Below are 50,127 nucleotides of genomic sequence, written 5' to 3'. Positions count from 1 at the left end.
GGGGTGAAGTCGTAACAAGGTAACTGTACCGGAAGGTGCGGTTGGATCACCTCCTTTCTACAGGTCACGTTCATCACACCAGATGCGTTCAAGAGCGCCCCGGACTTCGGTCTGGGGCGCTCTTTTTGTATTTCGGTCCTGCGAACGCCCAGAGTCAGTGGAGTGGCATGTTCAGGAATGGAACGGGCACACGCCGGGCCGGGCCACATGCCAGGGGGGCGTCTGCACCGTGAAATTCGGGCGCTCCTCCACACTCCGGTACGAGCGGCGCCAGACAGGCGTCGTTGCAGGAGACATGGGTGGAATCAGCCAGGACCAGCGGGCGCGCACGGCCCGGCCAGCGCGGCGTTCCTGCTCCTCAAAATGCACGAACTGCGCCGTCACGCCGTGATGATCGGCGATCCGCACCCCGGCCTGGTCGAAAGCATGCAGGACCGCCACGTTCAGTTCCAGCAGCGCCCGGTCCTGCCACAGAGAGCGACGGGAACTCGAGTCCAGCCCCAGCGCGGCTGCCACTGCGGGCAGCAGGTTGTACCGCTCCTCATCGGCCAAGTTGCGCGCGGCGATCTCCGTCTGTAGATACCAGCCGTTGAAGGGGGCACACGAGAAGGTCTGGCCCGCGATGTCCAGCGTCATGTTGCTGATTACGGGCAGGGCGTGCCAGCGGAGGCCCAGCGCGCTGAGTTCCGGGTTCGTGGGGTGTGTGATCACGACCTCCTGCGCGGCGTCAGGCGGCAGGTGGAACAGCGCCACCCGGCCTGCTCCCTCGATCGCCAGGGGCAGGATGTCAAACGCGGTGCCCGGACCGCCAGCCCAGCCCAGGCGCCTTAGATGCTCGGTCAGGTCAGCGTTCTGCGGGTCGCCGATCACCGTGCCGTCCGGCTGACGGTACCCGGCGTAGCGGATCAGCTGATCGTTGTGCACGCGCACGCCGGGCCCGAACACGCTCATGGTGGGCCGGATGCGCCCGCCGTTGAACGCGCCGCGCAGGTGCGAGAGCAGGTGCAGAAAGACCTCTTCCGGCTCAGTCACGTGGCGCAGGTCCCGGACGTCCAGCGTCTTCCAGGGCAGTCGGCCCACGCAGCGGGTGCTGTTGCGCCACGCCACCCGCGCCCCATGAGTCAGTTCCGCCGTGCTGAGGTGCATGTGGCCCGTCCGGCGCACCTCAGCGAGCCGTGCCCGCATGCCGGGCGTGCTGGTCTCAGCGTGGTAGAGCGTCAGGAAGTCCAGGGCTTCGGTCTGCGCAGCTGAGGTGGGGTGGGAACGCGGGGCGGACATCACTGCTCATGCTGCCGCGCCCCGCTGCGCGAAATGTCCCTCTCCCTGAGGATCAGGGGACAGCAAAATCCCCTCCGCCCGGTGGGGGAGGGGTGATGCGTGGCGCGCCCTGCAGGACTCGAACCTGCGACCGACCGCTTAGAAGGCGGTTGCTCTATCCAGCTGAGCTAAGGGCGCATGAAAAAGGGCTCCCGGGGGGGAGCCTTCCTGGAGCGGGATCACGGATTCGAACCGAGGCCAGAAGCTTGGAAGGCTGCTGTGCTACCACTACACCAATCCCGCTGGTGCGTCGTGTCGTCGGGGGGGGGTGGTCGAGGCGACAGGATTCGAACCTGCGACCCCTTGGTCCCAAACCAAGTGCGCTACCGGCCTGCGCTACGCCTCGTGACCGTGTGCTCTCCCGTCGAACGCGCGTTGTGAACTATAGCAGAGTTCAGGTGGGCGTGCGGGGTGTTGTGTGGAGGTGGCAGCGCACGCACATTCTGGTGGTTCGGGGGTGGGGAGCGAGAACGTGGCTGCGCTCCGCCTGGAGGCGCGGCGGGGGCGTATGCTGCGTCATTGTGAGTGGCGTTCGCGTGAAGACGTTCCTGGATCTGGTGAAGTTCGAGCATACGGTGTTCGCCCTGCCCTTCGCGTACGCGGGCATGCTGCTGGCGAGCATGCAGGAGAACGGGACGGGCTGGCCGGGCTGGCACGTGCTGGTGTGGGTGACGGTGGCGATGGCCGCGGCGCGCACGGCTGCAATGGGCGCCAACCGCGTGATTGACCGCTTCATTGACGCGCGCAATCCGCGCACGGCGGGGCGGGAGGTACCGAGCGGGAAGATCAGCCCGGCGCAGGCGTGGGCACTGGTGGTCGTCAGTCTGGTGGTGCTGGTCGTGGCGGCCGCGCAGCTCAATCCCCTGTGCTTGGCGCTGTTGCCGCTGGCCGTGGTGTTCCTGATCGGGTATCCGTACACGAAGCGGTTCACGTGGCTGTGTCACGCGTGGCTGGGCGTGACGGACGGCGCGGCGGCCGCCGGGGGCTGGATTGCGGTGACGGGTGAGTTCGCCCCGCCAGCGTGGGCGCTGTGGGCGGTCGTGATCTTCTGGATGATCGGTCTGGACGTAATCTACGCGACGATGGACCGTGACTTTGACGTGGCGAACGGGATCAGGAGCATCCCGGCGCGCTTCGGGATTCCGCGGGCCCTGCGGATCGCTGCGGTCAGTCACGCGTTGACGTTCGCGCTGCTGCTGCTCGTGGGGGTGCTGACGGGTGCGAGCTTCTGGTATTACCTGGCGGCGCTGGCGATGGGCGGCATCCTGCTGTTCGAGCACCGAATCGTGAATCCGGATGATCTGGCGCGGGTGAACGTGGCCTTCTTCGACGCGAACATGTGGCTGGCGCTGACCATGCTGGTGGGCGTGGTGGTGGACGTGACGTGGCGCACCCTGACCTGACCGGCCCCGGTCCGGAGGGACTGGACTGGATACCGCTGGACGCCGCGCAGGCCTTTGTGGAGGGGGATGAGCGGTGGGCGGCGGTGCTGCTGGCCCGCGCGCGCGACGCCGAGCTGCCGGGCAGTGTGGCGTGGGCCCGGCTGGAGCGCCTGCAGGGGCTGTGCCTGATTCACGTGCAGCGTGAGGTGGAGGGCACGTTCGCGCTGGAGCGGGCTGACGCGCTGCTGGACGCAGCGGGGATCGGGCGGCCGGACCTGGGCACCCTGGAGGCGCGGGGACTGACTGGCGGGCGTGAACGCTAGACTGGCGCGCATGACGGAAGCGGCGCGGGCGGGCGTGACCCTGGAAACCTCGGAGCGGGAATTCGCGGCGCGGTACGCCGGGTTTGCAGCCGAGGGGACGCTCTACCCGGCGCGGGAGGGCAGTCCGCTGCTGGAGTTCGGGGTGGCGGGGCGGGTCCTGTACGTCTTTGACCGCAGCGGTCCGTACGCGGCGCAGCCAGGGCCGGCGCGGCTGGTGGTGCATGGCGTGCTGGAGGACGGGTCCCTGCGGTCCCTGACGGACCGTGAGGACCGCTCCGAGCAGTTGCAGGTGCTGGGTGTGTCGGGCATCGAGGGACACGGGGTGGTGCTGGAGGTCTGGCGGCAGGTGCTGGTGGTGCGGGCGCGCCTGCCGCTAGTGCTGGGGTCGTTTGCGCCGCTGCCTGCTGTGCAGGTCGGGGATACGGTGACCTTCCGGACGGTGCCTCCCCTGCACGGCTTTGTGGTGGTGTAGGCGGCTCTGCTCGCTTCTGGCGGAGTCGATCGGTTGCTTCCAGCGCTCGGTGCCCCCATCTGTGTGTCCCTCGCGGAGTAACGGGTTTTGAATTGCTGTTTAAAACTTCACTTTAACGTCAAAATGAAATAAGCTTCCTTTTCTGCTCATCGTCAATCATCATGAGGTCATCCCCATGAGCGATCAGCTGCTGCCCCTCCCCGGTCCCCAGGACCAGTCGATTCCCGCCTGCATGGTGCTGGTGGATCTGGTCGGCAGCACCCGCATGGCGCAGGCCCTCTCGCTGGGCAGCTACATGACCCTGATGCAGGAGTTCGTACAGGTCATGATCCTCATCATGGAAGCCCGGGGCGGCCAAGTTCTGCAGCATCAGGGCGACGCTGTCCTGGCCTGGTGGCCCGCCGCGCAGGCCGCGCAGGCATGTGAGGCCGCGCAGGAAGCGCATGAGCGCGCCTCACGCCTCGCGGTGGCGACCTACCTGGGTCAGACGCTGCGCCTGCGCGCCGGAATCTCCAGCGGCCCGGTCCTGATGGGCCCCGTCGGTGGTCAGTTGAGTGCCTACGGGCTGCCGGTCAACTACGCCCGCCGCCTGTGTGACGCCGCCGCAACCGGCCAGACCCTCATCTGCGAGGACGTGCGGCGCACCGCACCCCACCTCCCCGTTCAGAGCTGCCCGCCCCTGGCCCTGGCCGGCTTCGGTCCCAGCTGCACGGCCTACCAGCTGCGCGGCACGCACATCGACGCGCGCATGAAAGTTGATTAAGCGCCCAGGACGCCTTCTCATGAGAACGGTCCATAGACTGCTCGCATGGAACGCAAGCCACTGGTCTTAGTCATCGAGGATGAGAAAGACATCGCTCGATTCATCGAACTTGAACTCGCCGCTGAAGGCTACGCCACGGAGGTCGCCTTCGACGGCGTCACCGGTCTGTCCAAATTCCGTGAAGTCAACCCCGACCTCGTCATCCTCGACCTGATGCTCCCTGTCCTCGACGGTCTGGAGGTCGCGCGGCGCATCCGCAAGACCAGCAACACACCCATCATCATCCTAACCGCCAAAGACGGCATTCAGGACAAGGTCGAGGGCCTTGACAGCGGTGCCGACGACTACCTGATCAAGCCGTTCTCCATTGAGGAGCTGCTTGCCCGCGTGCGCGCTCACCTGCGCCGTGTGAACCCCGCCGTGACCGGTGAAGTCCGCGTGGCCGACCTGGTCATGAACTTGGATGGCCGTGAGATCTTCCGCGGCGGCCGCCGGGTGGAACTCTCGGCCAAGGAGTTCGAACTGCTCGAACTGCTCGCCCGCAACCCGGGCAAGGTCTTCTCCCGCTTCGAGATCGAGGAGAAGGTCTGGCCCGAGTACACCGGTGGGAGCAACGTCGTGGATGTGTACATCGGGTACCTGCGCCGCAAGCTGGAAGAGGGCGGGGAGCGCCGCCTGATTCACACGGTGCGCGGCGTGGGCTACGTGCTGCGCGAGGAGTAACCGCTCTGTGCCCGGGGGTGTGTCCCTCATGCGCCGGGCCTCTAGACTGCCCGGCATGATCCGAGAGACCCACCGGAGTGCCGCGTGACGCTGCGCTGGCGCCTCACGCTGTTCTACACGGCGCTGCTGGCCTTCCTGCTGACCGGGGTGGGCGTCATCACGCTGTACATGATGCGCGTCAACCTGATCAGTGGCCTGGACAGCGAACTGAACAACACCTACAAGCAGTTCGTGACCTACCTGATCAAACCCATCGGTCCGAACGATGAGACCACCCTGCCTACTGACAAGCAGCAGCAGGGCGCGCAGAGCAGCGGTGCGTTCAACAAGATCGGTAACGAGATCGGTCAGGCAAAACTGTTGGCCCGCTATTACTTTCCGAATTCCAGTCTGGCGGTCGAGGACCTGACCTTCTACAGCCGCCAGAGCCTGATTGATGATCTGGCCAGCGCCCAGACGGATGACGCGCGCGGGCAGCTGTTCCTGAATCTGAAGGTGCTGCGCGAGCAGACGCGCCGCTCGCTGGCCGTGGACATCCAGCGGCCTATCACCCTGACGGACGGCGAGATGGAACGCCTGATCGACGCCACCGACGGCCGCCTGTACCTCAACCGCCTGATAGCCGACGCGCCCAACCGCGAACCCGTCCTGATGCGTCTGCTAGTTGTGCTGGGCCCGCTGACCACCACGGAACCCACCCGAGACCCCGCGCTGGGCAGCCTGCAGGCCGAGCCCTCGCTGGGGATCGTGTACGTGGCCCGCAGCCTGAGCACCGTGCAGGCCACGCTGGACGACCTGCGGCAGGTGGTGATGCTGCTGTTCCTGACGGGACTGGCGACCGCCGGGACAGGCGCATACCTGCTGGCCGGGCAGGCGCTGCTGCCCCTCAGGCGCGTGCAGCGCGCTGCGGAACGCATCGGCGGGCAGAACCTGACCGAGCGTGTGCCCGTCCCGCAGACGGGGGACGAGGTGGAATCCCTGGCGACCGCGCTGAACGCCATGCTGGGCCGCCTGGAAGGCAGCTTTGAGGCGCAGCGGCGCTTCACCAGTGACGCCAGCCACGAACTGCGCACGCCGGTCACGGCCATCAGCGGGCACGCCAGTTACCTGCTGCGCCGCACGAACCCCACCGGGCAGCAGCAAGAGAGCCTGAAGATCATTCAGAGTGAATCTGAACGCCTGACCAACCTGATCGCCAGCCTGCTGCAACTGGCCCGCTCGGACAGCGGAGCCCTGACCCTGCAGCGCGGACCGATCCTCTCGGCCCTGTTCCTGTCGGACATCGTGCGGGAGCTCGCGCCGCTGGCGCAGGCACAGCACACCACCCTGACCAGCGCCGGAGAGGATGTGCCGTTCGAGGGCGATGCCGACCGCCTGAAACAGGTGCTGATCAACCTGGTCAGCAACGCCCTGAAGGCGGGCGCGCAGACCGTCACGCTGCGCAGCGAGCGCGCCGGGCCGGAGGTTCGCCTGAGCGTGCAGGATGACGGCCCGGGCATTCCAGAGGGGCAGCTGGAGCGTCTCTTCGACCGCTTCTATCGCCTGGAGGACAGCCGCAGCCGTGACCAGGGGGGCGCGGGGCTGGGGCTGAGCATCGCGCGGGGCATTGTGGACGCCCACGGGGGGCGCATCTGGCTGGACAGCGAGGTCGGCCGGGGCACCACCGCCCACGTGCAGCTGCCCATCGGGAACGTCCCGGAACTGGACCTGGACGACGTCCCGTGAACGAGGCGGCGGGCCGCCGGACAGTCCTGCCCTGGCGGCCCGCAGAGCCCTGATCCTGGACTGTTACCCGTGGCGGGCGGCGAGCGCCGCGCCGATCACGCCGGCGTTCCCGGCCAGCTGCGCGCGGCGGATCGTGACCGGCGCGAAGCCCTGCGCGTACTCGTCCGCGGCGGCCTGCACCCCGTGGAAGAAGTAATCCCCCACGCTGGCCACGCCCCCGCCCAGCACGAACACTTCCGGGTCGATGGTCTTCTGCAGGTCCGCCAGCGCAATGCCGATGTGCCGCAGCGCCTGCCCCACCACGCGCCGCGCGGCCGGGTGGCCCTGCTGCGCCAGTTGGAAGGCCTCGGCTGTGCTCACGTCGCGGTTCAGGGCGAAACTGGCGTCCCGGGCGATGGCGGTGCCGCTCGCCACGGCCTCCAGGGCGCCGTCCAGGCCCGCGCCGCTGACCGGGCCGCCCGGCAGGGCCGTGATGTGCCCGATCTCCCCGGCAATGCCGTGCCGGCCGCGCCAGATGCGGCCGTTCAGGACGATGCCGCTGCCGATGCCGGTGCTGACCGTCACGTAGATGCTGCTCTCGGCGCCGCGCGCGGCGCCCAGGTGCGCCTCGGCCAGCGCGGCGGCTTTCGCGTCATTTTCCAGGACGACGCGCTGCCCCAGGCGGTCACGCAGGCCGTCCACCATGGGCACGTCCGTGAAGCCGTAGATGTTCGGCGCGAACTTCACGCGGGTGCGGTCCGCGTTCAGCGGGCCAGGGATGCCCACGCCGATCAGGCGGGCTTCCGGGTACTGATCCTGCAGGCGGCGTACCTCACCTGCAACGGCGTCGAGCACGCTTTCCCAGCCGGTGTCCGGGGTGGGGATCACGTGGGGGCTGTGCAGTTCGTCGCCGCGCAGGACGCCGCTGGCGATCTTGGTGCCGCCCACGTCAATGCCGATGCTGAGGGGTTCGATGGAAGGGTTGGTCATGGGACCTCCGAAAGAAGTGAAAGGAGAAAAGGAAAGCACACGCCGAACAGGAAGCGCTTCCAGACGAGGAGCTGAACGCGAAATCACGCCGGAACCGGCCGTTCCGGGCGGGGGAGACCTGTCCCTGCAATTTACCCCGCCTGACCCCCACCCGCCCCCGCGTCCTCTGCACGGGTCGCGCCCTCCAGGTCCTCCTCATCTAGGCCCAGCAGCGAGAGCGCCTCGGGCAGCTGCACCTCCGGCACGTACAGCCCCACGTCCCCCATGTACCCGCCGGTCTCGATCTCAATCACCGGGCTGCCCATCGACCACTGAAAGGGCGTGCGCACCACGCTCACCACCCCGCCGTCCGACAGGGTGCGGCGCCAGCCCTCGGCCAGTAGGCGCGGCAGCGTATCCACCCGCACCCACGGGTCCCCCTGGTACAGCACGCGGTCCTCGAAGGCCGCCATCTCAGCGCACGCTCCGGTGCGCGACCCGCGCGGCGAAATCCTCCGGCAGCGCGCGCGGCGCACCCTGCTCATCCACCCGCACCTGCACCGAACGCGCGAACGCGCACGGCACCCCGTCCGCCAGGATCAGCGCCACGCTCGTCCAGCTGGTGCGGCCCACCCGCTCCACCAGCGTCTCCACCGTCACCTCCTGCCCCTGCCGGATGTCACGCACGTAATCGATCTCCAGCCGCGCCAGTACCGAGCGGTCGTCAGCCCCGCCGCCCACCTCGCGGCCCAGGGCCATGCGCCCCACCTCCAGGAATTCCGCGTAGCGGGCGTTGTTCACGTGCCCCATGGCGTCCAGGTCCCCGTAGCGCAGCTGAATGACGGACCGGCTCGCGTCCCCCCAGTTCAGCGCCGGAAGGCGCGAGGTGGCGGGCGTGACAGCAGAAGACTGACTCATGCGGCCCAGTCTAGTCGCACCAGCCCCAGGCTGGCCGCGCCTTCCCACCTGCCCGTCACGGGCGGACGCTATGCTGCGCGGCGTGACCGACCTGCCCCCCCCACCACCGCCCCGGCGCGACTGGTGGCGGCGCCTGCAACGCCTGCCGCTGAGCATGATGATCGCCAGCGCCCTGCTGGCCCTGGGCATCGTGCAGCTGACCTTCCAGCTGGGCCATAGCCTGTACCGCACCAGCACCTGGACCCGCGACACCCAGGCCACGCAGGCACGCACCCGTGAACTGGAACGCGACATCGAGGAGTTGCAGGACGCCGTGAAGTACACGCAGACGCCGGAGCACCTGCAGGAACTGGCCCGCTGCCTGGGCTACGTGGGCGTGAAGGAGAAGAAGATCGTGGCCCTCAACGCCCCGACCGTGGACCGCCCCACAGAGATCTGCAAGACCCTGCGGGTTCCATAGCAGGAGGCAGGCGCGGCGCTGCGGGACTGATGCCCGCGCGCCGCGCCTGCCTGCTCTGGTTTACGCGCCGGGCTGCGTGGCGCTCTTGCTCATGGGCACCGGGATGTTGCCCTTCTCGCCCTGCGGCTTGGGCAGCAGCAGGAGGTCCAGCACCTGACCCACCCGCTCGAAGGTGTGGATGCGCAGCTCACCGCGGATGCTCTCGGGCACGTCCTGGAGGTTCGGCTCGTTGTCCTTGGGCACGATCACCTCACGGATGCCGCCCTGGTGCGCGGCCAGCAGCTTCTCCTTCACGCCACCGATGGGCAGCACGCGCCCGCGCAGGCTGATCTCGCCAGTCATGGCGACGTCCATGCGGACCGGGCGCCCGGTGATGGCGCTGATGACGGCCGTGGCAATCGTGATGCCCGCGCTGGGGCCGTCCTTGGGCGTGGCGCCGTCCGGGAAGTGCACGTGCAGGTCCATGGTCTTGTGGAAGTCAGGGTCCGCGCCGTACTCGGCGGCGTGGGCGCGCAGGTACGCGATGGCCGCGCCCACGCTCTCCTTCATCACGTCCCCCAGCGAGCCGGTCATGACGATCTTGCCGCTGCCGGGGGTGGCGAGCGCCTCCACGAGCAGCATGGTCCCGCCCACGCTGGTCCAGGCGAGGCCCTGCGCGACGCCCACCTGGGGTTCTTTCTCCATCTTGTCCGGGCGGTGCAGCGGCACGCCCAGGTAGTCGGGCACCTGCGCCGCGTCGATGACCTTCACGCCCTCCCAGGGGCTTTCGAGCAGTTCACGCGCGGCCTTACGGGCCAGCTTGCTCACCTGACGGTCCAGGTTGCGCACGCCGCTCTCGGCGGTGTACTCCTCAACGATGCGGTTCAGCGCGGCGTCCGTGACCTCCAGGCGGCCAGTCAGGCCGTGCGCCTTGATCTGCCGGGGCACGCGGTAGCGCTTGGCAATCTCGACCTTCTCGACCTGGGTGTAGCCGGGGATGTTGATGATCTCCATGCGGTCCAGCAGGGGCCGGGGGATGGTCTGGAGGCTGTTGGCGGTCGTGATGAACATGACCTGCGACAGGTCGTACGGCACTTCCAGGTAGTGGTCCTGGAAGGTGTGGTTCTGCTCGGGGTCGAGCACTTCCAGCATGGCGCTGCTGGGGTCGCCGCGCCAGTCGCTGCTCATCTTGTCGATCTCGTCGAGCAGGATCACGGGGTTCGTCACGCCCGCGTTCTTCATCGCCTGGATGATCCGACCCGGCATCGAGCCGATGTACGTGCGGCGGTGCCCGCGGATCTCGGCCTCGTCGCGCACGCCGCCCAGCGCCATGCGCACGAACTTGCGGTTCAGCGACCGGGCGATGCTCTTGCCCAGGCTGGTCTTGCCGACCCCGGGAGGGCCCACGAGAACCAGGATCGGGGCGCGCAGCTCGGCGTCATCGGTGCGTTCCTCGGCAGTGCGTTCCTTGCGGGCCTCCTCGGTCTCCTCGGGCTTTTGGGTCAGCTGACGCACGGCCAGGAATTCCAGGATGCGGTCCTTCACGTCGCCCAGCGCGTAGTGGTCGGCGTCGAGGATCTCGCGGGTGCGGGCGATGTCGAGGATCTCCTCGTCGCGCTTGCTCCAGGGCACGTCCACGAGCCAGTCAATGTAGTTGCGCACGACGGTGCTCTCGGGGCTGCCGCCGGGCGTGCGTTCCAGACGCTGGAGTTCCTTGAGGGCCTTGTCCTTGACGCTGTCGGGCATGCCCGCGCCCTCAATCTTCTCGCGCAGCGCCTCGACCTCGGCCGGGCCGTCCTCGCCGCCGCCGAGTTCCTTGCCGATGGCCTTCATCTGCTCGCGCAGGTAGTACTCGCGCTGGTTGGCGTCCATCTGCTCCTTGACACGCCCCGCGATCTTCTTGTCCATGTTGAAACGCTCGGTGTCGCGCGACAGGAACTTCAGGGTCGCCTCCAGCCGCTCGCGCAGGCCCACGGCCGAGAGGATCTCCTGCTTCTCCTCAGGCGTCCAGGTGGCGTGGTGCGCCACCTGATCGGCCAGCGCGCCGCCGTCCGTCAGGGCCTTGATGCCCTCCAGCTGGTAGTTATCCAGGCGCAGGTTCTTGTTCTGGCGCTGGTACTCCTCGAAGGCCGACTTGATCTCGCCCATCAGGACCTGCACTTCACGGCTCTCATCGGCCGGGGCGGGGCGGGTCTCGGCGCGCACGCGCATGTAGGCGCTGGGCACCTCGTCCAGCACGGCGGCGCGTTCCTGCGCCTCGATCAGCACCTGGTAGGTGTTGTCGGGCATGCGCACGACCTGCTTGATGACGGCCAGGACGCCCATGTCAAACAGTTCAGCGCGGGTGGGGTCATCGGTGCGCGCGTCGCGCTGGGTGAGCAGCAGGACGCGGCGGTCGCTGGCCTGCGCTTCATCCACGGCGCGTTTGCTCTTGGGGCGGCCCACGTCGACGTTCATGGTGACGCCGGGCAGGATCACGATATTTCTCAGTGCGACGACGGGAAGTTCCCAGATCATGCTTGCTCCTTAACGGCCGCGCGCTGGGCGCGGGAATACTTGAGTGTATCGCGGGGGGTCATGAGACGACACCCCCGCACGGTGTCCCCAAAGTGTAGGGACTGGTGCGGGGGCGTGCTGTAACCTCTATCGCTATGCTCAGGCAGACTTCTTGAGTCCCTTCGACTCAAGGAGCGCCATCGGGGCGTCAATGTGCGCCGCGTCAAACCGCAGCTCCTTCAGGCCCTCCACCGGCAGCTCGAACAGCAGGTCCGTCATGGCCTTCTCCAGCACGGCCCGCAGGCCACGCGCCCCGGTCTTGCGATCGCGCGCCCGGTGCGCCACCTCACGCAGCGCCTCATCCGTGAAGGTCAGGTCCACGTCCTGGAACCCGAACAGCGCCTGGTACTGCGTAGCAATCGCACCCTGCGGCTCGGTCAGGATGCGCACCAGCGCCTCCTCATCCAGATCCTGAAGCTGCACCACCAGCGGCAGGCGCCCCACGAACTCCGGAATCAGCCCGAACTTCACGAGATCCTCCGGCAGGAACCGCAACTCGTCCTTCTCGTCGCCCTTGTGCTCCGCGCCGAAGCCCACCGCGCGCACGTTAGTGCGGCTGCGGCCAATGTCCGCGATGCCGTCGAACGCGCCGCCCACGATGAACAGGATGTTCTTCGTGTTCACCTGCACGAGTTCCTGCTGCGGGTGCTTACGGCCCCCCTGCGGCGGCACCTGCGCGACCGTGCCCTCGATGATCTTCAGCAGCGCCTGCTGCACACCCTCACCCGACACGTCCCGGGTGATGCTGGTGCCCTCGGACTTGCGGGCGATCTTGTCGATCTCATCGATGTAGATGATGCCGCGCTCAGCGGCCGCCACGTCATACTCGGCGGCCTGAAGCAGCCGCACGATCACGTTCTCCACGTCGTCGCCCACGTACCCGGCCTCGGTCAGGGTGGTCGCGTCGGCAATGGCGAAGGGCACCTCCAGCATCTCCGCGAGGCTGGATGCCAGCAGCGTCTTCCCGGTCCCGGTCGGCCCGATCAGGAGGATGTTGCTCTTCTGCAGGTTCACGTCCGGGTGCGCCAGCCGCTGGTAGTGACTGACGACCGCCACCGCCAGCGCCTTCTTCGCCTCGTCCTGACCGATCACGAACTCGTCCAGGTACGCCTTGATCTCGCGCGGCGTGGGCAGCTCGTCCAGGCTGAACTCCGCGCCGCCCTTCGTGCGGTTCTGCTTCACCAGCTCGTGCGCCCGCTCAGTGCACTCGTTGCAGATGAACGCCGCGCGCCCCGGCGCCTCGATCAGCTGCGCGATCTGCGGATGCTGCCGCCCGCAGAACGAGCAGCGGTCCCCTCCCTTCGTCATACGCTCGCCTCCTGCGCGCGCGTGCGGTCCACCACGCTGTCAATCAGACCGTACTTCATGGCCTCCTCAGGCGACATGAAGTAGTCACGCTCCATATCCCGCATCAGCTTGTCGTGCGGCAGGCTGGTGTGCTCGTGGTAGATGCTCACCAGCTTGTCGCGCAGGTGCAGCACCTCCTTGGCCTGCACCTCCAGGTCCGGGGTGTTCCCACGGAAGCCCGCCGAGCCCTGATGAATCATGATCCGGCTGTTCGGCAGCGCCATGCGCTTGCCCTTGTCCCCGGCCATCAGCAGCACGCTGCCCATGCTCATCGCAATGCCGACGCAGATCGTCGACACGGGCGCCTTGATGTAGCGCATGGTGTCGTAGATCGCCAGGCCCGCGTACACCTCACCGCCAGGGCAGTTGATGTACATCTGAATCTCCTGCTCCGGATTCTGGGAATCCAGCAGCAGCAGCTGCGCCACGATGGTATTCGCCATCTGCGACTCGATCGGCGTGCCCACAAAAATAATCCGGTCCTTGAGCAGGCGGGAGTAAATGTCGTACATCCGCTCGCCGCGCCCGGTCTGCTCGATCACGTAGGGAATCACGCTCATGACAGCGATTATCGCACGGGCGAGGAATACGAACGTAGGCGAACCCTGACTTCACCCGGGTGCCCACCTACTTGAGGGCGTCCGCCACCAGCTGCGCGACCCGTAACCGCCGCTCGTTCTCAGAGAGGCCCTCGGTGTTGGCCAGCTCCGTGAACTTCTGCGAGAAGTCCTCCGGGAGGTTCACGTACTTGACCATCTTCTCGCCCACCCGGTACGCCTGACTCAGGCGGACGATCACGCGCCGCGTGCCGATCTGATAATGACCAGGCGCGAAGACCTCCGGCGCCACCACCCGGCCGAACGCCAGCGCATCTTTCAGCATGGCCAGCCCCTTCCCGGGATCGACCTCCTCGTGATTCGCCAGGGCCTGCGTGACCCCCACGGCGTTCCTGGTGCCCTCAACCACCCGTTTCGATGCCTCCAGAACCTCGCTGGCCGCGCCCTTGGCGGCCACGCCACTGCCGAACTCCAGCAGGTTCACGGCGACATCCGCGGCCGCCGCCGTGTTGTCCTCAGCCCGGTTGTACTGATCGGCGGCCCGCATGGCCGCTGAGCCTGCGGACAGCAGCGCCGTCGCCACGCCCATCGGTGCGGAGATGAGTGGAATCAGCGCCAGCAGCGCCGTCACCCGCGCCACCTGATCAAGGTTGTCCGCCCCCAGGGCCAGCTCAGACGCGCCCTTCTGAAGCGTGCCCGACAGGTCCGCGTGCCCCTCGACCTCGAAGCGGAGCGTGCCGTGACCGTACGGGGAATTCTGCGCGTACTCCTGAATGGCGGTCATGAACGACCCGTACACGTCGTCCGGTTGCTCGAACGGGCGGCCGCTGTACGCACGGATGCGGTCGGCATCCTGCGGGGTGTTCATGGGTGGCAGCTCCACAAGTCGGACGAACCGCTCCTGACCCCGCCGGATGATCGCCATGAACAGGCGCAGGTGCACCTCCTGACCATCGTTCTGGCTCAGCACAGCATGAACGCGCGTGACATCCCGGTCGCTGCTGGCCGCGTCATGGCCCATCCCGGGGAAGATGTTGGGCAAATCGACGGCCTTGCGTAACGCAGCCGACTTGGCATCCACGGGTGATTTACCGGGGTTGATGAATGCGGCGTTGTCGGCGTTCTGCTCCGGGATCAGCTGTAATTCCTCTTCCAGCGAGCCCAGCGGCAGTTCTTCCCGGTGGCGGCCAAGGAGGGCACGGGTGTACTCCTCGGCGCGGGATACCGTGAACTGATACTCATCGCGGGCCACGACCGTCTCGCGCGCTGCACCGACCGGGACCCTGTCCTCGGCGGCCTGCTCGGTGCTTCCATGCACCCGGGTCTGCACCGAACCGTCCGGCCTGGTCTCATCGAAGCGGTACCAGGGGCCACCGACGTGCGGGTTTGATGGGTGCGCTTCGTCCAGCGCTGGCCTAGGCGTTCTGCTGTTGCCCCTGGCCTCAGCTGGCGGAAAGCGCAGGTGTGGTGTGCCCGGCAGTTGCGCGCGAGTGCCAGTGGCCGCCGCGTCGGCCTTCGCCTGAAAGGCGTGCGGGGCGTCTTTCTGCACCAGCGTGCATTCCATGACGTACCGGCCGGGGGCCAGGCCGGCGTCCACTGTGTACTTCGGGCCGGTGCCGCTCTTCACGGTCTCGAACGCTGCACCTGTGTCACGTTTCAGGGTCCAGTGGCAGTCGGTCTGACGGGGGCCGGTCGTCTTTCCCGTCCACACGGCCGCCCCAAACTGTGCGGTCTGGTGCGTTCCCAGGTGGTGCCCGTGTCCGGGGAGGATCGTCACGCGCCAGTGCCCCTGCGCCCGTCCGTCCAGCGCTGAGGGCTGCGCCGCCCTGCCCCCGGTGCCGGCGTCCCTCAGCTGCCGCGCGATCTCCAGGGGTGGGCGGCTGGCGGGGGCCGGCCCGGCTGGTGTCGGCGCAGGTGGTGTGGGCGTCTGACTGCGCGGCGCCTTGCGTTCCCGGGGTGTGAACATGGCCCGCATCCTACAGGGCGCGGGCCATGAGGTGACCGGAAGGTCAGTCGACGATGAGGGGAATCAGGACGGGGTTGCGGCCCGTGACCTTGCGCACGAAGCGGCGCACGGCGCCGTACATGTCGTCGCGGACATCCTCAAGGCGTTTCTTCTCGCGCAGGCCCTGTTCGATGGCGTCCAGGGCGACCTTGCGGATCTGGGCGTCGAGTTCGCGGTTGGCGCGCACGAAGCCGCGCGAGACGATCTCCACGTGCGGGGTGGGGTGCAGGACGGCGGTCATGATCAGGATGCCTTCCTGGCTCATGTTCACGCGGTCGAGCAGCACGTCGTCGCCGATGTCACCGACGCCCAGGCCGTCCACGTAGACAGCGCCGGCGGGCACGGTGCCCGTGACCTTGAAGTCGTCCTGGCTGACGCGCACGACGTCGCCGTTGCGGGCGATCAGGGTGCGTTTGGGCGGGCGGGGGAGGGTCTGGGCGAGGCGGGCGTGGTTGATCTGGTGGCGGGGTTCGCCGTGCCAGGGGAGGAAGAACTTGGGCCGCGCGAGGTTCAGGACCGTGGCGAGTTCCTCCTGGCTGCCGTGCCCGGAGGCGTGCACGCGGTAGTTCGGGGGGTAGTAGACGTCCACGCCGATCTCGTACAGGCGGTTGATGACGAGGTTCACGGCTTCCTCGTTGCCGGGGATGGGGTTGCTGCTCAGGATGACGCTGTCGCCGCGGCGCAGGGCGATCTTGGCGTGGTTGCCGAAGGCCAGGCGGGACAGGACGCTCATGGGCTGGCCCTGGCTGCCGGTGCAGACGTACAGCACCTGCTGGTCCTGCAGGCTGCCGACCTCGTCGCTGGCCAGGAACGGTTCAGGCAGTTCCATGTACCCGAGCGTCTGCGCGACCTGCGCGTACTTGATCATGCTGCGGCCTTCCATGACCACGCGGCGGCGCTGGCGGTGCGCGATGTTGATGACGTTCTGCACGCGGTGCACGTTCGACGCGAAGGTCGTGAGGAACACGCGGCCCTTCAGGCCCGAGATCAGCGTTTCGAGGTTGCGGGCCACGTCGGCCTCGCTGGACGTGCGGCCCTGACGTTCGGCGTTCGTGGAGTCGCTCAGGAGCAGCATGACGCCGTCCTTGCCGGCCTGCTCGATGCGGGCGAGGTCGCTGAGTTTGCCGTCGCTGGGTTCCTCGTCCAGTTTGAAGTCCCCGGTGTGCATGACGACCCCGGCGGGCGTGGTGAGCAGATACCCGGCGTTGTCGGGGATGGAGTGGGTCATGCGGAAGAACTCGACCTGGAAGTGCGTGCCGATCTTCACCGTCTCGCTCAGGTCCACCTCGCGCAGGTCGACCTCGCCGTCCTTGATGCCGAACTCGGAGAGTTTCTCGCGGACCAGGCCCAGGGTCAGGCCCGCGCCGTACACGGGCACGCGGGGCAATCTGGGCAGGATGTACGGCAGGCCGCCGATGTGGTCCTCGTGCCCGTGCGTGAGGATCCAGCCCTTGATCAGTCCGGCGTGCTGCTGGAGGTAGTCGATGCGGGGGATGATCAGGTCGATGCCCATCTGGTGGCTGTCGGGGAACGCGAGGCCCGCGTCGACGACCATGATCTCGTCCTCGTAGCGGTACGCGGTGATGTTCTTGCCGATCTCGCCCATCCCGCCGAGGGGGATGACTTCAAGGTGCGGGGCCGCGCCCTCGGGGCGGGTGGCCTTGCTGGGGTTGCTCATGGGGGGCTCCGTGAAACCTGCGCCTGGGCAGGATGTGAGAGAAGGCGGGGGCCAGGGAATACGGCCTGAGTGGGTGGGTTGTGTCGCCCGGAAGTGGCCGCCAGGGGCAGGCCATGCGGAGCGAAGTCCGTTCAACGTAGCACACCGCGCCGCGCCTGCTATACCCCGCAGCTGACGCGGAGGTCATTTCTGTGTCTTCAAGCGCTTTAGATCAAGAAACGATCATGAAGGTCCTTCAGGCGCAGGCGTATCATGAAGGCGTGACCCCGCAACGCATTCTCATCATCGAGGACGACCTGGACATTGCGAACGTCCTGCGCATGGACCTGACCGACGCCGGTTTTGAAGTCGACCACGCCGACTCCGCCATGAACGGCCTGATCAAGGCCCGCGAGGAGCAGCCCACCCTGATCCTGCTGGACCTGGGCCTGCCGGACTTCGACGGCGGCGACGTCGTGCAGCGCCTGCGCAAGAACAGCAGCGTGCCGATCATCGTCCTGACCGCCCGCGACACCGTGGACGAGAAGGTGCGCCTGCTGGGCCTGGGCGCCGACGACTACCTGATCAAGCCCTTCCACCCGGACGAACTGCTCGCCCGCGTGAAGGTGCAGCTGCGCCAGCGCACCACCGAGAGCCTCACCATGGGCGACCTGAACCTAGACCCGCAAAAGCGCCTCGTGACCTTCAAGGGCGACGAGCTGCGCCTCTCGCCCAAGGAGTTCGACATCCTGGCCCTCCTGATCCGCCAGCCGGGCCGCGTGTACTCCCGCCACGAGATCGGTCAGGACATCTGGCAGGGCCGTCTGCCCGAGGGCAGCAACGTCGTGGACGTCCACATGGCCAACCTGCGTGCCAAGCTGCGCGACCTGGACGGCTACGGGCTGCTGCGCACCGTCCGAGGCGTCGGGTACGCCCTGCGCGGCTAAGCGGTGACCCCGCCTGAAGCGGGCGCCCCGTTCCACGGCGTGGACGCCCAGGCGCTGCTCAGCGCGCTGCCCGACCCGGTCGCACTGTTCCGCCCGGACGGGCAGGTGACCCTGAACCGCGCCGCGCAGGCGCGCGTGCACCAGCACTCCCCGAGTGGCGACTGGATGGCGCTGTTCCACGCGGGCAGCGTCCCCCCGATCCGCGACGCGGTGCAGGCCGCGCTGAGCGGCGAGACGCGGCAGGTCACGGTGCAGGTCGTTGATACGGTCGCGCCGGGCCTGTTGACCGTCGCGCCCACCGAGGACGGCGCACTGCTGCACCTGCACGTGGCCCGCGACCCCCTGGAGGTCGCGCTGGAACTCATGGACGGCATGGGCCTGGGCATGACCGTGCAGGCTCCAGACACCCGCATCCTGCTCACGAACGACGCGGCCGCGCGCATCCTGGGCATGACCCAGGAGCAGCTTCTGGGCCGCGACTCCATGCACCCCGAGTGGCGCGCCGTCCACCCCGACGGCACGGACTTTCCCGGCGAGACGCACCCGAGCGTGCAGGCGCTGCGGACCCTGCAGGTGCAGCGCGACGTGCCCATGGGCGTGTACCACCCCGGCGAGGCCACGTGGCGCTGGTTGCAGGTGACGGCCATTCCGCGCCGCGCGCCCGGTGCCTCGCAGGCCAAGCAGGTCACGACGGTGTTCGCCGACGTCACCGAACGCCAGCAGATGCAGGCCGAGGTGCGCCGCAGCGAACGCCGCTTCCGTTCCCTGGTGGAAGCCACCACGCAGATCGTGTGGAACACCGATCCCGCCGGGTCACTCCAGCCGCCCCAGGCGCCCTGGGAGGCCTTCACCGGCCAGACGCCTGACGAGTACCGGGGCGCCGGGTGGCTGGACGCCGTCCATCCTGACGACCGGGCGGGCGCCATCAGCGACTGGCAGCGCGCCCTGGAAACCGGCACGCTGTACACCACCGAGTACCGCCTGCGCCGCGCGGACGGCGCGTACGTGCCCATGCTGACCCGCGGCGTGCCCATCCTGGACGAGCGGGGGCAGCTGCTGGAGTGGCTGGGCACCAACACGGACCTGAGCGCCATCCGCGAGGCCGAGCAGGCCCTCAAGGTCCTGAACGCCGAGCTGGAAGCGCGCGTGCAGACCCGCACCGAGGACCTCTCGCGCGTCACGCGTTTCAGCACGCTGCTCCTCACGGCCGCCGGAGAGAGCATCTTCGGGCTGGACGCGCGCGGCGTGACCACCTTCGCGAACCCCGCCGCGGCCCGCATGCTGGGCTACAGCATCGAGAGCATGATCGGCCAGGAGCAGCACGCGCTGGTCCACCACCACCACGAGGACGGCACCCCCTACGCCCTGAGTGACTGCCCGATCCACCAGACGCTGCGGGACGGGCAGACGCGCCGGGTGGAGCGGGACGTCATGTGGCACGCCCAGGGGAACCCCGTGCCGGTCGCGTACGTCGTGACGGCCACCCACGACACCGCCGGCGCGGTCAACGGGGCGGTCATCATGGTGCAGGACATCACCGAGCGCGTGCGCGCCCAGGCGCAACTGCAGGACCTGATCACGGACCTCGAGCGCAGCAACCAGGACCTCGAGCAGTTCGCGTACGTCGCCAGTCACGATCTGCAAGAACCCCTGCGGACCATCGGCAGCTACACCGAACTGCTCGCCCGGCGCTACCAGGGCCAGCTGGACCCACGCGCGGACCAGTACCTGCACTTCATGCAGGACGCCGTGACCCGCATGCGCAGCCTCATCCAGGACCTGCTGGGTTTCGCCCGCCTGAGCCGCACCGACCTGATCTTCGAGCCCGTCTCGCTGGACGAGCTGATGCAGGCCGCGCGGCAGAACGTGCAGGGCACCCTGACCTCCGGCGGCAGCCAGCTGAGCTGGGATACCCCGGACGAGGTGTGGGGGCAGTCGTCCCTGCTGACGCAGCTGCTCACGAACCTGGTCAGCAACGGCCTGAAATTCCACCGGCCCGGCGAGACCGCCCAGGTGCACGTCACGTCCCGCCGCGAGGGGGACACCGTACACATCAGCGTGCGCGACAACGGCATCGGGATTGCGCCGGAATACCACGCGCGGATCTTCGAGATCTTCCAGCGGTTGCACCGCCGCGACACCTACGCCGGGAACGGCATGGGCCTGGCCATCTGCCGTAAAATCGCGGAGCACCACGGTGGACGCATCTGGATCGAGTCTGCCCCTGACCAGGGCAGCACCTTCCACCTGACCCTGCCCGCGGTGCCCACCCCATGACGCACAAGACTGACCCGCCCACCATCGAGATCCTGCTCGTCGAGGACAACGAACCCGACGTGCTGCTCACCCTGGAAGCCTTCGAGGACGCCCGGGTGCCCAACCGCATGCACGTCGCTCGGGACGGCGTGGAAGCCCTGCGCTTCCTGCGGCGCGAGGGCGAGCATGCCGAGGCGCCCCGCCCGGACGTGATCCTGATGGACATCAACATGCCCCGCAAGACCGGGCTGGAAGTCCTGGCGGAAGTCAAGGCTGACCCCTCACTGCGCAGCATTCCCGTCGTGATGCTCACCACCAGTCAGGCCGAGGACGACGTGCGCTCCTCGTACGAGCGCCACGCCAGCGGGTACGTGGTCAAACCCGTGGGCTTCGAGAACTTCCTGGGCGCCATCCGCGCGTTCGAGGCCTTCTGGATGACCTTCGTGCGCTTCCCGCCGCGCTCCTGAACGCCCGCCCACGCGTGGGCGCTCAGGACAGCAGCGCCTGAAGGAGCGCCGGGACCGCCGCCCGCCCGCCGGCCAGGGGCACCCCGCCACGCGCCAGGACCACCACCACCGCGCCGGACTCCAGCCCCACGCCCAGGCCGCTGCGGGTCCCGCGCGCCACACCGTCATGCCAGCGCACGCCACCCGGCAGCGCGCCGCGCGCGAACCAGCCGGGCCCCACCCCGTCCACACCCGGCGGGAGGCCCGGCACGCGCCGCGCGTCCCGCCAGTCCTCCCCCAGTTCACCTCGCAGCAGCGCCTGCCCGAACTCCAGGAGGTCCGCCGCCCCCCCGAACAGCCCGCCCGCCCCCACCAGCGGCCCGAACGCCGTCACGCGCGGCGCCGTGAGCAGCCCCGCGCCCGGCAGGATCACCCCGGGCGGCGCGGCGGGCGTCACGTGCAGGCCCAGCGGGCCCGTCACCTCGCGCCGCAGCGCCCGCGCGTACCCGTCCGCGCTGAACGCCTCACCCGCCGCGAACGCGCACGCCAGCCCCAGCAGGCCCGCCCCCAGGTTCGAGTACCCAAAGCGGCCCCCGGGACGCGCCCAGCGGCGCACGCTGCCCACCACCCCCGCCGGCGTCATCGGCCCGTACGGATCGTGAAAGTGCGTGAAGGTCGTGACCCCCACCCGCGCCGGGTGCAGCGGCACGCCCGCCGTATGGGTCGCCAGCGTCCACGCGCTCACGTGGCGCGGCACGCCCCGCAGCGGCCCCCCCAGCGCCGCCAGGGGCGCGTGCCAGTCCAGCGCCCCACGCCGCACCAGCGCGCCCGCCAGCGCCGCCGTGAACGGCTTGCTGACACTCGCCAGTTCGAACACGCCGTCCGGCGGCGTTCCCCCCACACCCAGCACACGCGCGCCCGACCCGCGGGCGGCCCCCACGACGCCCCCCTGCGCGAGGGCCGCCCGCAGCAGGCGCCGCGCGCCCCCCAGATCGCGGTCCAGCACGCCTTCCAGTTCACGCAGCGCCGCCCGCAGAGGATCCCGGAACATACCCCGCAGCGTAGCCCGCCGCGCCAGGAGCGCGGCGCGGCAAAGTCTTCACGTTCAGACCGCCTGGCCCTCGGCGCACCAGGCCGAGCCGACGCCCTAGAGCTGACGCGGTGGGACATCAGGCCGACCCGGAGCGCTGAAGTCGGGCGGCATCACTGGAGGGCGGTGTCCCCCGGGTCCTGCTGGACGCCGCTCGGCCTGCCCGTGAAGGAGTGAAGAGCGCACAGCCTGGCCTCCACCGCACGAGGCGGCGCGGGTGGCCTCCGGGCAGGGAGGCACGTCCCGCCGCGCTGTGAGGGAAGCCCGCCGGGACCGCGTGGTGCTGGCCGCTGGGCGTGCACCGCTTGACAAGCGCGCCGCGCCCCGGTAACCTTCTCTCCGCTGGTCCGGTAGTGTAGCGGTTAGCATATCTGCCTGTCACGCAGAAGGTCGCGGGTTCAAATCCCGTCCGGACCGCCAGAGAAGAGGAAGCGCACGGTGCAACGCCGCTGCGCTTCTTCTCTTTTCATTCATGGGATGTTTCTCCCCTGGAACGTGAAGGGCCGAATGAGGACCGGAAATACACGCGGGCGCGCCGGTTTGCCGTATCATGCGCCCGGTTTCGCACGGCGTCCGCGAGCTGCGCTCTGCTCCGAACCCCGCGCACGGCGAGCCTATCCCCACCGGAGGAGGACGCCCCTCAATGACGACCCCAGCAAGTTTTTCCACCACTGACGCCGCCGAACTGTACCAGGTGCCCAACTGGTCGGGCGGGTGGTTCCGCGTGTCCGACAAGGGCCAGGTGGAGGTCACCCCCACCCCCGGCCTGCACGCTCCCCTGCGCGCCATCGTGGACGAGATCGTCGACCGGGGCGAGAGCCTGCCCGTCATCCTGCGCTTCCCGCAGGTGATCACTGGCCGCGTGAAGCACCTGAACGAGGCGTTCGGGAAGGCCATCGCCGAGTACGGCTACACCAGCCACTACCAGGGCGTGTTCCCGATCAAGGTCAACCAGCGCCGCGTGGTCGTCGAGAGCATCGCCGCCGCCGGGTACGACTACGCGCACGGCCTGGAGGCCGGCAGCAAGGCCGAACTCGCGCTGTGCCTCGCACAGCGCATGCACCCCGACGCGCTGCTGTGCTGCAACGGCTTCAAGGACGACGGGTTCATCAAGCTGGCCCTGTGGGGCCGCACGCTCGGCAAGAACGTCGTCATTACCATCGAGAAGTACAGCGAACTGGACCGCATCCTGAAGCAGGCCAAGGCGCTCGGCGTGCGCCCCGCGATCGGCGTGCGCTTCAAACTGCACGCGCGCGGCAGCGGCCAGTGGGAGGAGTCCGGCGGGGATCAGGCGAAGTTCGGCCTGAACGCCTACGAACTCCTGCGGGTCGTCGAACGCCTGAAAGAGGAAGACATGCTGGACAGTCTGGTCATGCTGCACACCCACATCGGGTCGCAGATCACCGACATCCGCCGCGTGAAGGTCGCCGTGCGTGAAGCCACGCAGACGTACGCGGGACTGATCGCCGCTGGCGCGCAGCTGAAGTACCTGAACGTCGGCGGCGGCCTGGGCGTCGACTACGACGGGTCGAAAACCACCTTCTACGCCAGCATGAACTACACCGTGCAGGAGTACTCCGCGGACGTCGTGTACACCGTGCAGGAAACCTGCAAGGCCAGAGGGGTCCCCGAACCCGTGATCGTCAGCGAGTCCGGCCGCGCCCTGACCGCGCACCACGCTGTGCTGATCCTCCCGGTCGTAGACGTCACCGGCCCCACCCGCGACCTCGAAGACCTCGCGCCCGCCGACGAGAACAGCCACCAGATCGTCAAGGACATGGAAGACATCCTGGCGAACATCACCGCCCGGAACTACCGCGAGTCCTACAACGACGCCGTGGGCGACAAGCAGACCCTGCACAACCTCTTCGACCTGGGCTACGTCACCCTGCCCGACCGGGCGCGCGGCGAGGCGCTGTTCAACGCCATCCTGCGCAAGGTCGCCAAACTCATCCAGAACGAGAAGTACGTCCCCGACGAGCTGGAGGACCTCCAGAAGGTGCTGGCCGACAAGTACATCTGCAACTTCAGCCTGTTCCAGAGCCTGCCGGACAACTGGGCCATCCAGGCGCTGTTCCCGATCGTGCCGCTGGACCGCCTGAACGAGAAACCCACCCGGCAGGCCACCCTGGTCGACATCACCTGCGACAGCGACGGCAAGATCGAGAAATTCATCGACCTGCGCGATGTAAAAGCCACCCTGCCCCTGCACGAGCCCGGCGACAAGCCGTACTACCTGGGCGTGTTCCTGATGGGCGCGTACCAAGACGTGCTGGGCAGCGCCCATAACCTCTTCGGGAAGGTCAGCGAGGCGCACGTCACCCTGCGCCCCGGCGGCCGTTTCCACATTGACCTGTTCGTGCGCGGCCAGAAAGCGCGGCGCATGATCGAGTCCATGGGCTACGAGGAACCCATGCTGCGCGACAGCATCGAGGATCAGGCCGACGCCGCCATCAAGAACGGCATCCTGACCAATGAGCAGGAGCACGAACTCCTCGAGGACTACGGCGAGGAACTCCTGGGGTACACGTACCTCGAATACGAGAACTGAGCAGGGTACCAGCGGCGGCCAGGAGGCGATTCCTGGCCGCCCTTCAGTGCAGCAGGCGCCGCGCCTGCCAGAGCAGCCACGCGGCTGCCACGCCCCCCAGCGCGCCCAGCACGATAGGCCGCAGCGGGTCCGGATCCCCCCGCTGCGCCGCGTGCACCGGCACCGGATGCCCCAAGTACCACCCGCGCGCCGGCCGTCCCCGCGCCTCGAACTGGGCGGCCAGTGCCGACAGCTGCTCGCGCAGCGGCTCGCCCGCCATCGGGTGCCCGTGCCCGGTCGCCGCCAGCGCCGGGTTCAGCGCCTCCAGGCCACGTACCGACGCGGCTGCCGCCTCCCAGTTCGGCGTGTAATACGCCGGTGGGCGGCGCACCTCCGTCACCGCGTTCAGCAGCGCCCCGGTCGCCGTCTCCTGCCGGGTTGTCACGAACGCGTCGCCCGCCACCAGCGTCCGGTCCGCCGCCCGCCACAGTGACACGTGACCGCTGGTGTGCCCCGGCGTGTGCAGCCACCGCCACCCCGGCGCGCCCGGCACCGACCCATCCTGCGGCAGGGGCCGCACGTGCGGCCGGAAATCAAACGGCCCGGGCAGAAATGCCGGGGACAGGGCGCTCATCACGCCGCCCACCGTCGGGTCCGGGAACGGGTACGGCGCCACGCCCATCAGGTGCGGCAGCTCCAGCGGGTGCGCGTACACCGGCACGTCCCACGCCGCCAGCAGGTCCGCCAGCGCCCCCACGTGATCCAAGTGCCCGTGCGTCAGCACGATCAGCTCCGGCGGCCGGTCCCCATGCACCGCCCGGGCCGCCCGGCGGATCAGGCCCGCCGTACCCGGCATCCCGGCATCCACCAGCACCCACGGCCCGCCCGGCTCGCCCAGCAGGAACGCGTTCACCATCGGCAGGCGCACCCGCACCAGGTCCGCCCGGAGTGTCTGCGTGCCCCCGAACGACGATACCGGAGGATGTTGGGGCGCGGGCGGCGTCACGGCAGTCATCCCCGAGCTTAGAAAGCCATTCTGTGCCCGGCGTGTACCCCCGCTTCAGGCGCGCAGACGCCACACACCCCCAGCCATGAGGGGGACTTCACCCCACCTGAACGTGGCCCCGCACCCTCCACACCGGGCGCCGCGGCAACGCTCTGCCCGGCCCTGTCGTATAAGAGGGTATGAGCCAGCCCCACCGGGACGACACGGTCATTGAACTGCGCCCCTCCACCAGTCAGGCCCCCGCCGCGCGGCCCGTCACCGCCGGGAAGATCGCCCTGGCCACCGGCGGCGGCGTGCTGGCCCTCGCCGCGCTGGGCGGCGCCGCCATCGCCGTGTTCAACGTCGCGCTGACCACCGTCACCATCGGCGCGTTCCTCGTGGCGATCCTGGCCGTGATCTTCCTGATGCCCGCCCTGATCCTCGCGCTGAACGCCGGACGCGTGAAAGCCAAGGAGACCGTGGCGCGCGCCATGCCGCTGGAAACCCTGATCGTGCAGCGCAAGCAGTTCGAGACGCTGATTCAGGCGAAAGCCGCGCAGCTGCAGGAAGCGAACGGGCACATTGAGGACTTCCGCCGCCTGATCGACACGAACCGCCGCGACATGGACGCCGCCGACGTCGCCCGCTGGGAAACCGACCTTCAGGTCAGCCGCGACGCGTTCGCCCGCGCGCAGACGCACCTGACCGACCTGCGCGCCGACCTCGCCGAGTTCGACCGGCAGATCCGCAAGGCCCGCATCGACACGCAACTCGCGCAGGCCAAGGGGAACGTCGCCAGCGCCCTGCAACAGGCCAAACTCAGCGCCGAGGACCGCCACGTCACCGAGAGCGCCCTGTCCGAAATCGCCCGCCGCGCCGGACGGAACGCCGCGCTGCTTGATCAGGCCCTCGCCGCCGGTGAAGAGAACCGCGCGCTGCGGGCGGGGCAGGCGTGAACCGCTCCGCGCGCATCGGCGGGCTGCTCGCCCTGATCCTCCTGATCTGCGGCGCCGTGATTGTCCTCGACCAGACCCGCACCCAGACCGGCGCGGCCAGCACCCCCGCCACGGGCACCCCCGCGACCGGCACGTCCACCCCCACGCCGCCCAGCAGCAACGACGGGTACGGCGACCTGAAGTAACCCCGGAGGCCCCATGAACGCACGCACCCTGCCCCTCCTGACCCTGCTCCTCCTGAGCCCCGCGCACGCCGCCACGTTCCTAAACGTCGCCACCGGCAGCGCCACCGGCACGTACTCGACCATGTTCAAGAACATCGGCAAGGTCTGCACCCAGAGCGCCTACCTGAAAGAACGCGGCACCAGCGGCAGCCTGGAAAACATCGACCTGCTCCTCAGCAACGAGGTGTCACTGGCATTCGTGCAGAGTGACGTCCTGAAAGCCAAAGAACAGATCGACGGCGACACCCGCGTGCAGAACATCAAAGCGCTGCTGCCCCTGCACAACGAAGAAATCCACCTCTTCGCCCCGCCCCCCGTCACGAAGAAAAGCATCCTGGGCAAGGTCACCACCACCGGCGTCACCACGTACGCCGACCTGAAAGGCAAACGCGTCGCCGCGTGGGGCGGCAGCCTCATCACCGCCCGCGTCCTCAGCGCCAAACTCGGCGTGCCGTACACCGTCACCAGCGTCAAGGACCGCGACGCCGCCTTCAACGCCCTGCGCGCCGGACAGGTCGACGCCGTCCTCGCCGTCGTCGGTCAGCCCGCCACCTGGGTCAAGGACCTCAGCGGCGTGAACCTCGTGCCCATCCCCTACGCGCCCAGCCTGAACGGCATCTACAGCAGCGCCAAACTCCTGTACCCCAACCTCGGCGCGGGCAGCGTCCCCACCGTCGCCGTGCAGAGCGTCCTCGCCACCCGCGACTTCAAGACACCCGAGAAGAAAGACCTGCTGCTGAAATACCAGAAGTGCGCCATGAGCAAACTCGTGAACCTGCAAGAAGACGAAGGCATGCACCCCAAATGGCAGGAGGTCACGTTCAAGACGTGGCCCTGGCCGCAGTACAAGTAACCGCAAACAGAACCAAGTGGCCGGGGCGCCCCGGCCACTTCGCGTTCCAGCAGCAACAGGCCAAGAGGGCCGCCTGTCCGTCAGTGATGCCCGCTTCCGTGCTCGTCGCCCCCACCGCCACTCCCGCCGTGGTCATCGCCCCCGTCATGGCCGGACCCGTCATCCCCACCATGCCCGCCGGACGTTCCACCATGATCATCTCCGGCGTCATGCCCCGCGCCGTCATCCGCGCCGCGCCCGCCCGGTACGCCACCGCGGTCATCCCCGGCGTCATGGCCCGCACCATCATCCGTGCCACGGCCCGGCCCAATCTCCAGCGCTGGCTCCAGCGCCGCCTCCAGCGGCAGCACCCGCCCCGCGACCGACACGCTCAGCCGCTCCGCCTCCAGCTCCCGCGCCGTGATCGGCCCGGCCAGCGTGAACTCCTGCACCTTCGTCACGCCACCCACCACCCATGACACCCGCACCGTCCGCGCTGACCCGAGCGCCCCACTCACCCGCAGGTGCCCACTCAGCGCACCCGTCGCCACCACCTGCCCACCGGCATCCAGCACGTCCACCACACGCACCGCCGCCGACGCGGCCCACGCGAGACCCAGGCTGAGCGCCACCGTCAGAATCACTTTTCGCATGCCCGTATTCCACACCCCACGCACCAGAACCACCACGGGCGAAGGTCTGAAGACCAGAAGGGCAGAAGGTCTGAACGGAAGAAAGGGACAGGCAGAGATGCCTCCACTCCGCCCGGCTTCCAGTAGAAGCGCAGGCAGGGTAGTTTCAGATTGCGAACCACATGACGAGTCGCGCCCCTCGTTCGTTTGCCTCGTGCGCCTGTGCGAAGGCGTGCCATGCGCGGATGAAGCCCGTTTCCGCGTACTCCTCGTAGGCGTGCGGGGGGATGCGTTCGCGTTCCTGGGCGGTCAGCCACAGCGGGGCGTTCAGCAGCAGCTGAAGTTCCTGTGTGGTGATGAATGTCGCCCCGCAGATTTCTCGCGGGTAAGCGGTCACCTGTTCGTCGTACCGGTCGCGCAGGACATCGGATACATCGGGGGGCAGGCCCCGGTCTGCGAGGCCTGCCCCGTGGAGTGCCTGCCGGAAGCGGCGGGCTGATCCGATCTCGAAGGTGGCGATGGGCCACCAGTGACCGCCGACCTCCCTGATTTCGCAGTGGAGGTCGGCGGTAAGGCTCATCTCAGGCGTTCACCCACTCTTGGAGGCTCTTGACGTTCAGGGGGTCGTTCTTCGCGGCGGCGATGGCTTTGGCGGTCCATTCGGCGGCTTCCTTCGTGCTGACGATGGGCACGCCGCGTTCCAGCGCGGTGCGCAGGTACTCGCTGCCGGTCACGTCGATCAGCAGGGCGGGCAGCTGGTCGGTCTGCTCGCGCGTGACAGTCAGGCCCGCGTCCTGGAGTTGCGTGGCGATGTCGTCCAGTCCGTCCCCGAGGAGCAGGGCGGTGCCGGTGGTGGGGAGGTTGTTTTTCGCGCCGATCTGCGCGCGGTAGAACGCGCGGTAGGGGTCGGTGTCGATGCCCATGCTTTCGCCGGTGCTTTTCATTTCAGGGCCGAGGGTGGGGATGACGCCCTTGAATTTCAGGAACGGCAGGTGCACTTCCTTCACGGAGTACATGGGCGGGGTGGGGGTGTCGGTGAAGCCGATCTGCGCGAGGGTGTGGCCGACGGCGATGCGGGCGGCGCTCTTGGCGAGGGGGTGGTTCACGGCCTTGCTGACGAACGGGACGGTGCGGCTGGCGCGGGGGTTCGCTTCGAGGATGTACGCGGTGCCGTCCTTGATAGCCCACTGGACGTTCATGAGGCCCCTGACGCCCAGTTCCAGCGCGAGGCGTTCCGTGTCAGCCTTGACGCGCGCCAGGATGGCGGGGTCCAGCGTGACGGGAGGGAGGATGCACGCGCTGTCGCCGCTGTGCACCCCGGCGGCTTCGACGTGTTCCATGATGCCCGCGACGACAGCGGTTTCCCCGTCGCAGAGGGTATCCACGTCGAGTTCCAGCGCGCCCTCGAGGAACTGGTCGAGGAGGATGCTGGGCTGCCCCTCGACGGCGGCGTACACCTCGTTCAGGTACGTGGTGAGTTCGTCCATGGAGCGGACGGTGCGCATGGCGCGGCCCCCCAGCACGTAGGAGGGGCGGGCCATGAGCGGGAAGCCGAGTTCGGTGGCCAGCGCAGCGGCCTGATCGGGGGTTTCGGCGACCTTGCCCTTGGGCTGGGGCAGGCCGAGGCGTTCGCACAGGGCGTTGAAGCTGGCGCGGTCCTCGGCCTCGTGGATGGTTTCGGGGCTGGTGCCGATGATGGGCGCGCCGGCGTCCGCGAGGCGCTTGGCGAGCTTGAGGGGCGTCTGCCCGCCGAGTTGCACGATCACGCCGACGGGCTTCTCGTGCTCGACGATGTTCATGACGTCCTCGAACGTCAGCGGCTCGAAGTACAGGCGGTCGGCGGTGTCGTAGTCGGTGCTGACGGTTTCCGGGTTGCTGTTGACCATGATGGTCTCGTACCCGGCCTCCTGGAGGGCCCAGACGGCGTGGACGGTGGCGTAGTCGAATTCGACGCCCTGCCCGATGCGGTTGGGGCCGCTGCCGAGGATGACGACCTTGGGTTTGTCGGTGCTCGTGACCTCGTCCTCCCACTCGTACGTGCTGTAGTGGTAGGGCGTGAAGGCTTCGAATTCGGCGGCGCAGGTGTCCACGGTCTTATAGACGGGCGTGGCTTTCGCTTCCTTGCGCAGCGCGCGGACGTCCAGTTCGCTCAGGCCGACGATCTCGCCGATGCGGGCGTCGCTGAAGCCCAGGCGTTTGACCTCGCGCCAGATCTCGTACTTCCACTCGCCGATGGGGCCGAGCTGCGTGATCTCGGTCTCGGCGTCGATGATCTCCTTCAGCTGGCTGAGGAACCACGGGTCGATCTTCGTCGCGTCGAACAGGTCGCTCGTGCTCTCGCCGCGGCGCAGGAGTTCCAGCACGGCTTCCAGTCGGCGGGGGTTGCCGTACAGCAGCCCGCGCAGGTCCTCAATCGACATGGCGGCGAAGGCGCCGCGCACGTCCGACTCGATGCTGCGCATGGCCTTCTGGAGGCTCTCCTTGAAGGTGCGGCCGATGGCCATGACCTCGCCCACGCTGCGCATCTGGGTGCCCAGGGCGTCGGGCGTGCCGGGGAACTTCTCGAACGCGAAGCGGGGGATCTTCGTGACCACGTAGTCGATGCTCGGCTCGAAGGAGGCGGGCGTGCTCAGGGTGATGTCGTTCTTCAGCTCGTCGAGGTGGTACCCGACCGCGAGTAGCGCGGCGATCTTGGCGATGGGGAAGCCGGTCGCCTTGCTCGCCAGCGCCGAGGAGCGGCTGACGCGGGGGTTCATCTCGATGACGATCACGCGGCCGTCTTTGGGGTTCACCGCGAACTGGATGTTGCTGCCGCCGGTGTCCACGCCGATCTCGCGGATGATCGCCAGGGACTGGTCGCGCAGGCGCTGGTACTCCACGTCACTGAGGGTCTGCGCGGGCGCCACCGTGATGCTGTCGCCGGTGTGCACGCCCATCGGGTCGAAGTTCTCGATGGAGGTGATGATCACGACCGTGTCGGCGTGGTCGCGCATGACCTCTAGCTCGTACTCCTTCCAGCCCAGGATCGATTCTTCCAGCAGCACGCTGGTCACGGGGCTGTCGCGCAGGCCGCCTTCCGTGATCGCCAGGAACTCCTCGTAGGTGTGCGCGATGCCGCCGCCCGTGCCGCCCAGCGTGAAGGAAGGCCGGATCACGATAGGCAGGCCGATCTGCTTCTGGTACTCGACGGCTTCCTCCATCGAGTGCACCATCTGCCCGCGCGCGGTTTCCACGCCGATCTTCTTCATGGCGGCCTGGAATTCCTCGCGGTCCTCGCCCTTGCGGATCGCGGCGGCGTTCGCGCCGATCAGTTCCACACCGAACTGCTCCAGCGTGCCGTCGGCGTTCAGGTCCATGGCGAGGTTCAGGGCCGTCTGCCCGCCCAGGGTGGGCAGCAGGGCGTCCGGGCGTTCCTTCTCGATCACGCGGCGCACGAACTCGGGCGTCAGGGGTTCCAGGTACGTGGCGTCCGCCAGGTCCGGGTCGGTCATGATCGTCGCCGGGTTGCTGTTCACCAGCACCACCCGGTAGCCTTCCTTCTTCAGGGCCTTGAGGGCCTGCGTGCCGGAATAGTCGAACTCGGCTGCCTGCCCGATCTGGATGGGGCCGCTGCCGAGAATCAGGATGGTCTGGAGGTCAGTACGCTTAGGCATTCCAGAGAATGAGCCTAACACGCCGCGCCCCCCGAAAGGTAAGCCGCATGCAAACTTATGCAGTCATCCGGGACAGCGTGGGGTGGTCAGGCGGCGAACGCCACCGTGTCACGCCCCGCACGCTTGGCGGCATACAGCGCCTCGTCCGCCCGGCGCAGCAGCTCGTGCGGCGTCTCGCCCGGGCGGGCCTGCGCCACCCCGCAGCTCACCTTGACCCGCCCGGACTGCTTGGCAGGCGCCGCCTCCAGCTGCGCGCGCAGCCGCTGCGTGACCGCCTGCGCGTCCTCCACGTCCCCGCGCACCAGCATCAGGAACTCCTCGCCCCCCCAGCGGCCCACATGATCCCCCCGGCGCACGCTGCGCCGCAGCACGCCCGCCACCTGCCGCAGCACCTCATCCCCCGCCTCATGCCCGAACGTGTCGTTCACGCGTTTGAAGTGATCCAGGTCCAGCAGGATCACGCTCAGGTCGCCGGGCTCGTCGAGCGCCCCGCTCAGCCAGCGGCCCAGCTGCCGGCGGTTGGGCAGGCCGGTCAGGTCGTCCAGCTGCGCCAGGGTCGCCTCGCGCCGCGCGCTGAACAGCGCCCGCACGAACTGCCCGTGCAGATGCTGCTGCCAGCCCAGCAGCGCAATGAACGTCGCGTGCATCAGGATGGTCTGCAGCAGCGGGTTGCTCAGCCCGGTCCGCAGCGCCGGGTCCGTGGCGGGATCAAGCGCGTAGAGGCCGATCATGCCCAGCAGCCCGGCGAACATCGACCCGCTCACCAGGGTGGCCGGGTGGGCGGGCAGCACGATGAACGCCACGATGTACGGAAAGATCATCCACACGGCGTACCCGCCCAGACCGTGAAAACCGGGCGCGCTGTGCAGCACCACGTACAGGCGCAGCAGGACCGTCGCCACCTGCACGGTCAGCTCGATCAGCCCCACCAGCCGGAACGCTTGAGGGACACGCCACAGCCACGTGAACAGCGCGGCGTTCTTCGCGGCCAGCAGCAGCAGGAGCAGCTGGTCACTCAGGCTGAAATTCCAGTGCGCCTGCACGCTCAGGGTGATGAGACTCACGACCAGGACCGCGCCCAGCACCGTGAGCAGGCTGCCGCGCCGGAACGCGAACTCCGCGTCACTCAGTGACCGGGTCGGTTCGGGCAGCGTCATACCTTCAGGCTAACCAGACCGACTGACAGCGCGCTGACCATCCACGTCATGAACGCGCCGGTGATCACGGGCAGCACGGCGCGGCGCCGCGTGGGTCCAGGTCGTGAAGTCGGGGAAGGCTGCGCCGCGTGGGTGGTCCGCGCTGGACTCCGCGGCCCGTTCCGGTCAGGCCGCGCCGGGCGGAACGGCCAGTTCGACCGTGTCCCGCCCGGCTCGCTTGGCGGCGTACAGCGCCTGATCGGCGCGCCGCAGGGCGCTGCTGATCGCCTCGCCCGGTTCACGCTGCGCGACGCCGCAGCTGAGGGTCACGGCGCCCACCACCGGGTGCGGGTGGTCGCGCAGGTGCGCGCGCAGCCGCGCGGCGATCAGCGCGGCCCCCGCGGCGTCCCCGCGGATCAGCATCAGGAATTCCTCGCCGCCCCAGCGGCCCACGTCATCCCCGGCGCGGACGCTGGCGCGGGCGGCGTGCGCCACGTGCCGCAGCACGTCGTCCCCCACGTCATGCCCGAAGGTGTCGTTCACGCGTTTGAAGTGATCCAGGTCGACGTACACGACGCTCATGACGTCGTGAGGGGCGTCCAGCAGGTCGTGCAGGGCGCGGCGCCCGGGCAGGCCGGTCAGCGGGTCGAGCAGCGCCTGCGCGGAGCGGCGCTCGGCCTGCGCGACCGCGTGCGCGTAGCGGCGGCGCAGCTGCTGCTGCAACGTGATCACGGCCATGAAGGTGGCGTGCATCAGCAGCATCTGCAGCCAAGCGTTCGTGTTCGCTTCCCGCTGGTCGCCCGGCACGCCCGGTGTCAGCCAGTACGCGACGCCCAGCGCGCCCAGCGCCAGCAGGTACGGCGCGGCGGCAGCCAGGGCCGCGCCCGCCGGGAGGGTCAGGGACGCCACCAGGTACGGCAGGGCCAGCCAGTACGAGTAGCCGCTCAGGCCGTGCGCGGTGTGATCGACCAGCAGCACGTCCCGCATGCGGTACAGCCCGGCCAGGATCTCCCCGGTCAATTCCAGGGCGCCCACCACCTGAAACTGACCGGGGGCGCGCCACAGCCACGTGATGAACACGGCGTTTTTCACGAGGAGCAGGCTCAGCAGCAGCTGATCGGTGCGGCCCACCTGAAAGGGCCCGCTCAGGAGCAGCGTGACGCCGGTGGTGAGGAGCAGGCACGTCAGGACGATCAGCAGTCCGGCCCGGCGGTAGTGGGCTTCCGGACTGCCGGGCGGAACGCGGACGGTCAGCATGCGCCCGGGCATTCTGGGCGGCGGCGTCTGAACGGGATCTCACCGGGGCGCGCGCCCGTGTGCGGTTTCCGTCCTGGCGGGGGTGGGGGAGGGGGGGCGTGCCCGGGGCCTGTCTGCATGGGGGACCGCCGCCCGGGGGCCGGGTGGGTGCAGACTGCGGGCATGCCACAGTTGCACGGGCGGGCCGCCGCTCAGGAGAGTGTCTTTGCGCGCATGAGTCGCCTGGCGGCGCAGCGGGGCGCGGTGAACCTGGGTCAGGGGTTTCCCAGCGCCGCGCCGCCCACATTCCTGCTGGACGCCGCGCGTGGCGCGCTCGGCCGCTTCGACCAGTACGCGCCGCCGGCGGGCCTGCCCGCGCTGCGGGACGCGTTGGGCGCGGACCTGGGGGTGGACGGCGCGGACGTGACCGTCACCTGCGGCGCGACCGAGGCGCTGCACCTGCTGACCCTGGCGCTGCTGGGTCCCGGGGATGAGGCGCTGATGCTGGAGCCCGTGTTCGACGTGTACCTGCCGCAGGTGGCGCTGACGGGCGCGCGGGCCGTGACGGTCCCCATGACGCTGGCCGGGCGCGGCTGGCAGTTTGACCTGCCGGCCCTGGCGGCCGCCGTGACGCCCCGCACGCGGGCGCTGCTGCTGAACAGCCCGTTCAACCCGACAGGCACGGTCTTCAGTGATGAGGAACTCGCGGGGATCGTGGCGCTGGCCCGCACGCACGACCTGTGGATCATCAGTGACGAGGTGTACGACGAACTGTACTTCGGCCCGCGACCCACGCCACTGCGCACCCTGGCGCCCGAGCGGACGTTCACGGTGGGCAGTGCCGGGAAGCGCCTGGAGGCGACCGGCTGGCGGATCGGCTGGATCGCCGCGCCGCCCGGCCTGACGCTCGGCGTGCTGGGGGTGCGGCAGGTGACGAGCTTCTGCGCGCCCGCACCCCTGCAGGCGGCAGTGGCGGCAGCGCTGCCCCTGGCGCGCGAGTCGGGCTTCTACGCGGGGCTGCGCGCGGCGTACGAGGAGCGCATGACGCTGCTGGCGGGGGGCCTTCGGGCACTGGGGGCGACGGTGTTCGAGCCGCGGGGCACGTACTTCCTGACGGCGCTGCATCCGGCGTGGACAGCGGAGAGCCTGATTGACGCGGGCGTGGCCGTCATTCCCGGTGAGGCGTTCTACGCGCATCACGCGGCGCCGCCGGGCCTGACCCGCTGGGCATTCTGCAAATCCGCTGCGGAGATCGAGGTGGCCCTGGAACGTCTGGGGTTCGTAGCTGACGAAGCGGTGAGAATGTAGTCAAACGTACGTAAGGGTTTTGTAAGAAATTTTCCCTTACACAGGCGCCGCGCCCGCGTCTATGCTCCGGGGCATGAAGAAGATGCTTCTTGGCCTCCTGACCCTCTCCGCCCTGACCGGCGCGTCCGCCGCCTCATACATCGGCGGTTCTGTGGGTTCCGGCGCCACCCTGCACTACCAGACCGACCTGACCGGCGCGAGCGCCATGCGCTACGGCCTGAACCTGGACGCGACCAACTTCAACTTCAGCCGTGACAACGTCTCCATCGGCGGGAGCGTGGACTACCTGGGTGACTTCACCGGGACCGGCTCGGCGCTGGGCGGCCTGACCCCCTACTACGGCCTGGGTCTCGGCGCGGGCGTCGTGCTGGGCCAGGGCGGTGGCGTCAGCGTCTACCCGCACGGCACGCTGGGCCTGCGCTACAACGTCACCGATCCCCTCAGCTTCTTCGTGGAAGGCAACATCGGTCCCCGCGTGACCGTCGGCGGCAGCGCGGCCAGCGCCGTGCAACTCGGCAGTGGCGCCCGCATCGGCCTGAACTACCGCCTGCCCTGAGCGCTGCCGTCCCCCAGGGATGACGCCAGTGACCATCCGGCAACGGGTGGTCACTTTCGTTTGCCTTCATGAAGGGGACTCTCTATGCTCATCCGCGTGAAAAACGTTCTGATCGTCACGGCCCTCCTGGGTTCCCTCTCCTTCGCTGCTGCCGACAGCCTCGGCCTGAGCGGCACGTACAACAAGGGCTTCTACAAGGCCGACGGCGAGTCCGTTGACTTCGACAGTTCGTTCGGTGTGGGCCTGAGCTACACCTACGATCTGGACGCGGTCTCGGCCGTCCGCGCCGAACTGGAACTGCTCCCCAACCTGTACGGGAGTGACAAGCTGGGCTTCGGCGGCGAGTTCACGTACCTGCGCTCGGTCATGACCAGCGGCGCGGCCGACGTGTATCTCGGGGGCGGCCTGGGTCTGACCACCGTGGGCGACAGCGGAACGTCCGACGGCGTGACGTACACCGCCCGCCTGACGGCCGTGAACCCGACCCTGCTGGCCGGCGTGCGCTTCGCTGCCGCTCCGGGCTTCAGCGCCTTCGCGGAACTGGCGGGTGGGCCCTCCTTCCTGCGCGCCACGGTCAGCCGCGGCAGCCAGAGCGTCTCGGACAGCGTCAACGGGGCGTTCCTCAAGCCTCGCCTCGGGTTCACGTACACCCTGCGCTGATCTGCGCTCAGGTTCAGACCTGAATCTTTGTTCTGACGGGAGTCGCCTGCGGGTGGCTCCTTTCTGCTGCCCGGGTGCGGCTGGGCTGGACACGTCCCTTGACCCTCCGCGTTGCCCCTGCTAGCCTTCCGTGCATAGCTATACGCAATCTGCGTATAACCATACATGCATATGCAGATCCTGACCTCCCGACGTTGAAGCGAACCGCCTGACCCCACCCGGGGTTCACAGGCGGCGCCTTCACGCCGGGCGGTCTTGTGCTGCCCCTTGCATCCCCTTCACGCAGACAGGAGAGAATCGACCCATGACGAAAGACAAGATCGTGCTCGCGTACAGCGGCGGCCTGGACACCAGCATCATCCTCAAATGGCTTCAGACCGAGAAGAACTACGACGTGGTCTGCTTCACCGCCGACCTCGGCCAGGGTGACGAGGTCGAGGAAGCCCGCGTCAAGGCCCTGAACACCGGCGCTGTCGCCGCCTACGCGCTGGACCTGCGCGAGGAATTCGTGCGGGACTACGTGTTCCCCATGTTCCGCACCAGCGCCCTGTATGAGGGCTACTACCTGCTCGGCACCAGCATCGCCCGCCCGCTGATCGCCAAGAAGATGGTCGAGATCGCCGAGAAGGAAGGTGCGGTGGCCGTGTCGCACGGCGCCACCGGTAAGGGCAACGACCAGGTGCGTTTCGAGATGACCGCCTACGCCCTGAAGCCCGACATCGTCACCGTCGCCCCCTGGCGCGACTGGACCTTCCAGGGCCGCGCCGACCTCGAAGCCTTCGCCCACGAGCACGGCATCCCGGTCCCCACCACCAAGAAGGACCCCTGGAGCACCGACGCCAACCTCCTGCACATCAGCTACGAGGGCGGCATTCTGGAAGACCCCTGGGCCGAACCGCCCGCCCACATGTTCAAGCTGACCGTGGACCCCACCGAAGCCCCCAGTGAGCCCGAATACGTGGAAGTCGAGTTCCTGAACGGCGACCCCGTCGCCATCAACGGCGAGAAACTCAGCCCCGCCGCCCTGCTGGCCAAAGCCAATGAGCTGGGCGGGAAGCACGGTGTGGGCCGCCTCGACCTCGTCGAGAACCGCTTCGTCGGCATGAAATCACGCGGCGTGTACGAAACGCCCGGCGGCACCGTCCTGTACCACGCCCGCCGCGCCGTCGAGAGCCTTACCCTCGACCGCGAAGTTCTGCACCAGCGCGACGCCCTGAGCCCCAAGTACGCCGAACTCGTGTACAACGGCTTCTGGTTCGCCCCCGAACGCGAGGCGCTGCAGGTGTACTTCGACCACGTCGCGCAGTCCGTGACCGGCACCGCTCGCCTGAAGCTGTACCGCGGGAACGTCATCGTCGCCGGACGCAAGGCCCCCCAGAGCCTGTACGACAAGGACCTCGTGAGCTTCGAGGCGGGCGGCGACTACAACCAGCACGACGCCGGCGCGTTCATCAAACTCAACGCCCTGCGCATGCGCGTCCAGGCCCGCGTGAAAGCGAGGGCCGACGCCAAGGAACCCGCCCAGGTCTGACCGTGACCGGACTCGCCCACGTTGTCGCGCACTGGCAGCCCACCCTTCGGGAGCTGACCGACCTCCAGGCGTCCCACCAGATCGCACCCGGCGTCTGGAGCGCCAAGGAGATCCTCGGTCACCTGATCGACAGCGGCGTGAACAACCACGTCCGGTTCGTGCGGGCCAGCCGGGAGGACGGCCTGGCTCTGCCCGGCTACGACCAGACCGCGTGGGTTGAGGCGGGCGGCTACCAGCAGCGCCCCTGGGCGGACGTGCTGGCCCTGTGGGTCGCGTACCAGACGCAGCTCGCGCAGGTCATCGACACCCTGCCCCCGGCGAGTCTGGACTACACCCTGAGCATCGGCGGGGGCGCACCCGTCACGCTGCGCTTCATCACCCAGGACTACGTGCAGCACCAGCTGCACCACCTGAACCAGATTCCCGGGCGGGTGCAGCTGTGACCCTGCCCGCCGGGTTCACCCTGCGCCACGCCACCCCGGGGGACGCGGCCACCATCCAGGCGCAGCGCACCGCGATGTTCGTGGACATGGGCAGCGACCCCGCGCGGCTGGCCGCCGTGCACGACGCCGGGGTCGCGTGGCACGCTCGGACGCTCGCGGCAGGCACGTACACCGGGCTGCTGGTCGAGGGTGGAGGAGAGGTGATCGCCGGGGCGGGCATCCTCTGGACCGACCTGCCCCCGAACGCCGACACGACCGCCACGACCCGCGCGTACGTGCTGAACGTGTACGTGCAGCCCGCGCACCGGGGCCAGCGGCTCGCCCGCGCGCTCATGCAGGCGGTTCTCGCCCAGTGCCGCGTGCGGGGCGTGGACATCGTGACCCTGACCGCGTCGGACGCCGGGCGGCCCACGTACGAGGCGCTGGGCTTCACGCCGCAGGCCGAGCTGAAACTCCTGATCCCGGGAGGTCCGTCGTGACGCTGCGCCCCGTGAACCCAGACGACATCCCCGCCTTTCACGCCGTCATGATGGCCGCCGGAATGGACCCCCGCAGCAGCTGGACCCGCACCACGCCCGCCGACCTGGAACGGTCCCTGCTGGCCCCTGGCTCGGGCGGGTTCCTGGCCGTGGGCAGCGGCGAGGTGCTGGGCTGCGTCGGGTACCGCCCGGACGGCGACCGAACCCTGACCCTGAATAAACTCGCGACCGTCCCGCAGGCCCGCCGCCTCGGCGTGGGCCGCGCCCTGGTGCGCGAGGTCGAACACGTCGCCCGCATGGGCGGGTACGGGCGCGTGCTGCTGGCTGTCAGCCAGTTCAATCTGGACGTGCTGCCCTTCTACGACCGGCTCGGGTACACCGTCACCGACGAACCCTACGCGCACGCCCACCCAAACAGCCCCGCCCCGGTGGTGCTGGTGAAGGAGGTCGGGCCGTCATGAACATCTTCACCCCGCTCATCCTGCTCGCGTTGCTGACCCTTCTTGGCGCAGGCGGGTTCGGGCTGGTGCTGGCCGCCGTGCTGCGACCGCGGAGCCAGCGCCTCCTCTCACTGGGGTTGACCACTGTCTCGTGGAGTGGGTTGGTCTGGCTCTGGCACTCGCTTTCCTCTTTCACGCTCGACTGACGTCGGTTCAGAGCACGGCAGACAAGGACATGCAATGACGAATACGCAGGATAAGAAACTCTGGGGTGGGCGCTTCGCGGAGGCGACGGACGGGCTGGTCGAGCTGTTCAACGCGTCGGTGGGCTTCGACCAGCGGCTCGCGGAGCAGGACATCCGCGGGAGCCTCGCGCACGTGGCGATGCTGGGGCAGGTCGGCATTCTGACCGCCGGGGAGGTCGCGCAGATCACCGACGGGCTGACTGCCGTGCTGGCCGATATCCGAGCGGGGAATTTCGAGTGGCGCCTGGACCGCGAGGACGTTCATATGAACGTCGAGGCGGCCCTGCGGGACCGGATCGGGCCGGTGGCCGGGAAGCTGCACACGGCCCGCAGCCGCAACGATCAGGTGGCAGTGGATTTCCGGCTGTTCACGAAGGAAGCCGCGCTTGATCTGGCCGATAAAACGCGGGCGCTGCGCGCGGTGATGCTGGCCGAGGCCGAGAAGCACCTGGAATCTGAGGTGATCTTGCCGGGCTACACGCACCTTCAGGTGGCGCAGCCCATTCTGCTGAGCCACTGGTTCATGGCGTACGTGGCGATGCTGGAGCGCGACGAGGGCCGTTTCCGGGACGCCGCCGAGCGGATGGACGAGTCGCCGCTGGGCAGTTCGGCGCTGGCGGGGACGCCCTGGCCGGTGGACCGGCACGCGACGGCTTCGGCGCTGGGCTTCGCGCGGCCCACGGCGAACAGTCTGGACGGGGTGGGCAGCCGGGACTTCGCGCTGGAGTTCCTGTCGGCCTGCGCAATCCTGTCGGCGCACCTGTCGCGCCTGTCAGAGGAACTGATCCTGTACTCCACCTTTGAGTTCGGCTTCATCACCCTGCCGGATTCCCACACGACGGGATCGTCAATCATGCCGCAGAAGAAGAACCCGGACGTGTCCGAACTCGCGCGCGGCAAGGCGGGCCGCGTGTTCGGGAACCTGATGGGCCTCCTGACGGTCGTGAAGGGCACGCCGCTGGCGTACAACAAGGACCTTCAGGAGGACAAGGAGGGCGTGTTCGACTCGTACGACACCCTCAGCATCGTGCTGCGCCTGTACGCCGAGATGATGCCGAAGACTGTCTGGCACGCCGACGTGACCCGCGCCGCCGCCGCGCGCGGCTACAGCACAGCCACTGACGTCGCGGACTTCCTGGCCCGGCAGGGCGTCCCGTTCCGCGAGGCGCACGAGGTCGTGGGCGGACTGGTCGGTGTCGCCAGCCGCAGCGGGCGGCAGCTGTGGGACCTCACCGACGCGGAACTGCGCGCCGCCCACCCCCTCCTGAACGCGGAGGTCGCGCAGTCCCTGACCGTCGAGGAGAGCGTCCGTGGGCGCGCCAGCTTCGGCGGGACCGCCCCGGACCGCGTCCGCGAGGCCATCGAACACGCTAAGACTCGCCTGAACTCCTGACTCCGCCCCCTGATCCGGCCCGTCCCCCCATCCTCTGTCCCGGTCCCCCTGGAGGAACCCCATGACCCTGACTGACATGCACGTGAAACTTCGTCAGGCCGCCCCGGCGGACCTGCCCACCGTTCTGGACCTCCTGACCCGCACGGAGCTGCACACCGCCAGCGTGGACCTGGGTGCGGGGACGTACTGGATCGCGGATCTGGACGGCGTGCCCGGCGGCTGCATCGGCCTGGAGCACGGCCAGGGCGTGAGCCTGATCCGTTCGACGGCCGTGGTGCCCGAAGCGCGCAGCCAGGGCCTGGGCCGCGCGCTAGTGCGCTCCGCGCTGACGCACGCCAGCCTGCGCGGGGACCGCACGGTGTTTCTGTTCAGCTCGGAAGCCGGGGATTACTGGACTCGGTTCGGCTTCGTGCCGTCCAGCGCCGCTGAGATCGCACAGGCCCTGCCGGACGTGCCGCAGGTCCGCAGTGGCCTGAGCAAGGGCTGGATTGACGAGGAACTCGTGTGGCGGCTGGACCTGCCGCAGGTGACCGAGGTGACCCAGAGGTGAACACGCCAAGAAGGCTGCCCCTCACCTCACGGCCTCCGTGGCAGTGCTTCCACGCGGCCTTGCGCTATGCTGTCGCCACGCAACACCCGTGTCGACCTGCGGTCACTGTGACCGCCGAGCTTTCTTTCATTGAAGGAGCAGCGCATGACCGATTCCGTGCACGTTCGAATGGCGACCCCCGAAGACAAGGACACCGTGACCCGCGTGTTTCACGACGCGGGCCTGGACACCGAGGCGGCCCTCGCGGGCGGCACCACGTACTGGGTGCTGGAGCGGGGCGGGCAGCCGATCGGTGCGATCGGCCTGGAGCACGGGGACGGCGCCTCACTGCTGCGCGGCGCGGCGGTGCTGCCCGAAGCGCGCGGTGGTGGGCTGGGGCGGCGGCTGGTCATGAGCGCCGTGGAGTACGCGCAGGGGCGTGGAGACCGCGCGATCTACATGTTCAGTCGGGGCGGGGACTGGAGTTCGTTCGGGTTCACGCAGGTGCCGCTGGCGGTCGTGATGGGCGAACTGCCCGACGCGCCGCAGGTGCAGGCGTACCGGTCGCGCGGCGAGCGGCCCGGCGGCACCACCTGGATGCGCACCCTGAGCTGAGCCCCGCGGCCCGGGGGGGGCGCGCGTGACGCTCTCCCTGGAGTCCATCGCGGTGCCGGACATTCACCCGGACGCGCCGCTGACCTTCCGCAAGGCGCGGCTGTCCGACATTGACGCGATTCACGAACTGATCGGGTACTGGGCGGCGCGCGGGCTGATGCTGGTGCGGTCCAAGGCGCTGCTCGCGGAGACCATCCGTGACTTCCACCTCGTGCTGGCCGAACCGCACGAGGGGCAGCCAGGCGGTCTGGGTGGCGTGTGCGGCCTGCACATGCTCGCGCCTGATCTGGCCGAGGTGCGCGGGCTGGCGATCCACCCGAACATGCAGGGGCGCGGCCTGGGCAAACAACTGGTCGCGGCGTGCGAGGCGGAGGCTCGCGCGATCGACCTGCCCGCGCTGTTCGCGTGGACGTACCAGCAGGGCTTCTTCGAGAAGTGCGGTTTCACGCGCATCGAGAAGACGAACCTGCACCCGAAGGTCTGGAGTGAATGCCAGCGCTGCGCGTTCTTCGAGAACTGCAACGAGATCGCCATGTACCGGGAGCTGCGGTGACCGGACAGCCGGCAGGCGGACACCGCAGGTGAGGCACCACCCGATCGGGGGGGCGTGTAGGCTCGCGGGCGTGACCCGATTCCTGCCCGCCCTGACCGTCTCCGCCCTTCTCTCCTCGGGCGCCGCCCAGGCGCAGACCGTCCGTCCCCTGGCCGACGGCCTGCCCGCCGGGGCGCTCCTGACCCTGGAAACCCATGGCGCCGCGCCCGCCCTCAAGCGGCTCAGTGGTGTCCTGGAACGTGTGCTGAGCACCGCCGACCTGGGTGAGGATGACGCCGGGAGCATGCTGGGCGTGGCGCAGGCGGTGCTGGGTGACTCGCTGGGCCGCGAGGGCATCGCCGGGGTGTTCAGCGTGCAGGGGAAGAAGGGGGCCTTTGAACCCGCGCTGCTGGCGGTAACCCGCTCGGGCGCCCTGACCGACGAGATGCTCGGTGAGATGCTGCCCGAGAAACCCGGCGCGCGCGTGGGCCGCTACACCTTCTCCCGCGTGGATGACGTGTTCGCGGGCGCCTCAAACGGACTGGTGTACGTGTCCAGCGACAAGGCCCTCCTGATGGCGTACCTGGGCCGTCTGAGCGGCAAGGCCGCACCGACCCTGGCGGCGTCCGCGCCGTACGCGGCGGCGCAGCGCGCGGCGGGCGTGCAGGAACTCGGCGTGTACGCGAACTTCAGCGCCGCCGCGAAGGTCATCCGCTCGCAGCTGGCGCAGGTCATGCTGCCCCGCCTGCTCTCGCCGGTCGTGGACGCCCTGGACACCCTGGGGCAGGTCGCGGGTGGCCTGACCACCACGGCGGGCGGCTGGACGACCGCCAGCGCGCAGGTCGTCAACCAGAGTGGCAAGGACAAGCCGCTGACCCGCCTCCTGCTGGACACCACCGACTTCGAGGTGCAGAGCGTGATTCCCGCCAGTGCCGAGGCCGTGCAGGCCACCGCCTGCCACCCGGAGACCAGCGCGTACCTGGGCCGCTGGCTGACCCGCGTGGACCTGCTCGAACCGTTCGGGTTCCTGACGGACAGCCAGCTCGCCAGTCACTTGGAGCAGGCTGGACGTTACCTGGGCGACGAGTGCGCGCAGGTCACCCTGGCTGGCGGGATGAAAGCGAGCCTCAACCAGACAGAGGAGGATCCGCTGGCCTCGCTGGCGACCGTGGTGTCGTACCAGCGGGTGACGGACCGCGCGGCGGCCGACGCGCACCTGCCTGAATACGCCCGCAGCGTGAACGAGGCCCTGGACGGGTTGCGCGGCACCGTGAAGTCCCTGGCGAAGTCCGGCATGGACGCATTGATGGACGGCGCGGTGGCTGACATGGACACCCAGGCCCTGATGCTCGGGGCGGGCATGGCCGGGGCCAGCCAGGGCCTGGACGAGTCCCTGAAGGGACTGAAGATGGTGTACGCCTTCCGGGGCGAGTACCTGATCACTGCGTTCAGCCAGCAGGCGCTGGACGCCGCACTGGCGGACGGTCCCGTGCTGGCGGACGACGCGGCGTTCCGAGCGGCGAACCTGACCATGCAGGGCTCGGCGGGCTGGGCGTACCAGCCGAACCCGGCGGACCTGACCGCGCAGGACCTCGCCGGGATGCTGCCCAGAGAACTGAGCGGCAACAAGGCCATGAGCGGCATGCTGGGCGGTGCCCTGACGGCCGGGGCGGATCTCATCAACCGATTTGACGGAACGACCTCACAGCGCTCCGTGGCGGGGAATGTCATTATCGGCAAGGCGAGCGTGCGCTACCGCTGGTAACCCCCACCGGGTGACCACGGTGCCGCGCAGAGCTGAGCCATGAAACGCGTCCGGAGAGGCGCGAATGGAGGACGCATGATCAGGAAAGAACGGGCCATCCTGGCTCTGGAAGACGGCACCGTGTACCGCGGGTACGCGTTCGGGCACCGCGGCGAGACTGTAGGCGAGGTGGTGTTCAACACCTCCATGACCGGGTACCAGGAGATCATGACCGATCCCTCGTACAACGGGCAGATCGTGACCATCACGTACCCGCACGTCGGGAACTACGGCGTGGCGATCTACGACATGGAGAGCAACAAGCCCTACGTGCGCGGCTTCATCGGCCGCGAGTTCAGCGGCGAGTACAGCAACCACCGCGCGCAGCAGTCCCTCGAAGCGTTCATGCAGCAGTACGGCGTGGTGAGCATCCAGGGCATCGACACGCGCGCGCTGGTGCGCCGCCTGCGCACGGGCGGCGTCGTCAAGGGCGTCATCGCGCACCGGTCTTTCACGCACCCGGAAGATCCGTACGGCGAGTTCACGCCCGCCGAGGAAGCCGTGTACGTCGGGCGCGCCCTGGGTCACCAGGACATTGACGGGCACGACATGACCAAGGAGGTCACGACTGCGCTGCCCTACGCGTTCCCCACCCTGCGCCACGGCAAGCGCGTGGTCCTGATGGACTTCGGGATCAAGCACACCATCATCGAGCGGCTTGCAGAGGTCGGCATCGAGCCCATCGTGGTGCCTGCCCACACCACCCCCGCGCAGATCATGGCGCTGCAACCGCACGGCCTGTTCCTGTCGAACGGCCCTGGTGACCCCGCCCCGCTGGAGTACGCGCACAAGACCGCGTGGGAACTCATGGGTCTGCTGCCCACCTTCGGCATCTGCCTGGGCCACCAGATTCTGGGCCTCGCGGCAGGCGGGAAGACCTTCAAGATGAAGTTCGGTCACCGCGGCGGCAACCAGCCCGTGAAGAACCTGCTGACCGGCAACGTGGAGATCACCAGTCAGAACCACGGGTACGCGGTGGACATCGACTCCATCCCCAATGGGGCGTTCGTGCCCACCCACGTGAACCTGAACGACGGCACCCTTGAGGGCATGGCGCACAGCCGCTACCCGGTGTTCTCCGTGCAGTACCACCCGGAAGCCAGCCCCGGCCCGCACGACAGCCGCTACCTCTTTGACCGCTTCATTGAGGAAATTGACGCGTTCGACGGCGGGAACGGTACGCCCATCGTGAAGGCCAGCGCCGGCCGGCTCGGCGTGTAATCACAACCCACGGGTCAACGTGACGCAGGGCACCATGTCCTGCTGCGAGGTCACGACAGCATGAGCAGCGGCCGCCGGGAGCACCCCAGCCCGGCCGCTGCTCTCTGCTACGGGCCCGACTCTGCCCACCCGGAGGTTTTCCTGTGAAGCGCCTGACCCTGCCGATCCTTCTGCTCACGGCCGCCCATGGACAGTCCAGCGCGCCCGCGAACGTCACGTTCACCCTCACGCAGGACCTCATCAAACGCAGCACCGACAGCAGTGGCGCCACCACCGAAACGGTCATCGAGTCCCCCAAGACCGTGCTGCCCGGCGACCTGCTGCGCGAACAGGTCACGCTGCGCAACGTCTCCGGCCGGCGCCTGGGTGCCCTGAACGTCAACCTCCCCGTACCGCGCGGCACGGAATTCAGCGTCCTGACCACACCCGCCGGGGACCGCTGGACCGTCAGCTACTCCATTGACGGCGGCAAGACCTTCAGCGCGCAGCCCAGGCGCCGCGTCACGACCACCGAGGGCGGCCAGAGCGTCACCCGGGACGTGCCCGCCCCGACCAGCAGCTACACCAACGTCCGCTGGACCGTCAGCAGCATGCAGGTGAACGAAACGCTGAAATTCAGCATCCGCGTGAAGGTCAAGTAGACCCGGGACGGTCCGGGCGCAGACCACGCGGCCCGGCGCGGTTTGACCACCCCCAGGCAAAACCGGTGAGCGCACGTCCTTCCGGGGCGGGCATTCATGTCCTCTGAAGACGGGGGGCGCGCGTACCGTCCCGCCGCGCCGCACGCGGAAGAGTGACCGGCATGCTGGGCGGGACTCAACTCGTGTGGTTCAAGAAGGACCTGCGCGCGCACGATCACGCGCCCCTGGCTGAGGCCGCGCGGCGCGGCCCGGTCCTGCCCGTGTTCATCTACGAGCCCGAGCAGCTGACCCACGAGGAGTTCGCCGGGCATCACCTGACGTACCTGAACGAGTCCCTGCGCGAGCTGGACGCCAGCCTGCGCGCCCTGGGCACCCCGCTGGTCGTCCGGGTGGGCGAGGCGGTGGCGGTGCTCGACGAACTGCGCGAGGCGCACGGCGTGACCGGTGTATGGGCGCACGAGGAAACCGGCAACGGCGTGAGCTACGTGCGGGACCGCCGGGTGCGGGCCTGGGCGCGGGCGCGCGGGCTGCCCCTGACGGAACTGCCGCAGAATGGCGTGATCCGCCGCATGCGCAACCGGGACGGCTGGGCCGCCACCTGGGAGGAGCGCCTGAGCGCCCCGCAGGTCGCCGCGCCCGCGCACCTGACCGGCGTGGACGCCGACCCCGGCCGCCTGCGCACCCACGCCGAACTGGGCGTACCCGCCAACGCGAAGATTATTCCGCCAGGGGGCCGCGCCGCCGCGCTGGACACGCTGGAGTCCTTTCTGGCTGTACGCGGCGTGAACTACATGCGCGAGATGAGCAGCCCCCTGAGCGCCGAAAGCAGCTGCTCGCGCCTGAGCGCGCCGCTGGCCTTCGGTACCGTGTCCCTGCGGGAGGTCGTGCAGGCCACCCGCGTGCGCCTCGCGCAGGTGCGCGGCGACACAGGCGCCGACCCGCGCTGGGTGCGGTCCCTGCGCTCGTACGAGTCGCGGCTGCACTGGCACTGCCACTTCATGCAGCGCCTGGAAAGCCAGCCGGACATGGAATTCCGCACCCTGAACCGCGCCCTGGATGGCCTGCGCGAACACGAGTGGACCCCGGAGTTCTTCGACCGCTGGCAGGCCGGGCAGACCGGCTACCCCCTGATCGACGCCTGCATGCGAATGCTGCAAGACACCGGCTGGTTGAATTTCCGCATGCGGGCCCTGCTGGTCAGTTTCGCCACGCAGCACCTCTGGCTGCACTGGCGCCGCCCGGGCCTGTTCCTGGCGCGCGAGTGGCTGGACAACGAGCCCGGCATTCACTGGTCGCAGATGCAGATGCAGAGCAGCACGGTCGGCATCAACCGCGTGCGCATCTACTCCCCGACCCGGCAGGCGCGCGAACAGGACCCGGACGGGGTGTTCCTGCGCCGCTGGCTGCCGGAACTCGCGGACGTGCCCACTGACTTCATCCACGCCCCGTGGGAGTGGAGCGGCGCCGGACGCCTGAGTTACCCGCCCCCCATCGTGAACGAACACGAGGCCGGACGCCGCGCCCGCGCCCGCATCAGCGCCGCCCGCGCCAGCCCCGCATTCGAGGTCGAAGCCCGCCGCATCTACGTGAAGCACGGCAGCCGCAAGAAAGCCGACCTCCGGGCCGAACGGAAAGCCAAGGGACTCCCGGAGAAATCCCCACCCACGCCGCGCCCCCGTGCCGTACAAAGGACCATCATGAGCGACCAGCCCGACCTCTTCGGCCACACGCCCACATCCGACACCCCGAAAGCCATCGTGCCCAGCGGCCTCCCCGACGACTGGCAGCAGGTCCTGGCCGGGGAGTTCAGCGCCCCATACTTCCACGAACTGAAGGACTTCCTGGTGGCAGAACGCCGCGCTGGCAACGTTTTCCCGCCCGCGCCGGACGTGTTCAACGCGCTGCGCTTCACGCCCCTGGGTGACGTGAAGGTCCTGATCCTGGGCCAGGACCCCTACCACCGCCCCGGGCAGGCGCACGGCCTGAGCTTCAGCGTCCGCCCCGGCGTGACCATCCCCCCCTCCTTACGCAACATCTACAAGGAGCTCGCCGCTGACTTGCCCGGCTTCACCCCACCCCGCCACGGGTACCTGAAAGCCTGGGCCGAGCAGGGCATCCTGCTCCTGAACGCCGTCCTCACCGTCCGCGAGGGGCAGGCCAACAGTCACGCGAACAAGGGCTGGGAGCACTTCACGGACGCCGTCATCCGCGCCGTGAACGCCAAACCCGACCGGGTCGTGTTCGTCCTGTGGGGCGCCTACGCCCGTAAGAAGAAGAAACTCATCACCGGCGCCCAGCACGTCATCATCGAGTCCGCGCACCCCAGCCCCCTGAGCGAGGCGAAATTCTTCGGCAGCCGCCCCTTCAGCCAGGTGAACGCCGCCCTGGAAGAGGCGGGCCTCACGCCCATCAACTGGCAGCTGCCCATGAAGGCCGAAGAATGACGTCCCGCACCGAGCTCCTCGCCGGGGAATACTTGCGCCGTGAGGGCAGCGACCCCAAAAAATTCAAGTACTTCTGGCCGGACGACACTCCCTACCGCGAACAAGCCGGGATTGACCGCATCGCCAAACTGGCCGTTCCGCCCGCCTACGTGGACGTGTACGTCAGCCCCGACCCGGACGCTGAACTCCAGGCCTTCGGCCGCGACGCCGCCGGACGCCTCCAGTACCGCTACCACCCGGACTTCGTGCAGGCCGGCGCGCTGAAAAAATGGCAGCGCCTCACCCGCTTCGCCGGGGCGCTCGGCACCCTCAAGACCGTCACCGCCAGCGACCTGCGTGCCCAGGGCCTCCCCCCCCGCAAGGTCACGGCCCTCATGACCCGCCTGCTGCACGTCGCCCGCTTCCGCGTCGGCAGCGACATCTACGCCCAGCAGCACAAAACCTACGGCCTCAGCACCCTCCGCCAGCGGCACGTGCAGGTCAGCGGCAACACCGTCACCTTCCACTTCAAGGGCAAGCACGGCATCACCCAGCACAAGGCCACCACCGACCGCACCCTCGCCACGAACATCACCCGCCTGCTCGAACTCCCCGGCCCGTGGCTGTTCCAGACCACAGACGCCGAGGGCGCCCGCCGGCGCGTCCGCAGCGGCGAACTCAACGCGTACCTCAAGGAAGTCATCGGCCCCTTCACCGCCAAGGACTTCCGCACCTGGGGCGGCACCCTCCTCGCCGCCGAGTACCTCGCCGAAGCGGGCGTCGCCGACACCGAAAAACAGGCCCGGCAGGCCCTCGTCGACTGCGTCAAGTACGTCGCCGCCGACCTCGGCAACACCCCCGCCGTCACCCGCAGCAGCTACATCTGCCCCGTCATCTTCGACCGCTACCTTGAAGGCAAGATCCTCGACGACTACGAACCCCGCGCCAGCAAAGGAGAGAGCGACCTGGACGGCTTGACCCGCAGCGAAGCGGCGCTCAAGCGGCTGCTGGAAAGCGAAAAGACCCTCAGGACCAGAAGAGGGAAGAAAGCAGCGTGAGCGGGAGCTTGGACAGCTATTCTGGACTTCTTGAACACGGGTGACCCGCAGGCACAATTTCAGATCGCTCTTCGAAACGGCAAATTTGGCACTCTGCGGCCACAGACTCAGAAGGTAACTCTGCTCAAGCTTCTGACCTTGCCCCTGTTTCCGGTGCCAGTCTGATTGCAAATCGAGCAGCAGACTGGGAGGCG

Annotated in this window: 47 protein-coding genes, 4 tRNA genes and 1 rRNA gene; 33 read left to right on the top strand and 19 right to left on the bottom strand. The window is 68.7% G+C overall.

Annotated elements, in window-relative coordinates:
• A 16S ribosomal RNA gene (locus IEY63_RS20115) occupies positions 1 to 57 on the top strand; the annotation flags it as partial.
• Positions 58 to 171: 114 nt separating this feature from the next.
• Here the strand turns inward: IEY63_RS20115 and IEY63_RS20110 are convergent.
• The 4 genes from IEY63_RS20110 to IEY63_RS20095 all read right to left on the bottom strand — a co-directional run bounded on the left by IEY63_RS20110 (position 172) and on the right by IEY63_RS20095 (position 1,663).
• Positions 172 to 1,278 carry a nitric oxide synthase oxygenase gene (locus IEY63_RS20110; protein ID WP_189070784.1) on the bottom strand — a complete coding sequence of 369 codons (1,107 nt, stop codon included), beginning with the start codon at positions 1,276 to 1,278 and terminating at the stop codon, positions 172 to 174.
• 100 nt (positions 1,279 to 1,378) lie between these two features.
• Positions 1,379 to 1,455: transfer RNA gene (locus tag IEY63_RS20105), tRNA-Arg, on the bottom strand.
• A 31-nt stretch (positions 1,456 to 1,486) separates the two neighbouring features.
• Positions 1,487 to 1,560, bottom strand: a tRNA-Gly gene (locus IEY63_RS20100).
• A gap of 26 nt (positions 1,561 to 1,586) precedes the next feature.
• Positions 1,587 to 1,663, bottom strand: a tRNA-Pro gene (locus tag IEY63_RS20095).
• 175 nt (positions 1,664 to 1,838) lie between these two features.
• Here IEY63_RS20095 and mqnP point away from each other — a divergent pair.
• The 6 genes from mqnP (at position 1,839) to IEY63_RS20065 (ending at position 6,705) form a co-directional block, all read left to right on the top strand.
• A complete protein-coding gene (mqnP, locus tag IEY63_RS20090; RefSeq protein WP_189070783.1) occupies positions 1,839 to 2,720 on the top strand; it encodes a menaquinone biosynthesis prenyltransferase MqnP in 882 nt (293 codons plus the stop codon).
• Positions 2,702 to 3,022 carry a hypothetical protein gene (locus IEY63_RS20085; RefSeq protein ID WP_189070782.1) on the top strand — a complete coding sequence of 107 codons (321 nt, stop codon included), beginning with the start codon at positions 2,702 to 2,704 and terminating at the stop codon, positions 3,020 to 3,022. The genes mqnP and IEY63_RS20085 overlap by 19 nt, the downstream gene beginning before the upstream one ends.
• Before the next feature lie 10 nt (positions 3,023 to 3,032).
• On the top strand, positions 3,033 to 3,494 hold the full coding sequence (locus IEY63_RS20080; RefSeq protein ID WP_189070781.1) for a hypothetical protein: 462 nt from the start codon (positions 3,033 to 3,035) through the stop codon (positions 3,492 to 3,494).
• 175 nt (positions 3,495 to 3,669) lie between these two features.
• On the top strand, positions 3,670 to 4,257 hold the full coding sequence (locus tag IEY63_RS20075) for an adenylate/guanylate cyclase domain-containing protein (RefSeq protein ID WP_189070780.1): 588 nt from the start codon (positions 3,670 to 3,672) through the stop codon (positions 4,255 to 4,257).
• A 45-nt stretch (positions 4,258 to 4,302) separates the two neighbouring features.
• A complete protein-coding gene (locus IEY63_RS20070) occupies positions 4,303 to 4,980 on the top strand; it encodes a response regulator transcription factor (protein ID WP_010887388.1) in 678 nt (225 codons plus the stop codon).
• Between the two features lie 84 nt (positions 4,981 to 5,064).
• On the top strand, positions 5,065 to 6,705 hold the full coding sequence (locus IEY63_RS20065; protein ID WP_229784827.1) for a sensor histidine kinase: 1,641 nt from the start codon (positions 5,065 to 5,067) through the stop codon (positions 6,703 to 6,705).
• A 63-nt stretch (positions 6,706 to 6,768) separates the two neighbouring features.
• Here the strand turns inward: IEY63_RS20065 and IEY63_RS20060 are convergent, their stop codons facing one another.
• The 3 genes from IEY63_RS20060 to IEY63_RS20050 form a co-directional block, all read right to left on the bottom strand.
• Positions 6,769 to 7,674, bottom strand: a complete 906-nt coding sequence (locus IEY63_RS20060) for an ROK family protein (RefSeq protein ID WP_189070779.1) — start codon at positions 7,672 to 7,674, stop codon at positions 6,769 to 6,771.
• 131 nt (positions 7,675 to 7,805) lie between these two features.
• Complete coding sequence (locus tag IEY63_RS20055; protein ID WP_189070778.1) at positions 7,806 to 8,126, bottom strand: hypothetical protein; 321 nt, start codon at positions 8,124 to 8,126, stop codon at positions 7,806 to 7,808.
• Between the two features lies 1 nt (position 8,127).
• Positions 8,128 to 8,571, bottom strand: a complete 444-nt coding sequence (locus tag IEY63_RS20050) for an acyl-CoA thioesterase (protein WP_189070777.1) — start codon at positions 8,569 to 8,571, stop codon at positions 8,128 to 8,130.
• Positions 8,572 to 8,653: 82 nt separating this feature from the next.
• On the opposite strand from IEY63_RS20050, the gene IEY63_RS20045 reads away from it, so the two are divergent.
• Positions 8,654 to 9,031 (top strand): cell division protein FtsB, encoded by a 378-nt coding sequence (locus IEY63_RS20045; protein ID WP_229784826.1) that lies wholly within the window; start codon positions 8,654 to 8,656, stop codon positions 9,029 to 9,031.
• A gap of 60 nt (positions 9,032 to 9,091) precedes the next feature.
• Here the strand turns inward: IEY63_RS20045 and lon are convergent, their stop codons facing one another.
• The 5 genes from lon to IEY63_RS20020 form a co-directional block, all read right to left on the bottom strand.
• Positions 9,092 to 11,527 (bottom strand): endopeptidase La, encoded by a 2,436-nt coding sequence (gene lon / locus IEY63_RS20040; RefSeq protein ID WP_189070775.1) that lies wholly within the window; start codon positions 11,525 to 11,527, stop codon positions 9,092 to 9,094.
• A gap of 138 nt (positions 11,528 to 11,665) precedes the next feature.
• Positions 11,666 to 12,874 carry an ATP-dependent Clp protease ATP-binding subunit ClpX gene (gene clpX / locus IEY63_RS20035; protein ID WP_189070774.1) on the bottom strand — a complete coding sequence of 403 codons (1,209 nt, stop codon included), beginning with the start codon at positions 12,872 to 12,874 and terminating at the stop codon, positions 11,666 to 11,668.
• A complete protein-coding gene (clpP, locus tag IEY63_RS20030) occupies positions 12,871 to 13,482 on the bottom strand; it encodes an ATP-dependent Clp protease proteolytic subunit (RefSeq protein ID WP_308425241.1) in 612 nt (203 codons plus the stop codon). The genes clpX and clpP overlap by 4 nt, the downstream gene beginning before the upstream one ends.
• 58 nt (positions 13,483 to 13,540) lie before the next feature.
• Complete coding sequence (locus IEY63_RS20025; protein WP_189070772.1) at positions 13,541 to 15,436, bottom strand: hypothetical protein; 1,896 nt, start codon at positions 15,434 to 15,436, stop codon at positions 13,541 to 13,543.
• A 43-nt stretch (positions 15,437 to 15,479) separates the two neighbouring features.
• Positions 15,480 to 17,153 carry a ribonuclease J gene (locus IEY63_RS20020; protein ID WP_189070771.1) on the bottom strand — a complete coding sequence of 558 codons (1,674 nt, stop codon included), beginning with the start codon at positions 17,151 to 17,153 and terminating at the stop codon, positions 15,480 to 15,482.
• A 224-nt stretch (positions 17,154 to 17,377) separates the two neighbouring features.
• Here IEY63_RS20020 and IEY63_RS20015 point away from each other — a divergent pair, with 224 nt between their 5' ends.
• Genes IEY63_RS20015 through IEY63_RS20005 form a run of 3 tightly spaced genes read left to right on the top strand, consistent with a single transcriptional unit; the run spans position 17,378 to position 20,802 of the window.
• Complete coding sequence (locus IEY63_RS20015) at positions 17,378 to 18,079, top strand: response regulator transcription factor (protein ID WP_373290944.1); 702 nt, start codon at positions 17,378 to 17,380, stop codon at positions 18,077 to 18,079.
• Between the two features lie 3 nt (positions 18,080 to 18,082).
• Complete coding sequence (locus tag IEY63_RS20010; RefSeq protein ID WP_189070769.1) at positions 18,083 to 20,356, top strand: PAS domain-containing sensor histidine kinase; 2,274 nt, start codon at positions 18,083 to 18,085, stop codon at positions 20,354 to 20,356.
• Positions 20,353 to 20,802 carry a response regulator gene (locus tag IEY63_RS20005; protein ID WP_189070768.1) on the top strand — a complete coding sequence of 150 codons (450 nt, stop codon included), beginning with the start codon at positions 20,353 to 20,355 and terminating at the stop codon, positions 20,800 to 20,802. The genes IEY63_RS20010 and IEY63_RS20005 overlap by 4 nt, the downstream gene beginning before the upstream one ends.
• 22 nt (positions 20,803 to 20,824) lie before the next feature.
• Here IEY63_RS20005 and IEY63_RS20000 read toward each other — a convergent pair whose 3' ends face one another.
• Positions 20,825 to 21,832 (bottom strand): serine hydrolase domain-containing protein, encoded by a 1,008-nt coding sequence (locus IEY63_RS20000; RefSeq protein WP_189070767.1) that lies wholly within the window; start codon positions 21,830 to 21,832, stop codon positions 20,825 to 20,827.
• A gap of 383 nt (positions 21,833 to 22,215) precedes the next feature.
• Between IEY63_RS20000 and IEY63_RS19995 the strand changes: the two genes are divergently transcribed.
• A tRNA-Asp gene (locus IEY63_RS19995) sits at positions 22,216 to 22,291 on the top strand.
• Positions 22,292 to 22,514: 223 nt separating this feature from the next.
• Positions 22,515 to 24,422, top strand: a complete 1,908-nt coding sequence (speA, locus tag IEY63_RS19990) for a biosynthetic arginine decarboxylase (protein ID WP_189070766.1) — start codon at positions 22,515 to 22,517, stop codon at positions 24,420 to 24,422.
• A 43-nt stretch (positions 24,423 to 24,465) separates the two neighbouring features.
• Here the strand turns inward: speA and IEY63_RS19985 are convergent, their stop codons facing one another.
• Positions 24,466 to 25,416, bottom strand: coding sequence for an MBL fold metallo-hydrolase (locus IEY63_RS19985; protein ID WP_189070765.1), 951 nt, complete (start codon positions 25,414 to 25,416; stop codon positions 24,466 to 24,468).
• A 170-nt stretch (positions 25,417 to 25,586) separates the two neighbouring features.
• Here IEY63_RS19985 and IEY63_RS19980 point away from each other — a divergent pair, with 170 nt between their 5' ends.
• The 3 genes from IEY63_RS19980 to IEY63_RS19970 are packed head-to-tail and all read left to right on the top strand — an operon-like array spanning position 25,587 to position 27,419.
• A complete protein-coding gene (locus IEY63_RS19980) occupies positions 25,587 to 26,342 on the top strand; it encodes a hypothetical protein (RefSeq protein WP_189070764.1) in 756 nt (251 codons plus the stop codon).
• Positions 26,339 to 26,527: a hypothetical protein gene (locus IEY63_RS19975; RefSeq protein WP_189070763.1), complete on the top strand. Its 189-nt coding sequence runs from the start codon at positions 26,339 to 26,341 to the stop codon at positions 26,525 to 26,527. Before IEY63_RS19980 ends, IEY63_RS19975 begins: the two co-directional genes overlap by 4 nt.
• 13 nt (positions 26,528 to 26,540) lie before the next feature.
• A complete protein-coding gene (locus tag IEY63_RS19970) occupies positions 26,541 to 27,419 on the top strand; it encodes a TAXI family TRAP transporter solute-binding subunit (RefSeq protein ID WP_189070762.1) in 879 nt (292 codons plus the stop codon).
• An 80-nt stretch (positions 27,420 to 27,499) separates the two neighbouring features.
• Here the strand turns inward: IEY63_RS19970 and IEY63_RS19965 are convergent, their stop codons facing one another.
• The 5 genes from IEY63_RS19965 to IEY63_RS19945 form a co-directional block, all read right to left on the bottom strand.
• The gene (locus tag IEY63_RS19965) at positions 27,500 to 28,051 is read right to left on the bottom strand and encodes a hypothetical protein (protein WP_189070761.1); all 552 of its coding nucleotides are present in this window, start codon (positions 28,049 to 28,051) and stop codon (positions 27,500 to 27,502) included.
• A gap of 145 nt (positions 28,052 to 28,196) precedes the next feature.
• The gene (locus tag IEY63_RS19960; protein ID WP_189070760.1) at positions 28,197 to 28,610 is read right to left on the bottom strand and encodes a hypothetical protein; all 414 of its coding nucleotides are present in this window, start codon (positions 28,608 to 28,610) and stop codon (positions 28,197 to 28,199) included.
• 1 nt (position 28,611) lies between these two features.
• On the bottom strand, positions 28,612 to 31,683 hold the full coding sequence (gene carB / locus IEY63_RS19955) for a carbamoyl-phosphate synthase large subunit (RefSeq protein ID WP_189070759.1): 3,072 nt from the start codon (positions 31,681 to 31,683) through the stop codon (positions 28,612 to 28,614).
• 86 nt (positions 31,684 to 31,769) lie between these two features.
• Entirely contained in the window at positions 31,770 to 32,840 is a 1,071-nt protein-coding gene (locus tag IEY63_RS19950) for a GGDEF domain-containing protein (protein WP_189070758.1), read from the bottom strand.
• A 165-nt stretch (positions 32,841 to 33,005) separates the two neighbouring features.
• Complete coding sequence (locus IEY63_RS19945) at positions 33,006 to 34,076, bottom strand: GGDEF domain-containing protein (RefSeq protein ID WP_189070757.1); 1,071 nt, start codon at positions 34,074 to 34,076, stop codon at positions 33,006 to 33,008.
• Positions 34,077 to 34,238: 162 nt separating this feature from the next.
• Here IEY63_RS19945 and IEY63_RS19940 point away from each other — a divergent pair, with 162 nt between their 5' ends.
• The 17 genes from IEY63_RS19940 (at position 34,239) to IEY63_RS19860 (ending at position 49,933) form a co-directional block, all read left to right on the top strand.
• Positions 34,239 to 35,363 (top strand): pyridoxal phosphate-dependent aminotransferase, encoded by a 1,125-nt coding sequence (locus IEY63_RS19940; RefSeq protein ID WP_189070756.1) that lies wholly within the window; start codon positions 34,239 to 34,241, stop codon positions 35,361 to 35,363.
• A 73-nt stretch (positions 35,364 to 35,436) separates the two neighbouring features.
• A complete protein-coding gene (locus IEY63_RS19935) occupies positions 35,437 to 35,919 on the top strand; it encodes a hypothetical protein (RefSeq protein WP_189070755.1) in 483 nt (160 codons plus the stop codon).
• Positions 35,920 to 36,015: 96 nt separating this feature from the next.
• Positions 36,016 to 36,579, top strand: a complete 564-nt coding sequence (locus tag IEY63_RS19930; RefSeq protein ID WP_189070754.1) for a hypothetical protein — start codon at positions 36,016 to 36,018, stop codon at positions 36,577 to 36,579.
• 304 nt (positions 36,580 to 36,883) lie between these two features.
• Complete coding sequence (locus tag IEY63_RS19925) at positions 36,884 to 38,110, top strand: argininosuccinate synthase (protein WP_189070753.1); 1,227 nt, start codon at positions 36,884 to 36,886, stop codon at positions 38,108 to 38,110.
• 2 nt (positions 38,111 to 38,112) lie between these two features.
• Positions 38,113 to 38,553 (top strand): DinB family protein, encoded by a 441-nt coding sequence (locus IEY63_RS19920; RefSeq protein WP_189070752.1) that lies wholly within the window; start codon positions 38,113 to 38,115, stop codon positions 38,551 to 38,553.
• Positions 38,550 to 39,032, top strand: a complete 483-nt coding sequence (locus IEY63_RS19915; protein ID WP_229784825.1) for a GNAT family N-acetyltransferase — start codon at positions 38,550 to 38,552, stop codon at positions 39,030 to 39,032. The genes IEY63_RS19920 and IEY63_RS19915 overlap by 4 nt, the downstream gene beginning before the upstream one ends.
• Positions 39,029 to 39,493 carry a GNAT family N-acetyltransferase gene (locus IEY63_RS19910; RefSeq protein WP_229784824.1) on the top strand — a complete coding sequence of 155 codons (465 nt, stop codon included), beginning with the start codon at positions 39,029 to 39,031 and terminating at the stop codon, positions 39,491 to 39,493. The genes IEY63_RS19915 and IEY63_RS19910 overlap by 4 nt, the downstream gene beginning before the upstream one ends.
• On the top strand, positions 39,490 to 39,678 hold the full coding sequence (locus IEY63_RS19905) for a hypothetical protein (protein ID WP_189070751.1): 189 nt from the start codon (positions 39,490 to 39,492) through the stop codon (positions 39,676 to 39,678). Before IEY63_RS19910 ends, IEY63_RS19905 begins: the two co-directional genes overlap by 4 nt.
• A 34-nt stretch (positions 39,679 to 39,712) precedes the next feature.
• Entirely contained in the window at positions 39,713 to 41,110 is a 1,398-nt protein-coding gene (gene argH, locus IEY63_RS19900; protein WP_189070750.1) for an argininosuccinate lyase, read from the top strand.
• Between the two features lie 61 nt (positions 41,111 to 41,171).
• Positions 41,172 to 41,660 (top strand): GNAT family N-acetyltransferase, encoded by a 489-nt coding sequence (locus IEY63_RS19895; protein ID WP_189070749.1) that lies wholly within the window; start codon positions 41,172 to 41,174, stop codon positions 41,658 to 41,660.
• A 144-nt stretch (positions 41,661 to 41,804) separates the two neighbouring features.
• On the top strand, positions 41,805 to 42,254 hold the full coding sequence (locus tag IEY63_RS19890) for a GNAT family N-acetyltransferase (protein ID WP_189070748.1): 450 nt from the start codon (positions 41,805 to 41,807) through the stop codon (positions 42,252 to 42,254).
• Positions 42,255 to 42,279: 25 nt separating this feature from the next.
• Positions 42,280 to 42,807, top strand: coding sequence for an N-acetyltransferase (locus tag IEY63_RS19885; RefSeq protein WP_189070747.1), 528 nt, complete (start codon positions 42,280 to 42,282; stop codon positions 42,805 to 42,807).
• A 70-nt stretch (positions 42,808 to 42,877) separates the two neighbouring features.
• Positions 42,878 to 44,551 (top strand): hypothetical protein, encoded by a 1,674-nt coding sequence (locus IEY63_RS19880; RefSeq protein WP_229784823.1) that lies wholly within the window; start codon positions 42,878 to 42,880, stop codon positions 44,549 to 44,551.
• Between the two features lie 75 nt (positions 44,552 to 44,626).
• Positions 44,627 to 45,811, top strand: coding sequence for a glutamine-hydrolyzing carbamoyl-phosphate synthase small subunit (gene carA, locus IEY63_RS19875; protein ID WP_189070746.1), 1,185 nt, complete (start codon positions 44,627 to 44,629; stop codon positions 45,809 to 45,811).
• A 143-nt stretch (positions 45,812 to 45,954) separates the two neighbouring features.
• The gene (locus IEY63_RS19870) at positions 45,955 to 46,452 is read left to right on the top strand and encodes a hypothetical protein (RefSeq protein WP_189070745.1); all 498 of its coding nucleotides are present in this window, start codon (positions 45,955 to 45,957) and stop codon (positions 46,450 to 46,452) included.
• A 161-nt stretch (positions 46,453 to 46,613) separates the two neighbouring features.
• Complete coding sequence (ung, locus tag IEY63_RS19865; protein ID WP_189070744.1) at positions 46,614 to 48,896, top strand: uracil-DNA glycosylase; 2,283 nt, start codon at positions 46,614 to 46,616, stop codon at positions 48,894 to 48,896.
• Positions 48,893 to 49,933: a DNA topoisomerase IB gene (locus IEY63_RS19860; protein ID WP_189070743.1), complete on the top strand. Its 1,041-nt coding sequence runs from the start codon at positions 48,893 to 48,895 to the stop codon at positions 49,931 to 49,933. Before ung ends, IEY63_RS19860 begins: the two co-directional genes overlap by 4 nt.
• Positions 49,934 to 50,127 lie beyond the last annotated feature (194 nt).

Source organism: Deinococcus radiotolerans, assembly GCF_014647435.1.
Taxonomy (GTDB): domain Bacteria; phylum Deinococcota; class Deinococci; order Deinococcales; family Deinococcaceae; genus Deinococcus; species Deinococcus radiotolerans.
The sequence above is the reverse complement of the archived record's forward strand: the minus strand, read 5'-3'. Positions and strand labels throughout refer to the sequence as shown.

What these genes read in the sequence shown, in the direction of transcription:
- IEY63_RS19965 (WP_189070761.1), bottom strand. Translation starts at nt 28,051, where the DNA reads ATGCGAAAAGTGATTCTGACGGTGGCGCTCAGCCTGGGTCTCGCGTGG.
- IEY63_RS19980 (WP_189070764.1), top strand. Translation starts at nt 25,587, where the DNA reads ATGAGCCAGCCCCACCGGGACGACACGGTCATTGAACTGCGCCCCTCC.
- IEY63_RS20020 (WP_189070771.1), bottom strand. Translation starts at nt 17,153, where the DNA reads ATGAGCAACCCCAGCAAGGCCACCCGCCCCGAGGGCGCGGCCCCGCAC.
- carB (WP_189070759.1), bottom strand. Translation starts at nt 31,683, where the DNA reads ATGCCTAAGCGTACTGACCTCCAGACCATCCTGATTCTCGGCAGCGGC.
- IEY63_RS20005 (WP_189070768.1), top strand. Translation starts at nt 20,353, where the DNA reads ATGACGCACAAGACTGACCCGCCCACCATCGAGATCCTGCTCGTCGAG.
- IEY63_RS19940 (WP_189070756.1), top strand. Translation starts at nt 34,239, where the DNA reads ATGCCACAGTTGCACGGGCGGGCCGCCGCTCAGGAGAGTGTCTTTGCG.
- argH (WP_189070750.1), top strand. Translation starts at nt 39,713, where the DNA reads ATGACGAATACGCAGGATAAGAAACTCTGGGGTGGGCGCTTCGCGGAG.
- IEY63_RS19950 (WP_189070758.1), bottom strand. Translation starts at nt 32,840, where the DNA reads ATGACGCTGCCCGAACCGACCCGGTCACTGAGTGACGCGGAGTTCGCG.
- IEY63_RS20025 (WP_189070772.1), bottom strand. Translation starts at nt 15,436, where the DNA reads ATGTTCACACCCCGGGAACGCAAGGCGCCGCGCAGTCAGACGCCCACA.
- IEY63_RS20000 (WP_189070767.1), bottom strand. Translation starts at nt 21,832, where the DNA reads ATGTTCCGGGATCCTCTGCGGGCGGCGCTGCGTGAACTGGAAGGCGTG.
- clpX (WP_189070774.1), bottom strand. Translation starts at nt 12,874, where the DNA reads ATGACGAAGGGAGGGGACCGCTGCTCGTTCTGCGGGCGGCAGCATCCG.
- IEY63_RS20070 (WP_010887388.1), top strand. Translation starts at nt 4,303, where the DNA reads ATGGAACGCAAGCCACTGGTCTTAGTCATCGAGGATGAGAAAGACATC.
- IEY63_RS19935 (WP_189070755.1), top strand. Translation starts at nt 35,437, where the DNA reads ATGAAGAAGATGCTTCTTGGCCTCCTGACCCTCTCCGCCCTGACCGGC.
- IEY63_RS20055 (WP_189070778.1), bottom strand. Translation starts at nt 8,126, where the DNA reads ATGGCGGCCTTCGAGGACCGCGTGCTGTACCAGGGGGACCCGTGGGTG.
- IEY63_RS19860 (WP_189070743.1), top strand. Translation starts at nt 48,893, where the DNA reads ATGACGTCCCGCACCGAGCTCCTCGCCGGGGAATACTTGCGCCGTGAG.
- IEY63_RS19960 (WP_189070760.1), bottom strand. Translation starts at nt 28,610, where the DNA reads ATGAGCCTTACCGCCGACCTCCACTGCGAAATCAGGGAGGTCGGCGGT.
- IEY63_RS20060 (WP_189070779.1), bottom strand. Translation starts at nt 7,674, where the DNA reads ATGACCAACCCTTCCATCGAACCCCTCAGCATCGGCATTGACGTGGGC.
- IEY63_RS20050 (WP_189070777.1), bottom strand. Translation starts at nt 8,571, where the DNA reads ATGAGTCAGTCTTCTGCTGTCACGCCCGCCACCTCGCGCCTTCCGGCG.
- IEY63_RS19925 (WP_189070753.1), top strand. Translation starts at nt 36,884, where the DNA reads ATGACGAAAGACAAGATCGTGCTCGCGTACAGCGGCGGCCTGGACACC.
- IEY63_RS19945 (WP_189070757.1), bottom strand. Translation starts at nt 34,076, where the DNA reads ATGCTGACCGTCCGCGTTCCGCCCGGCAGTCCGGAAGCCCACTACCGC.
- IEY63_RS19905 (WP_189070751.1), top strand. Translation starts at nt 39,490, where the DNA reads ATGAACATCTTCACCCCGCTCATCCTGCTCGCGTTGCTGACCCTTCTT.
- IEY63_RS20080 (WP_189070781.1), top strand. Translation starts at nt 3,033, where the DNA reads ATGACGGAAGCGGCGCGGGCGGGCGTGACCCTGGAAACCTCGGAGCGG.
- IEY63_RS19890 (WP_189070748.1), top strand. Translation starts at nt 41,805, where the DNA reads ATGACCGATTCCGTGCACGTTCGAATGGCGACCCCCGAAGACAAGGAC.
- ung (WP_189070744.1), top strand. Translation starts at nt 46,614, where the DNA reads ATGCTGGGCGGGACTCAACTCGTGTGGTTCAAGAAGGACCTGCGCGCG.
- lon (WP_189070775.1), bottom strand. Translation starts at nt 11,527, where the DNA reads ATGATCTGGGAACTTCCCGTCGTCGCACTGAGAAATATCGTGATCCTG.
- IEY63_RS20015 (WP_373290944.1), top strand. Translation starts at nt 17,378, where the DNA reads ATGAAGGTCCTTCAGGCGCAGGCGTATCATGAAGGCGTGACCCCGCAA.
- IEY63_RS20075 (WP_189070780.1), top strand. Translation starts at nt 3,670, where the DNA reads ATGAGCGATCAGCTGCTGCCCCTCCCCGGTCCCCAGGACCAGTCGATT.
- carA (WP_189070746.1), top strand. Translation starts at nt 44,627, where the DNA reads ATGATCAGGAAAGAACGGGCCATCCTGGCTCTGGAAGACGGCACCGTG.
- IEY63_RS20110 (WP_189070784.1), bottom strand. Translation starts at nt 1,278, where the DNA reads ATGTCCGCCCCGCGTTCCCACCCCACCTCAGCTGCGCAGACCGAAGCC.
- IEY63_RS19970 (WP_189070762.1), top strand. Translation starts at nt 26,541, where the DNA reads ATGAACGCACGCACCCTGCCCCTCCTGACCCTGCTCCTCCTGAGCCCC.
- IEY63_RS19985 (WP_189070765.1), bottom strand. Translation starts at nt 25,416, where the DNA reads ATGACTGCCGTGACGCCGCCCGCGCCCCAACATCCTCCGGTATCGTCG.
- speA (WP_189070766.1), top strand. Translation starts at nt 22,515, where the DNA reads ATGACGACCCCAGCAAGTTTTTCCACCACTGACGCCGCCGAACTGTAC.
- IEY63_RS19895 (WP_189070749.1), top strand. Translation starts at nt 41,172, where the DNA reads ATGACCCTGACTGACATGCACGTGAAACTTCGTCAGGCCGCCCCGGCG.